The 43187-nt window shown below is 63.7% G+C and carries 36 protein-coding genes, 1 tRNA gene, 1 other RNA gene and 2 pseudogenes; 19 read left to right on the top strand and 21 right to left on the bottom strand.

What is annotated here, in order from left to right; genetic code table 11:
* The coding region (locus EOA24_RS01400) for a phosphotransferase (protein WP_145992525.1) at positions 1-659 on the top strand (659 nt) is incomplete at its 5' end.
* 108 nt (positions 660-767) lie between these two features.
* On the opposite strand, the gene fabG is transcribed toward EOA24_RS01400, so the two are convergent.
* From fabG to EOA24_RS01370, 6 genes are all read right to left on the bottom strand, one after another.
* The gene (gene fabG / locus EOA24_RS01395; protein ID WP_126079464.1) at positions 768-1532 is read right to left on the bottom strand and encodes a 3-oxoacyl-ACP reductase FabG; all 765 of its coding nucleotides are present in this window, start codon (positions 1530-1532) and stop codon (positions 768-770) included.
* 79 nt (positions 1533-1611) lie between these two features.
* On the bottom strand, positions 1612-3138 hold the full coding sequence (locus EOA24_RS01390) for an APC family permease (protein WP_126079463.1): 1527 nt from the start codon (positions 3136-3138) through the stop codon (positions 1612-1614).
* Positions 3139-3237: 99 nt separating this feature from the next.
* Complete coding sequence (locus EOA24_RS01385; protein WP_126079462.1) at positions 3238-3936, bottom strand: cysteine hydrolase family protein; 699 nt, start codon at positions 3934-3936, stop codon at positions 3238-3240.
* Positions 3937-3963: 27 nt separating this feature from the next.
* Entirely contained in the window at positions 3964-4383 is a 420-nt protein-coding gene (locus tag EOA24_RS01380; protein ID WP_095819267.1) for a diol dehydratase small subunit, read from the bottom strand.
* Positions 4383-6650, bottom strand: coding sequence for a propanediol/glycerol family dehydratase large subunit (locus EOA24_RS01375; RefSeq protein WP_126079461.1), 2268 nt, complete (start codon positions 6648-6650; stop codon positions 4383-4385). The genes EOA24_RS01380 and EOA24_RS01375 overlap by 1 nt, the downstream gene beginning before the upstream one ends.
* 378 nt (positions 6651-7028) lie before the next feature.
* Positions 7029-7104 (bottom strand) — tRNA-Thr (locus EOA24_RS01370).
* A 332-nt stretch (positions 7105-7436) separates the two neighbouring features.
* On the opposite strand from EOA24_RS01370, the gene EOA24_RS01365 reads away from it, so the two are divergent.
* Positions 7437-8633 (top strand): hypothetical protein, encoded by a 1197-nt coding sequence (locus tag EOA24_RS01365; RefSeq protein WP_126079460.1) that lies wholly within the window; start codon positions 7437-7439, stop codon positions 8631-8633.
* A 92-nt stretch (positions 8634-8725) separates the two neighbouring features.
* On the opposite strand, the gene EOA24_RS01360 is transcribed toward EOA24_RS01365, so the two are convergent.
* On the bottom strand, positions 8726-10327 hold the full coding sequence (locus EOA24_RS01360; RefSeq protein WP_126079459.1) for a cisplatin damage response ATP-dependent DNA ligase: 1602 nt from the start codon (positions 10325-10327) through the stop codon (positions 8726-8728).
* A 232-nt stretch (positions 10328-10559) separates the two neighbouring features.
* Positions 10560-11570 (bottom strand): ligase-associated DNA damage response exonuclease, encoded by a 1011-nt coding sequence (locus tag EOA24_RS01350; protein WP_126079457.1) that lies wholly within the window; start codon positions 11568-11570, stop codon positions 10560-10562.
* Positions 11571-11678: 108 nt separating this feature from the next.
* Between EOA24_RS01350 and EOA24_RS01345 the strand changes: the two genes are divergently transcribed.
* From EOA24_RS01345 to EOA24_RS01335, 3 genes are all read left to right on the top strand, one after another.
* Positions 11679-12602: a methyltransferase domain-containing protein gene (locus tag EOA24_RS01345; RefSeq protein WP_126079456.1), complete on the top strand. Its 924-nt coding sequence runs from the start codon at positions 11679-11681 to the stop codon at positions 12600-12602.
* A gap of 94 nt (positions 12603-12696) precedes the next feature.
* Positions 12697-13071 (top strand): hypothetical protein, encoded by a 375-nt coding sequence (locus EOA24_RS01340; RefSeq protein ID WP_126079455.1) that lies wholly within the window; start codon positions 12697-12699, stop codon positions 13069-13071.
* Between the two features lie 78 nt (positions 13072-13149).
* On the top strand, positions 13150-13680 hold the full coding sequence (locus EOA24_RS01335; RefSeq protein WP_126079454.1) for an AAA family ATPase: 531 nt from the start codon (positions 13150-13152) through the stop codon (positions 13678-13680).
* A gap of 347 nt (positions 13681-14027) precedes the next feature.
* On the opposite strand, the gene EOA24_RS01330 is transcribed toward EOA24_RS01335, so the two are convergent.
* From EOA24_RS01330 to EOA24_RS01300, 7 genes are all read right to left on the bottom strand, one after another.
* A complete protein-coding gene (locus tag EOA24_RS01330; RefSeq protein WP_126079453.1) occupies positions 14028-14969 on the bottom strand; it encodes a glyoxylate/hydroxypyruvate reductase A in 942 nt (313 codons plus the stop codon).
* A gap of 38 nt (positions 14970-15007) precedes the next feature.
* Positions 15008-16636, bottom strand: coding sequence for an ABC transporter ATP-binding protein (locus EOA24_RS01325; RefSeq protein WP_126079452.1), 1629 nt, complete (start codon positions 16634-16636; stop codon positions 15008-15010).
* Positions 16633-17772 carry an ABC transporter permease gene (locus EOA24_RS01320; protein WP_126079451.1) on the bottom strand — a complete coding sequence of 380 codons (1140 nt, stop codon included), beginning with the start codon at positions 17770-17772 and terminating at the stop codon, positions 16633-16635. Before EOA24_RS01320 ends, EOA24_RS01325 begins: the two co-directional genes overlap by 4 nt.
* Positions 17772-18866: a microcin C ABC transporter permease YejB gene (locus EOA24_RS01315; protein ID WP_126062887.1), complete on the bottom strand. Its 1095-nt coding sequence runs from the start codon at positions 18864-18866 to the stop codon at positions 17772-17774. The genes EOA24_RS01320 and EOA24_RS01315 overlap by 1 nt, the downstream gene beginning before the upstream one ends.
* 30 nt (positions 18867-18896) lie before the next feature.
* On the bottom strand, positions 18897-20774 hold the full coding sequence (locus EOA24_RS01310; protein ID WP_127409492.1) for an extracellular solute-binding protein: 1878 nt from the start codon (positions 20772-20774) through the stop codon (positions 18897-18899).
* Positions 20774-22654, bottom strand: a complete 1881-nt coding sequence (locus EOA24_RS01305; protein ID WP_126079449.1) for an extracellular solute-binding protein — start codon at positions 22652-22654, stop codon at positions 20774-20776. Before EOA24_RS01305 ends, EOA24_RS01310 begins: the two co-directional genes overlap by 1 nt.
* Positions 22655-22812: 158 nt before the next feature.
* Positions 22813-23475, bottom strand: coding sequence for a cytochrome c family protein (locus EOA24_RS01300; RefSeq protein WP_126079448.1), 663 nt, complete (start codon positions 23473-23475; stop codon positions 22813-22815).
* A 193-nt stretch (positions 23476-23668) separates the two neighbouring features.
* On the opposite strand from EOA24_RS01300, the gene EOA24_RS01295 reads away from it, so the two are divergent.
* Together EOA24_RS01295 and EOA24_RS01290 are read left to right on the top strand one after the other, a co-directional pair.
* A complete protein-coding gene (locus tag EOA24_RS01295) occupies positions 23669-24397 on the top strand; it encodes a 3-deoxy-manno-octulosonate cytidylyltransferase (protein WP_126079447.1) in 729 nt (242 codons plus the stop codon).
* A gap of 10 nt (positions 24398-24407) precedes the next feature.
* On the top strand, positions 24408-25271 hold the full coding sequence (locus EOA24_RS01290) for a prephenate dehydratase (RefSeq protein WP_126079446.1): 864 nt from the start codon (positions 24408-24410) through the stop codon (positions 25269-25271).
* A gap of 24 nt (positions 25272-25295) precedes the next feature.
* On the opposite strand, the pseudogene EOA24_RS01285 reads toward EOA24_RS01290, so the two are convergent.
* From EOA24_RS01285 to EOA24_RS01270, 4 genes and pseudogenes are all read right to left on the bottom strand, one after another.
* A pseudogene (locus tag EOA24_RS01285) lies at positions 25296-25547 on the bottom strand (type II toxin-antitoxin system Phd/YefM family antitoxin).
* Between the two features lie 158 nt (positions 25548-25705).
* Positions 25706-26011 (bottom strand): Dabb family protein, encoded by a 306-nt coding sequence (locus EOA24_RS01280; protein WP_126079445.1) that lies wholly within the window; start codon positions 26009-26011, stop codon positions 25706-25708.
* 10 nt (positions 26012-26021) lie between these two features.
* Positions 26022-26963 (bottom strand): NAD(+) diphosphatase, encoded by a 942-nt coding sequence (gene nudC / locus EOA24_RS01275; protein ID WP_126079444.1) that lies wholly within the window; start codon positions 26961-26963, stop codon positions 26022-26024.
* A gap of 34 nt (positions 26964-26997) precedes the next feature.
* Positions 26998-27417, bottom strand: a complete 420-nt coding sequence (locus EOA24_RS01270) for an HIT family protein (protein WP_112127995.1) — start codon at positions 27415-27417, stop codon at positions 26998-27000.
* A 181-nt stretch (positions 27418-27598) separates the two neighbouring features.
* Here EOA24_RS01270 and ffs point away from each other — a divergent pair.
* The 12 genes and pseudogenes from ffs (at position 27599) to EOA24_RS01210 (ending at position 39107) form a co-directional block, all read left to right on the top strand.
* An RNA gene (ffs, locus tag EOA24_RS01265) (signal recognition particle sRNA small type) lies at positions 27599-27695 on the top strand.
* 106 nt (positions 27696-27801) lie between these two features.
* The gene (locus EOA24_RS01260) at positions 27802-29619 is read left to right on the top strand and encodes a DNA polymerase III subunit gamma/tau (protein ID WP_126079443.1); all 1818 of its coding nucleotides are present in this window, start codon (positions 27802-27804) and stop codon (positions 29617-29619) included.
* Positions 29620-29642: 23 nt separating this feature from the next.
* The gene (locus EOA24_RS01255; RefSeq protein WP_112127993.1) at positions 29643-29966 is read left to right on the top strand and encodes a YbaB/EbfC family nucleoid-associated protein; all 324 of its coding nucleotides are present in this window, start codon (positions 29643-29645) and stop codon (positions 29964-29966) included.
* Positions 29967-30180: 214 nt separating this feature from the next.
* Positions 30181-31176 carry a cell wall hydrolase gene (locus EOA24_RS01250; RefSeq protein ID WP_126079442.1) on the top strand — a complete coding sequence of 332 codons (996 nt, stop codon included), beginning with the start codon at positions 30181-30183 and terminating at the stop codon, positions 31174-31176.
* Between the two features lie 99 nt (positions 31177-31275).
* Positions 31276-31881: a recombination mediator RecR gene (gene recR, locus EOA24_RS01245; protein ID WP_126079441.1), complete on the top strand. Its 606-nt coding sequence runs from the start codon at positions 31276-31278 to the stop codon at positions 31879-31881.
* A gap of 79 nt (positions 31882-31960) precedes the next feature.
* Positions 31961-33237, top strand: a pseudogene (locus tag EOA24_RS01240) (lytic murein transglycosylase).
* Between the two features lie 266 nt (positions 33238-33503).
* A complete protein-coding gene (locus EOA24_RS01235) occupies positions 33504-35135 on the top strand; it encodes an ABC transporter substrate-binding protein (protein ID WP_126079439.1) in 1632 nt (543 codons plus the stop codon).
* Between the two features lie 16 nt (positions 35136-35151).
* Positions 35152-36219: an ABC transporter permease gene (locus EOA24_RS01230; RefSeq protein WP_126079438.1), complete on the top strand. Its 1068-nt coding sequence runs from the start codon at positions 35152-35154 to the stop codon at positions 36217-36219.
* The gene (nikC, locus tag EOA24_RS01225) at positions 36216-37136 is read left to right on the top strand and encodes a nickel transporter permease (RefSeq protein WP_126079437.1); all 921 of its coding nucleotides are present in this window, start codon (positions 36216-36218) and stop codon (positions 37134-37136) included. The genes EOA24_RS01230 and nikC overlap by 4 nt, the downstream gene beginning before the upstream one ends.
* Positions 37137-37146: 10 nt before the next feature.
* Entirely contained in the window at positions 37147-37983 is an 837-nt protein-coding gene (locus EOA24_RS01220; RefSeq protein ID WP_126079436.1) for an ABC transporter ATP-binding protein, read from the top strand.
* A complete protein-coding gene (locus EOA24_RS01215) occupies positions 37980-38729 on the top strand; it encodes an ABC transporter ATP-binding protein (RefSeq protein ID WP_126079435.1) in 750 nt (249 codons plus the stop codon). The genes EOA24_RS01220 and EOA24_RS01215 overlap by 4 nt, the downstream gene beginning before the upstream one ends.
* A 39-nt stretch (positions 38730-38768) precedes the next feature.
* Positions 38769-39107, top strand: coding sequence for a hypothetical protein (locus EOA24_RS01210; RefSeq protein WP_126079434.1), 339 nt, complete (start codon positions 38769-38771; stop codon positions 39105-39107).
* A 5-nt stretch (positions 39108-39112) separates the two neighbouring features.
* On the opposite strand, the gene EOA24_RS01205 is transcribed toward EOA24_RS01210, so the two are convergent.
* Positions 39113-42214 carry an efflux RND transporter permease subunit gene (locus tag EOA24_RS01205; protein WP_126079433.1) on the bottom strand — a complete coding sequence of 1034 codons (3102 nt, stop codon included), beginning with the start codon at positions 42212-42214 and terminating at the stop codon, positions 39113-39115.
* Positions 42214-43187, bottom strand: a 974-nt coding sequence (locus EOA24_RS01200; protein WP_127409490.1) for an efflux RND transporter periplasmic adaptor subunit, incomplete at its 5' end; no start/stop codon positions are given. The genes EOA24_RS01200 and EOA24_RS01205, both read right to left, overlap by 1 nt.

The following is a 43187-nucleotide window of genomic DNA, read 5'->3' as shown; positions in this document are numbered from 1 at the left end:
CGCAATGGGAGACCGGTTCGGAGCCGGGCATAGGCGAAGCGCTCGGCGAACCTTTCGAGGTGCTTGGCGAGGTGACGGCTCGCATGCACATCCACGCCCGGCAATGGAAGCGCCCATCCTGGTTCACTCGCCACGTGTGGGATTTCGAGACAAGTCTCGGCGAGGAAAACCCCCATTGGGGGCGCTGGCGTGACGGCATGGGCGTCGACGCCGCGAAAGCCAAACTCTTTGGCCGCAGTGCGGAGCTGATCTGCCGCAGGCTCGCCGCCTTCGGCAAGGGCCATGACCGCTTTGGCCTCATCCATTGCGACCTGCGGCTCGCCAACCTTTTGATCGACGGCAAGACGGTCAAGGTCATCGACTTCGACGACTGCGGCTTCGGCTGGTTTATGTACGACGCCGCTACACCCATCTCTTTCTACGAGCATGAGCCGCAGGCAACCGATCTCATCCAGTCGTGGACGACCGGCTATCGCCGCGTGCTTGACCTGCCGAGGGCAGACGAGGACGAAATCCCGACCTTCGTGATGCTGCGCCGCCTGTTGCTGGTTGCCTGGATCGGCTCGCACGCTGAAACGGACCTCGCCAAGTCGATGGGCTTCCCATACACCGAGGGAACCGTCGGGCTGTGCGAGGCCTATCTGAGCAAGTTTTCCTGACAGCAATCGTAGGAAAGGCGTGAAACGGTTTTCCCGAGAAAAGCGCGTAGCGCTTTCCCTGGGGAATTGCGTCAGGCAAAGAGATAGAGCGGTTCGTCACGAACCGCTCTATGCCAGTGCCTCCAGGCTCTCCGGAAGGATCTGGCCGCCATCGACGATGATCGTCTGCCCGGTCACGTAGCCGGCTTCCTTCGACGCAAAGTAGAGTGCGGCGTAGCCGATTTCCTCCACGGTTCCAAGCCGCTTGAGCGGGACAGAGGCGGCCATCGTCTTCTGGTAATCCTCGCCCAGGCCGACTAGGCCCTCGGTGATGATGTTGCCCGGCATGACGGCGTTGACGGTGATGCCGTATTTGGCCAGTTCGATGCAGGCCGTGCGCATGAAACCGAGCTGCCCCGCCTTGGTGGCGCCGTAGTGCGACCAACCGGGGAAGCCGGTGACCGGGCCGGTGATCGACGACGTCAGCACGATGCGGCCCTGGTCGGATCTCTTGAGGTAGGGAACGACTGCCTTGACCGCGTGGAAGGTACCCTTGAGGTTGGTGTCGACAACTTCGTCCCATTGTTGGGATGTCATGTCCTCGAGCCGGGCCTGCGGGAAAATTCCGGCATTGGCGCACAACACGTCGATGCCCCCGTTTCTCCCGGCCACTGTCCCAAAAGCGCTCTCGATGCTGGCGAGCGAGGTGACATCGCCAACCACGCCAAAGGCGCCGTGGCCGATCTCGGCGGCAGCGGCTTCGGCCTGGTCGAGATGGCGCGCGATGATGGCGACCTTGGCGCCAGACAGCGCGAACACCCGCGATATGCCCTTGCCGATGCCTTTCGATCCGCCGGTAACAACGACGGACCGGCCCTTCAAAGACTGGGTCATGATCTGAAGCTCCAAAATGAGACGGGGACAGAGTGATACCCCGTCCCCGTTGTCGCAAGGATTTCTGGGCGGTAGCGCTTTAGCCTTCGTTCACCATGTGACCGATGTTGGCGTACGCCTTGGGGTTGGTGGACTTCAGCACGAAACCCCAGATCAGGCCGACGATAAGGATCGCAAGCCCGACATAGGGGATGCTCCTGGCGAAGCCATTGGTGCCGCCGAGCGTCGCGAGATTGGCCACCAGCGTGTAGACCAGGACCAGCTGGACCACGAGCGAGATCAACGGCGCGATGACCGTCGCCAGCAGGCTGCCGCCGCCGTTCTTCTTGAACCACATGTAGATCGCCAGCGAGACGACGGCCTGCAGCACCAGCAGCAGTCCGGTGCCGAGCACCGCAAACAGCGTGTAGACGCCCAGCCAGGCCTGTCCCGACGGATCGTCGAAGCCGTAGGCCAGACCGTAGAGCAGGACCCATATCGCCGCCAGAACCGACTGCAGGGCCGAGGCCTTGTGAGGGCTCTTGTGGTGATCATGCGTCTCCGCGATCGCCTGTGGCAGGACGCCCTCGCGTGCCAGCGAGTACAAATAACGGGAAGCGGTGTTGTGAAAGGCCATGCCGCAGGCGAAGGAACTGGTGAGGATGAGCAGCGACATCAGCTGATAGCCCCAGCCGCCGACAAAAGTCTGAATGGGTGTCAGGAAGAAGTTCACGCCGTCGGAGAAGGCCTTGGCCACCATGTCGGCCTCGGTGGGATAGGCCGCCACCGCGCACCAGCTGACGAAGGTGTAAAACAGGCCGAGGCCAATGACTGAGATCAGCAGCGACTGCGGAATGATGCGCTTTGGATCGCGCGATTCCTCGGCGTAGTTCGGCGCCATCTCGAATCCGACCCACGACCAGAACGCCATGAAGATACCGACGGCGGCCTCGCCGGCGGGTATGGCCACTTCGCCGACCTTCTGCTCGGCGACAGGCGTGAACACCTTGAACACATTGAGCGAATCGCCGGAAAAATTCGTCCCACCATGAGCGAAAAGCACGCCCAGCGAGAAGATCACCAGCATGATCACTTCAAGAATGAGGGCGATCCCGAGCAGCCGTGCCGACACCTTCACGTCGCGATAGGCGAGTGCCGCGATGACCACGATCATAGCGAGCGCGAGCACGATCCACGGCACGTTGATGCCGAAGTGCTGGGAAATCCAAAGATTGCCGAAAAATGCAAACAAACCAGTGAGCGAGGCCTCGAACAGCGAGTAGCAGGCGAGCGAGCCAATGCCGGCCGACATGCCGACCTCGCGGCCGAGCCCTTGGCTGATGAATGAGTAGAACCCACCGACGGACGATACCCGCGATGCCATCGCCGCATAGCCGACCGAGAAGATGGTCAGCACGATCGTCGCCATCAGGAAGGCGGCCGGCGTGTATTTGCCGATGCCGTAGCCTGCCGCGAACGGCACATTGCCCAGCATCGCCGACATTGGCGCCGCGCCGGTGACGGCCAGAAAGAGCACCCCCGCAAGCCCCACGGCTTTCGAGTGCAAAAGGTTGATGCTGTTACTCTTCGAGACGTCGATCGTCCCGCTTGCAGTTTCCGTGGCCATGAAGCCCTCTCCATTCGTGACAGCTGTATGCAGTTCCCCGCACGTGGCGGCCGATGTGTCCCGGCCTGCGAGTGCTGTATTGACACTACGGACGCGGCATCACTTTGCCAAGGCCATGATTTTGCAAAGCTCGGCGCTCGACATGACGTGGCAATAGATCATGTTGATGATTTCGAGCTCCTTGCGATGAAGCTCGTCGGTCGCCGCCGCGCAGCAATCCTCGAGCACGATGACGGCATAGCTTTCGTCGGCCAGGCTGCGCACCGTCGAAGACACGCACTGGTCCGTGAAGATGCCGCAACAGATGACGTTCCTGATGCCAAGATTGTGCAGGATGAGGCGCAGATTTGTCCCGGTCAGCGCGGAATCGGTGGTCTTGGTCACCACGATTTCGTCGCCTGCCGGCTGAAGCTCGGCTACGAGCTGCGATGCCGCGTCGTTCTTTGGCAGCAGCAAATTGTTCCAGCCCGGCATTTTTTGGGAGAGCGAGCGGTCGCGCCCGTCCTTGGTATGGCAGGCGATGCGGGCGAAAAGGCATTCGATGCCATTTGCCCGTGCCAACTCCAGCAATCTTGCCGTGTTCGGTATGACCGCGCCGTGCATGCGCTCGTGGAACGGCGTCCACAGATCGTAGCGCTGCTGTTCCTGCGGTGAAAGCGACGCGCGATCCGGCCGTTCCAGGTAGGTGTTTTGAACGTCGATGATCAGGATGGCGGTCTGTGCCGGCACCAGCACCGGATCATCCGGCTCGGGTGCGCCGAGGTAGTAGAGCGAACGGAATCCGGTTTTCCAGCTCATGCGGTCCTTTCAGAAGCGGGCGGTCCTTCAAAAGCGGAACGTGAAAAGGCCGCGCGCCGCGTAGGTCTCGGCGGCTTCCTCGATGAAACGGGCGATGCGTTCGGCCTGGTAGGTCTCGCGCATCGTGGCGGCGGCCTCGAGCAATTCTTCCTTGGACTTGGCGCGGCCTGGGCGCAGCAGTTCGTAGACCTGCATGATGAAATCCTGCGGCACCTCGACCAGCTCTGCCCCGCGCTCGAAGTTGAGGGCGAGGGTCGGCCGGCCGACATCGCGCGCCACGTCGGCCTGCGCCTGCAGCGCTTGCGGCGTGATGCGGAGGTCTTCCATCGTCACCTCGCCGGCAAGCACCGCATCCAGCGTTATCTCCGGAAGCGCCTTGCCGTGCTTGCCGGTGACGGCGCCAGGCTGGGTTTCGGCGAGCGGATAGTCGGCACGCGTAAGGGTCACTATTGCGCTCCCGTCAGGACGACGTCGACCTCTTCGGGAGCCGCGCCGGCCTCGGTCAGCCCGGTTTCGATGGCGTAGATGAGGGCGACGCGCGCATGATAGCGCGACCCCATGGCCTCGCCTCGCTGCGGCACCACGATGGGCTCCGGCATTTCGCCCAGCGCATAGGCCGCCGCATTGGCACCGAGAGCGCGATAGTGCTCGAGCCTGGTGATCGGGGCATTGGAAAACAGTTCCAGATTGTTGTGCGGCTGTCGGTCACGCTGATGGATGACGGCCGTGCCCTTGGCCTGGATGCCGATGCCGATGCCGCTGCCGGCAAGCCGGGCGGCGGACAGGCCAAGGAAGGAAGTATCAGCCGTATGGCGGAAGCGGACGACGCGCGCCTTAAGCCCGCGCGCGCGGATCGCATCCAGCATGGCGCCAAGCACTTCGGACAGCCGATGTCCGGCCGTCGTCCGGTAGAGCTTCAAGCCGAAGGCCGGGCTGATGCCGATGACCAAATCGTCGGTCGCCGACCCGTTGGCTGCCGGCCCAAGGTTGCGATAGCGGACGCGCCTTGCCTCGTCCTTCTCGTGCAGGGCCTCCGAGCGCAGCACTTCTTTCTGATCCAGCACATCGCGGATGTCGTTGAGCTGCAGGCGCCGTTCTTCGGACACGCGATAGCCGGAGCCGGGGCCGAGATAGTCGTTCGGGTCGTTGACCGCGCTGACGATCCGCCCATTGCGGATCATGGCCGAGGTCTGGAGATAGTCGCCGGAAAGGCGCAGCTTCACCACGTTCAGGAGGTTCTCGGCCTCTTCTCGGAAACCGCGGTTGGCCAGCGCCTTGACCGCGTCGATCACGGTGATGCCGCGCTCCTTGATGGCCTCGCTGATGAAGCTCACGTCGCGCGGCATCAGGCTGCGCGTGTCGTCGGAACCGGAGGCATAAACCACGCTGGTCTTCATGTCCTCGGTCGGTGTCGACAGGCCGAGCTCCTCGAACACCGCGGCGATCGCCGCCACCGCCCGCTCGCGCAACTCGATCGCGCGGGACTCGGGCAGCGGCGTCAACCCGCCATCGGCCTCGAAATCCCGCTGAAGCACCATATAGTCTTCCAGCTCCTCGCCGTTGATCAGCGAAGGGTTGAACGAATTGTCGTATTTCAGGATCGATCCCATCCCGGAGCAGATCAGGTCTGAGCCGGCAATCAGGTAGGGAAGGATCTTGGCGCCGACACGAATTTCCGATTCGGTGGAGCGCGCATCATTGCCTGATGCGCATTCGAGATCGAGCCAGACGGCGATGAGGTTCTCAGCCATCAACTCGCGGACCCCGCCAGGTATGGTGGCGGTCAAGGGCGCGCCGTCAATGCCGCCATTTTGTGTGCCCTGCACGCCCATGCCGCGCTGCAGGCAGAGGCAGCGCGCCTCCAAGTAAAGCAGCGATTTTGCTTCATGGAAGCCCATCAGCAATTCGGAGCCGGCACCCGACGTACAGCGCATCTTGACGCCGCGCGAGGCATAGGCAGCGGCGAGAAATGCCTTGGACCACGGCGTGTCGTCGCCATCGGTGAACGACTTTTCAGTGCCGTAGACGGAAACGGTTTCGGCATAGGACGTGAAGCCGGCCATGGCGATGCGCAGTTCCTCCGCCTCCTCGCTGGAGCATTGGAACAGCGTTCCCCAGCGGCCGACGGCGCCGCCCACCGCACACGCCACCGCGTTGGACCAGGCGTTGCGCGACACGCGCATCGTAGTCTCGATCTCGTCGAAGCCGAAGGCGACGGCGGTTGCGGCGTCCGCGGCGAGCTGGAGCGGGTCGTCCTTGCCGTTGGTGACATGCGCCTGGTTGCCTGGAGTCTTGCGTGCTCGCATCTTTGAGTAGGCGAAGGCGATCTCCAGCGCGTTGAGCTGCGACACGACCTCAGCGAGTTTCGCAGGCGTCATGCCGTGGGCGAGCCGCACGAGCTTTTCGCGCGGAACGTTCATGTCGACCAGCCAGCGCGCAATGGTCGCTGACTCCAGGGCCATTGCTTCCGGCGCCACCTCCGGGTCGATGTGATGGCGGGCGATGAAGCGGTCGATCATGTCGTAGTCGTGCTCGAGCACCCCATCGAGGGACACGACGCGCCCGCCGTTGATGCCGATGCCGGGTTTGGGATCGGCCGGGCTGGAGAAGGCGGAGAAGCCATTGGCAGGGTCTTCCGCCGCGAACTTGTCCAGCCGCAACGGCCGCTCGTCCCAGTCGGCGAAGCGCTTCCAGCGGTTCAGTTTCGGCGTCATGCGTGCATTCCTCGACCCAACGGAAAGACTATTGAATGCCCGATCGTCACACAATGGCCTGCATCGAATCTCGCCGAAGGGCCTGCCCTGGCTGCCATCACAACCGGAACCTTGGAGATAGGCGCGGCGCTTACGGAAATGAGTAACCGCCGGGATTTCGAGACCTGCCTACGACCTGGTCAAGACGTCAGTGCTCGCAGACAACATGCGCGGCTGTTGTTCAACTTGAGTGACTTGCCCGATTTTGAGTGACTTGCCCGCTCTTCAGTGCCCTTTTTGGTTCAGTTTGGGAGGCGCCGTCGCTGCAGATGCTGGAAGAGAACTTCCGCCGCCACTCGGACAAATCGAGCGAGGCGATCGGCTAAGTGCTTGAATTTTTGGTGCCGCTTGCGTGACTCGAACACGCGACCCCATCATTACGAATGATGTGCTCTACCAACTGAGCTAAAGCGGCCCGGGAAGCGTCAGGCTTCCAGAATGCGCTGCGTGATAGACTCAACCGCTCGCTAATTCAAGATGGGCAGCGGCGAATTCCGGCCTCTTTGCCGGCAATTCCCATCTACGGTTACCGCGCAACACGCGCGGCCGTGGCGCGCGGTGGCGTCCAAGCCGGCTGCCCCACGGCCGCATCGCCCGGCGTGTTCGTGACGAAAAATGTTGATTCTCCAGCAAAAAACCCCGAAATGGCGTTGGATACGCCGGCAAGCAGCCGCTCGCCCGTTGATCGATTGGCCGCCTGCGGCTAACGATCAGGGAACTGTGAGCGAACGCGCAGAGGGAGCTCGCTTGGACCCCATCGAGAAAGCTATCCGCAATGCCTTCGAGAAAGGCAATGCCGAGGACCGGGCGTTCCGAGAGAAGGTCTATCGATCGGCCTTTGCCGCGCTGGACCGCGTCCTGCAGGCCAACCCGAACATCACGGTCGAGGCCGCCATCGGCCGCCGCAAGGCGGTGCAGGCCAAGATCACCGAGATCGAATCAGAGTTCCTGCCGGCCGTCCCCGATGTGACGTTGCCGCCGGAAAATGTCGTGCCGGCCAGCAATGGCGCGCCGGCGCCCCGCGTCGAGGCGCCTGCCGGTTCGGCCGCGCCTTCGGTCGACGCGCCGCTGCCGCCGTCGCAATCAGCACGCTCACCCTCGATCACCGTCGACGGGCCGGTGCAGCCAGACGCTTCGGACCAGCCGCGTTCGCGCGTGCTGCCGCGCGTGCCCGACATCATGCCGGACGAGACGGCGCTTCCCGATGCGCCGTCGCTCGATGAATCGCCGGGCGCTCCCGTCGGCAACGGCGCCGAGGTCGCGCCCGATCGCGATGAGCGGCGGATCAGGGGCCGGCGCCTGCCGCTGACCGCGATCTTCGTCGTCGCGACATTGCTCGCCGCCGCCGGCATCGGTCTCTACTTCGCCAAGCAGACCGGCGTCTTCAAGACGGCGGCCGAGCTCGACACCGGCCCGCCGGAACCGACGCCGACCCTTGACAGCGAGGACTCCTCGCAGCCGGGCGACACCGGCTCGCCGCAGAAGCCGGGCGAGGCGGACCAGTCGAAGAACTGGATCAACGTCTTCTCGCCCGCCGACCCGACCCATGTCAGCACGCCGTCCGACGCCGGCGCCGACGTGATGAAGGACGACACCGGCCAGTTCCTGCGCATCCGCTCCGGCGCCTCCGGCTCTGCCATTGCCTTCGATGTCGGCCAGGGCGTTCTGGAGAAGCTTGTTGGCAAGCACGCCATGTTCGACGTCGTCGCCCGCTCGGAAGAAGGCAAGGAGACGCAGATATCGGTCGACTGCAATTTCGGCGATCTCGGCGATTGCGGCCGCAAGCGTTACGCCGTCGGCCACGAACGCAACGAATATTTGTTCGACGTGCAGTTCCCGGACAAGCATCCAGGCGCCGCCGGAACCATCGCCATCAACTCCGACATCGATCAGAAGGGCAAGTCGGTCGATATCTACGAGATACGCGTTTCGATCGCGCAGTGATCGCGTCTGTGTAGTTATCGACGCAGGCGCAGCACCCCACCCGCGCCGCAGGCGCGGGCGGGGTGACAGCGCCGACGTCGGATTTTTAGCCCTTAGCCATCCAACAACGCTTGCAGCGTCTCGATGCGGTCGGCTTCCGCCGCCGGCTTGTCCCAGCGCAGCCGTGAGATGCGGGGAAAGCGCATCGCGACACCCGATTTATGCCGGGTCGAGCGGTTGAGGCCTTCGAACGCCACCTCCAGCACGAGGCCGTTGCGACGGTCGGCGCGCACCGAGCGCACCGGGCCGAAACGCTCGATCGTGTTGTCGCGCACATATTTGTCGATCTCTCTCAGCTCCTCGTCGGTGAAGCCGAAATAGGCCTTGCCGACCGGCACCAGCTCTTCCGAGCCCTCGGGGCCGGACCACACACCGAACGTGTAGTCTGAATAGAAGCTGGAACGCTTGCCGTGGCCGCGCTGCGCATACATCAGCACCGCGTCGATGGTGTGCGGATCGCGCTTCCATTTGAACCACGGGCCCTTCGGCCGGCCGGCAAGGTATGGCGAATCCCAGCGCTTCAACATCACCCCTTCGATGATCGGATGCGGCGGCGCCTGGCGCAGCCGTTCCAGCGTCTCCCAATCGGGGAACTCGACCAACGGCGAGAGATCGAAGCGGCTGGGATCAAGCGTCTTCACGAAGGCCTCGAGACGCTTGCGGCGCTCCGCGAAAGGCAGCGAGCGCAAATCCTCGCCGTCGATCTGCAGCGCGTCGTAGCAGCGCATGAAGGCCGGATAGCGCTGCTGGATCTTTGGCGACACGCTCTTGCGGTTCAGCCGCTGCTGCAGGTCGGAGAAGGTTCCGGTCGCCTCGCGAGGGTCGCCGACCAAAAGCTCGCCGTCGAGCGCCGCTTCGAACGTCATCGCCGCGGCAAGGTCTGGGAAGGCCCCGGACACATCGTCGCCGGTACGCGAATAGAGCCGGCGCACGCCGCCCTCGCACACCGCCTGCACACGGATGCCGTCCCACTTCCACTCCGCCGCATAAGCGCCGTGGTCGAGCTTTTCGAGGTCGCCATCGTCGACGGCGTTGGAGAGCATCACCGGCCGGAACAGCGCAAGTGCCGCGCTCCTCGGCTTTTCCGCCCGGCCTTCCAGCCAGGCGAACAGCTCGGTGTAAGGCGGCGTCAGCCCGTGCCAGAGCTCCTCGATCTCGCTGACGTCGACCTTGCCAAGATCGGCCAGAGCCTGTTTGGCGAGCCGCGCCGACACACCGATGCGCAGGCCCCCGGTCACCAGCTTGATGATGGCGAAGCGCGCCGAGATGTTGGCGTCGTCGAGCAGCCGCGCCAGCACCTTGGGCCCATCGGAGCGGCTTGCCGCCTGCAGTCTGCCGACCACCTCGGCAAGCGTCGGCATGTGATTGGGGATGTGTCCTTGCGGCTGCGGCCAGACCAGCGACACGGTCTCGGCGAGGTCGCCGACATAATCGTAGGAATAGCCGAACAGCACAGGATCCATGCGCTCCACCACCAGCGCGCGCAGCATCGCCGGCTTCACCGCCGCGATGTTGAGATCGCCCGTGATCGCCGCCAGCGCCAGGCCGCGATCGGGGTCCTCGACGCTGTGGAAATAGTCTCTGAGCAGCGTCAGCTTGCCGTTGCGCGACGGCGTCAGCACGAGACGGTCGAGGAGCTCGGCGAAGCGGTTCATGCGCGCCACGCCAGGGGCAAAAGCCGGCGCGAGGCCCCCCTCTCTGGCCTGCCGGCCATCTCCCCCTCAAGGGGGGAGATCAGATGTCGCCACGGCTTTCGCCAATCTCCACTGTCGCGGGAGATGCGCCGGCGCCGAAACTGCCAATCTCCCCCCTTGAGGGGGAGATGTCCGGCAGGACAGAGAGGGGGGCCGTAGAGCGCGGCGGTGACGATTGGCGAACACTGTTCCATCAATCGCCCTCGTCCTCATAGCCCACCAGATGCAACGGCCTTGCCGCGATGCCCTCCAGCTCGCACCAGCGCACCAGCGCTTCCTCGCGGCCATGCGTGACCCAGATTTCCGCAGCACCCGTTTCCTTGATGGTGATGATCAACTCGTCCCAGTCGGCGTGGTCGGAAATGATCAGCGGCAGCTCGACGCCGCCCTGCTTTGCCCGCTGGCGTATGCGCATCCAGCCCGAGGCGAAGCAGGAGATCGGGTCCGGAAAACGCCGCGCCCAGCGATCGGCGAAGGCCGAGGGCGGGCCGACGACGATCGCGCCGGCGAAATCGGCCTTGGCGCCGCTTTCAACCGTCGCCGGCTCGAGCCGGCCGAGATCGATCCCCTGGCTCTGATAATATTCGCTGAGCTTGGCCAGCGCGCCGTGGATATAGATCGGCTTGTCGTAGCCGGCGTCGCGCAACAGCCGCATCACACGCTGCGCCTTGCCGAGCGCATAGGCGCCGATCAGGTGCGAGCGTTCGGGAAACTGCGCCGCCGATTTCAGCACGCGCGCGATCTCCTCATGGTCCGGCGGATGCCGGAACACCGGCAGGCCGAAGGTCGCCTCGGTGATGAAGACATCGCACCGGATCGGCTCGAACGGCAGGCAGGTGGCGTCCTTTTGCCGCTTGTAGTCGCCGGAAGCGACGATGCGCATGCCCCGGTGCTCGACGCAGATCTGCGCGGAGCCCAGGACATGCCCGGCCGGGTGGAAGGTGACGGCGACGCCGTTCATGTCGAGTGTTTCGCCATGCACTGCCGCCTGCGTCGTTCCGGCGAAATCCTCGCCATAGCGCAGTCCCATGATGTCGAGCGTCTCTTGCGTGGCGAGCACCGAGCGGTGGCCGGAGCGTGCATGGTCCGAATGGCCGTGCGTGATCAGCGCCCGCTCGACAGGCCGCACCGGATCGATGAAGAAATCGCCGGGCGGGCAGTAGAGGCCCTCCGGCCGGGGTTTGAGCAGGTCGCTGGCGCGCATGGTTCCAAGATAGTGGCTAAACTCAGCGCGGGAAGCCCGTTGCAAGAGACTGCTGACTCATCTTAAGGGCAGCCGCCGGCTGCGCATCCACGGTGGGATTCTTCACGAATGAAACCGCTCCAGGCCTCATCGGGCGATTTGACTGCCGACCGTCGCGCCGATTTCGCCGAGATGCTGCTCGCCTCGGGCGAGCCCGCGCAGGCGGCGGAGCTCCTGCTCGGCGCGCTGGAACTGGCGCCGCGATGGGCCGCCGGCTGGTTTCGCCTCGGCGAAATGGAGGAGGCGGCTGGCCGGCTCGATCAGGCCGCGCAGGCCTGGGCCATGACGCTGAAGCTCGACCCCGCGGACCGCCTCGGCGCCGCACTCAAGCTTCACCTGATCGGCAAGGTGCCCGCGGCCCCGGCGCCTCCCAGCGCCTTTGTCGAGACCTTGTTCGATCACTACGCCGACAGTTTCGAGCACTCGCTTGTCGGGAAGCTGGGCTATCGGCTGCCGGACTTCCTTAGCCAGGCCATCCGCGAGGCAAGGCCCGGCCGGTTCCGGCTGGCCATCGACCTCGGCTGCGGCACCGGCCTGATGGGCGAAAGGCTGCGCCCGTTCGTCGACCGGCTGGAGGGCTACGACATCTCGGCCGCCATGCTCAGCAAAGCGAAAGCCAAAGGCATCTACGACCTGCTGGCCAAGGCCGACCTTCAGCGATTTTCCCACTCTGGCGCGCGGGCCGACCTTGTGGTCGCGGCCGACGTGTTCATCTATCTGGGCGCGCTCGAACGCATCGTCGGCGCGGTCGCGAACATGCTTGCGCAGAACGGCATATTCGCCTTCTCGCTCGAGACGCATACCGGCAGCGATGATTTCGCCCTTTTGCCGTCACGGCGCTACGCTCATTCCGAGGCGTATGCGCGGCGCGTGCTCTCCGCCAGCGGGCTTGCGGTCCTGTCTCTGGAAAGCGTGGTTATCCGGCACGACCGGCATGATCCCGTCGAGGGCCTGGCCATTGTGGCCGGCTTTGCCGCCGCATCTGCCGGGTGAGCAATCCGGCACTCTCATGAGCCCGGCCTTGCTGCGAAAAAGCCTGAATGGCATGGTCGGGGTGGCGCGGGGCAGACATCACGAGGAGAAATCCATGCGCTGGACCATGGTTGTGTTGACGTCCTGCCTGACGGTCGCCGGCTGTGTCGGCGGCACGTCTATGGCCGAGCGCCAGGACGAGGACGTCCAGTCCTCACTGCAATATGACGATGTGCCTTGCGACCAATTGCTGGCGCAGCGCAACCAACTGGCGCAGCAGAACAATCTGCCGATCACGGCCAAGCCGGTCTTCTCCAATCCGGCGATGGGCTTCGGCCCGTTCACGCCGGACATGCGCTCCAAGGCGCAGCGCGCCAGCAACAAGGCGAGCGGTGAGATCGACGCCATGAACCGCTCGATCGAGCGCCGCGACTGCGGCAAGCCGAAGAAGAAGGAGACGTTCGGGCTGCCCGGCTCGCAGCCTTCCTGAGCGTCCGATATTCCGTATTCCGCTTGGGCGCTCTGCTGCATCGACGAGCGTTTGATCGCGCTCTTGAAAGACCAACCGATGAACCTCTCAGACCTCGGCGACCGCATTTGCATCCTGGGACCGTCCAACAGCGGCAAGTCCACCCTTGCCAACGCGATCGCGCGCAAGCGCGGCCTGGAACCTGTTCACCTCGATCAGCTCTTTCATCTGCCCAATACGGATTGGGAGCAGCGACCAAGGGACGAATTCATCGCCCTGCACGATGCAGCCATCGCCGGTGAGGGCTGGGTGATGGACGGCAACTACTCGGTTTGCATGCCGCAGCGTTTCCGGCACGCGACCGGCTTGATCCTGCTGGACGTCTCCACGCCAATGAGCTTGCTGCGTTATTTCCGGCGATCCCTGTTCGTGACCGGCAGGCACGGCGCCCTGGAAGGCGGGCGCGACAGCGTCAAATGGGACATGATCCACCATATCACCGTAGTCACGCCGCGAAATCGCAAGCGATACAGCGCGATGCTGGATGCGATCGACCTGCCAAAGCTGCGGCTGTCCTCGGTGAGTGCAATCAAGCAATGTTTCCGGGACTGGGGTTTGAGCCTGAACTAGTGGCACCGCACAGGGGTTTTGACCGGTCGGCTGTGTTTTGCGTTGGCAGGTGGCATGCGTTGGAGATTGGCCGGAACGCCCATCGCTGGCGATGAGCTGGAGGCTCTTGAACCTCGTCATTCTAGGGCGGAGCAAGGAGCGCAGCGACGCGCGCAGACCATAGAATCCATTCCGTTACCTGGACCGAAGTGTGCAACGGTGCAGAATTCCGGACCGCCGCGGCGCTCCCAAGTCACGGCATGGATCCTCGGGTCTGCGCGCGTCGCTACGCTCCTTGCTCCGCCCGTGGATGACGACCGCGACAGGCGTCTCGGCCAATCGCCAAGGCATGGGGTCTGCCAAGGCAACTAATACCCGGCCTCGCGGTCGACCAGGTTTTCGAGCTTCTCGCCGCGCTCGAACGCATCCATCTGCCGCAGCATGGCTGGCACCAGATGAGCCGGATCCGATGTCGCCGCCGCGTGTGGCGTGATAAAGACTTTCGGATGGCTCCACAGCGGGCTTGTCTTCGGCAGCGGCTCGACCTCGAACACGTCGAGGCTCGCTTCCTTCAGCGTGCCGTCATCCAGCGCGCGCACGATGTCTGCGTCCTTCTGCAAGCGTCCGCGACCGGCATTGATCAGCACGGCGCCGCCCAGCCCGTTGCGCCGGCGCAACTCCTTGAGCAGCCCGTAATTCACGATGCCCTGGGTTTGCGGCGTGAGCGGCAACAGCACGACGAGGATATCGGTGGCGTTGAGGAAGGGGATCAGCCCCGCCTCGCCGGCATAGGTCGAAACACCTTTCATCGGCCGGTCGGTGCGCGACCAGCCGTTCACGGCAAAGCCGAGCGACAAAAGCACCGATGCCGCCGCGCGGCCGAGATGGCCGAGGCCCATGATGCTGACGGAAATGTCGCCGGCCGGGCGCTGCGGCGGCTCGTGCCAGATCTTCTTCGGCTGCTGCGCCCGGTAGAGCATGCCGTGCCGATGGTGATCGAGCACCCGCCAGACGACATACTCGGTCATGTATTGGGTGAGATTGTCGGCGACCACCCTGACGATCGGCACGTCGGGCAGGCCGGGATCGGCGAAGATATGGTCGACGCCTGCGCCGACCGAGAAGATGGCTCGCAGGTTGGGCAGCCCGGAGAGCAGGTTCGGCTTATGTTTCCACACCACCGCGTAGGCGATCGAGGGATCGTTGGCGCCTGCCGGCTCCAGCACCACCTCGCGCTCGGCCGCCAGCAGCTGATGCCAGCGCTGCGGATGAAAGGCCGTGACGGCAAGCAGGATTTTGCCTTTTTCCATTTGCGGATTCAGTCCTTGTTACGTCAATCCAGCCGGGCCTATTCGCTGACCACGCCGGTCGGCGCCGTCTCGATCTTGAAGGCCGCCGCCATCAGCGCCCGCGTATAGTCGGTCTGCGGGCTGCCGAAGATCTGTTCGGAAGGTCCCGCTTCGACGACCTTGCCATTGCGCATGACGATGACGTCATTGGCAAGGGCGCGGACGACCTTGAGGTCGTGGCTGATGAAGAGATAGGCGAGATTGTGCTTGGCCTGCAGGTTACGCAAAAGATCGACCACCTGCGCCTGCACGCTCATGTCGAGCGCCGAGGTCGGCTCGTCGAGCATGACGAAGCGCGGATTGAGCACCATGGCGCGCGCGATGGCGACGCGCTGGCGCTGGCCGCCGGAGAACTCGTGCGGGTAGCGATGGCGCGTTTCCGGATCGAGACCGACCTCCTTCAGCACGGCGACCACCTTGTCGTCGCGCTGGTCGGGCGAGAGCTTCGGCTCGTGGATCTTCAGCCCTTCCTCGATGATCTCGGAAACCGACAGGCGTGGGCTGAGCGATCCGAACGGGTCCTGGAAAACGATCTGCAATTCGCGCCTGAGCGGCCGCATGGCGCTGAAGGAGAGCTGGTTGATGTCGCGTCCGTTAAAGTTGATCGTGCCGGTCGAGGAGATCATCCGCGCGAGCGCCAGCCCGAGCGTCGTCTTGCCCGAACCGGATTCGCCGACCACGCCCAGCGTCTGGCCGGCGCGCACGGTGACGTCGATGCCGTCCACGGCCTTCACATGGTCGACGGTCTTGCGGAAGAAGCCCCTCTTGATCGGGAACCAGACCTTCATGTCCTTGCCCGCCATGACGGATTTGGCGCCCGGGTCTGCCGCAGGCGGCTTGCCCTTCGGCTCTGCGGCCAAGAGATGCTTCGTGTAAGGATGTTGCGGGTTGGCGAAGATCTCCTTGGTCGGCCCGGTCTCGACGATCTTGCCCTTGGTCATCACGCAGACACGGTCGGCGATCTTCCTGACGATGCCGAGGTCGTGCGTGATGAACAGCATCGACATGCCCTTGCGGCTTTTCAACTCCGCGAGCAACTGGAGGATCTGCGCCTGCACGGTCACGTCGAGCGCCGTCGTCGGCTCGTCGGCGATCAAAAGCTCCGGCTCGTTAGCCAAAGCCATGGCGATCATGACGCGCTGGCGCTGGCCGCCGGAGAGCTGGTGCGGGTAGGCGTCGAGACGTTTCTCCGGCTCGCGGATGCCGACCTCGTTGAGCAGCTCCAGCGTGCGCGCCCTGGCCGGAGCATCGCGCAGGCCTTGATGCAGTTGCAGCACCTCGACGATCTGCTGCTCGACCGTGTGCAGCGGGTTGAGCGAGGTCATCGGCTCCTGGAAGATCATGGTGATCTTGTTGCCGCGCACGCCGCGCAACGCCTTCTCGTTCATGGCGAGCAGGTCGGCGCCGCTGAACAGGATTCTGCCCGAGGGATGGCTGGCGGCGGGATAGGGCAGGAGCTTCAGCACCGACAGCGCCGATACCGATTTGCCCGAGCCGGATTCGCCGACCAGGGCAACCGTCTCGCCCTTGCCGATGTCGAACGAGATATGGTCGACGGCGATGGACTGCTTGCCGCCCTGCGCGAAGGCGACGCTCAGATCTTGGACGGACAGCAGGGCTTCGCTCATTTGAACGTCTTGCGCGGATCGAAGGCGTCGCGTGTCGCCTCGCCGATGAAGACCAGCAGCGACAGCATCAGCGAGATGACGATGAAGCCCGAAATGCCGAGCCAGGGCGCGTTGAGGTTGCGTTGCGCCTGTTTCAGCAATTCGCCGAGCGAGGCCGAGCCGGGCGGCAGGCCGAAGCCGAGATAGTCGAGCGAGGTCAGCGTCGAGATCGAGCCGGAGAGCAGGAAGGGCAGGAAGGTCAGCGTCGCCACCATGGCGTTGGGCAACAGGTGCCGGAACATGATGGTGAGGTTTGGCACGCCGAGCGCGCGCGCCGCGTTGACATATTCGAAGTTGCGGGCGCGCAGGAATTCGGCCCGCACCACTCCGACCAGGGCCACCCATGAGAACAGCAGCATCAGGCCGAGCAGGATGAAGAAGCCGGGCGGCAGGATGGCCGAGACGATGAGCAGCAGGTAGAGCACCGGGATCGCCGACCAGATCTCGATGAAACGCTGGAAGAGAAGGTCGGTCCAGCCGCCGAAATAGCCTTGCACCGCGCCGGCCGCGACGCCGATCAGCGACGAGCCGAGCGTCAGGATCAGCCCGAACAGAACCGAGATGCGGAAGCCGTAGAGCACTCGGGCCAGCACGTCGCGGGCCTGGTCGTCGGTGCCCAGCCAGTTCCAGTTGCCCACAACGCAGTTCTCGTCGGCCTCTCCCTTCGGGTATTGGCCGCAGCGCTTGTTCTTGTCGTAAAGCCAGGATGGTTTTGCCGGCGCCGGCTCTGGAATGGCGTTGTTGACGGTCTGATAGGAGTAACGGACCGCCGGCCAGATCATCCAGCCATTGGCATTGATCTCGTCCTGGATGACCGGATCGCGATAGTCGGTGACGGCGTAGAAACCACCGAACTTCTCTTCCGGATAGGCGACCAGGACCGGAAACAGGATCTCGCCCTTGTAGGAGGCGATGATCGGCTTGTCATTGGCGATCAGCTCGGAAAACAGCGACAGCACGAACAGGAACAGGAAGATCCAGAGGGACCAGTAGCCGCGCCGGTTGGCCTTGAAATTCTGCAACCGCCTCTGGTTGAGCGGCGACAGGAATGGCCTGCGAGGCCTGGCCGGCGCGCTTTCGATCGCAGCCTCGGCCATCAGATGTCTCTCCGCTCGAAGTCGATGCGCGGATCGACCCAGGTGTAGATCAGGTCGGACAGAAGGCCGACGAACAGGCCAAGCAGCGAGAAGATGTAAAGCGTGGCGAACACCACCGGATAGTCGCGGTCGATCACCGACTTGAAGCCGAGCAGGCCGAGGCCGTCGAGCGAGAAGATGTTCTCGATCAGCAGCGAGCCGGTGAAGAAGGCCGAGATGAAGGCGCCGGGAAAGCCGGCGATCACGATCAGCATGGCGTTGCGGAAGACGTGTCCATAGAGCACCTTGTGCTCCGACAGGCCCTTGGCGCGCGCCGTCACGACATATTGCTTGCGGATCTCTTCGAGGAAAGAGTTTTTGGTCAGCAGGGTGGTCGTTGCGAAAGCCGACAGCACCAGCGCCGTCAGCGGCAGCGTCATATGCCAGAAATAGTCGGCGATCTTGGCGGGCCAGGACAGCTGGTCCCAATTGTCCGAAACGATGCCGCGCAGCGGGAACCAGTCCCAGAACGAACCGCCGGCAAACAGCACCATCAGAAGGATGCCGAACAGGAAGCCGGGAATGGCATAGCCGACGATGACGACGCCGCTGGTCCAGACGTCGAAGGTCGAGCCGTCCTTCACCGCCTTGCGGATGCCGAGCGGGATCGAGATCAGGTAGGACAAAAGCGTGATCCACAGACCGATGGAAATCGAGACCGGCATCTTCTCCAGGATCAGGTTCAGCACCGAGATATCGCGGAAATAGCTGTCGCCGAAATCGAAGCGGATATAATTCCACAGCATCATGCCGAAGCGCTCGAGCGGCGGCTTGTCGAAGCCGAACTGCTTTTCCAGCTTCTTGATGAATTCGGGGTCGAGCCCCTGCGCGCCGCGATATTTCGAGCCGACATCACCGGCCACGTCGAGATTGCCGCCACCGGCGTCGCCGCCACCGCTGCCGAGGCGGTCGTTGCCGCCCTGGTTGGTCAGCTTGGCGATCACCTGCTCGACCGGGCCGCCCGGCGCGAACTGGATGACCGCGAAGGAGATCGCCATGATGCCGAACAGCGTCGGGATCATGAGAAGAATGCGGCGCAGGATATAGGCGCCCATCAGGCGACAGGCCCCGCGCGGATGATCATGTCAGGCTTTGCCAATCTTTGCCGCCTTGCCCTTGTCGAACCACCACAGCGCCTCGACCGGAAAGCCGAAATCGGGTTTCTGCCCTGGAAAGCCGAACATGTCCCAATAGGCGCTTCGGTGATTCGCCAGATACCAACTTGGAATCCAATCGCGCCGCGCGCGCAAGGCCCGGTCCAACGCGCGCATGGCGGTGGTCAGGCTTTCACGGTCTTTGGCAGCGCCGACGGCATCGATCAGCGCATCGACGGCCGGGTTTGCAATGCCCGACAGGTTGCGCGAGCCCGACACCGCGGCGCTCCGCGAGTGGAAGAAGATCTCCAGATCGTCGCGGGTCGGCGTGGCGCTGAAGTTGAAGGCGGCCGACAGCAGGTCGAAATCGAATGTCGATTGCCTGAGCTGGTACTGCGCCGAATCCACCAGGCGGATCGAAGCATCGATGCCGATGGCCTTCATATTGGCGACCCAAGGCGAATAGACCTGCACGAAGGTCTCGTCGTCGACCAGAAATTCAGCCGCCAGCCGGCCGCCCTTGTCATTGAGCACGAAATCGCCGGAGCGTTTCCAGCCAGCCTCTGCGAGCAATTTCAGCGCAGCGCTCAGTTGCTTGCGATCTCGTCCGGACCCATCCGATGGCGGTTGCGTCACCGCTTCACCGAAGGGCTCCGGCGGCAGCTGGTCGCGCAGTGATTCCAGCAGCGCCAGCTCCTGCGGCGTTGGCATGCCCTCGGCCCGGAAGTCGGATTTCTCGAAGCAGGACTGCGAGCGCTCGTAGGAGCCATAGAAGAAGTTGCGCCGCGTCCATTCGAAATCGAAACAGAGCGCGATCGCCTGCCGAACACGTGGATCCTTGAATTGCTCACGCCGCTGGTTGACCGCGGTGGCCTGCATGGAAGGCGTGGTTTCGGCCGGGAACTCATGCTTGATCACCTTGCCGGCGGTAAAGGCCGGGAAGTCGTAGGCCGTCGCCCAGACGCGCGAGGTGAACTCCTCGCGGTAGAGGATCTCGCCCTTCTTGAAGGCCTCGAACCCGGCCGTACGATCCTGGTAGAATTCGATGCGGATACGTCTGAAATTGTTCTGGCCGCGATTGACCGGCAGGTCGTTACCCCAATAGTCGGCCACGCGCTCATATTCGATCCAGGCGCCCGCGGACCAGCGCCCGACCTTGTAGGCGCTTGAGCCGAGCGGCGGGTTGAGCTGGGAGGAATCGAACGGGTTGGCCGTGAAGAAGGCCTTCGAAAGGATCGGAAAACTGACCACGTTGAGGATGGTGCGGGCCGACTGCTTGCCTGAGAATTTGAGCTGCAGCGTGTGAACGTCGACGGCTGCCGCGTCGTCGAGGTGGGTCAGCGACAGCGCGTAGTCGGGATGGCCCTTGTCCTTCAGCAGCTTGAAGGTGAAGGCGGCGTCTTCCGCAGTCAGCTGGGAACCATCGTGGAACCGTGCCTGCGGGCGCAGCGAGAAGGTGAAACTGTTGCGGTCGTCAGAAATCGTCACGCTTTGGGCGATCAGCCCGTAAACAGCATCAGGCTCGTCGAGCGCCCTCGCCATCAGCGTATCGAAGCACATCTCCATGCGCTGCGGGGAATCGCCCTTGGGGACGAAGGAATTCAGCGTGTTGAAGGTCTGCGGACTCTGGTTGGCGCCCCAATTGGGCGGCGAGAAATTGAAGGTGCCGCCTTGCGGCGCATCGACGTTGACATAGTCGAAATGCGTGAAGTCGGGCTTGTATTTCAGGTCGCCGAAGGCCGACAGGCCGTGCAGCTTGACGCCGGTCGGCGTGTCGGCAAACGCCCGGCCTGGCAGCAGTGCGGCGGCAGTGGCTGCGGCGCCGAGCGCCAGGAAATCGCGGCGAGGAAGCAAAGTCCGCCGCTCCATCAATTGAGGCCCTTGTACTTGGCGGCCAGCGCCTTTTCCTTCGCGGGGTCGATCCACCAGGAATCGATATCAGCGCCCCGGTAGGTGGGCTGCTTCTCAGGCATGCCGAACTTGTTCCAGTAGGCAAGCCAAACCACCGCGCGGTAATATTGCGGCACGGTATAGTAGTTCCACAACAGGACGCGATCGAGCGCATGGGTCGTGGCGATGAGATCGTCGCGGTCGGTGGCGAAGATGATGCGGTCGACGAGCGCATCGACGACCGGGCTCTTGATGCCGGAATAGTTGCGCGATCCTGGCGTGTCCGCCGCCTTCGAACTCCAGAAGTCTCGCTGCTCGTTCCCAGGCGATTCCGACTGGCCAAGCTGGCCGATGATGACGTCGTAGTCGAAATTGTTGCGCCTGTTGATGTACTGCGTCGGATCGATGATGCGCAGCGTCGCATCGACACCGATCTTGCGCAGATTAGCGATCCAAGGGCTGGAAATCACCTGGTCCGTGTCCGCCGCGCCGAGGACTTCGAATTTGAACGGCTCGCCGGTCTTGGCGTTCACCATCTTGCCGCCTTTGATCGCCCAGCCTGCCTGGGCGAAGAGATCGACCGCCTGCTTCAGGTATTTCCGTTCCGCTTGCGGTGAATCATAGACCGGCAGCTTGAATTCCTGCGTGAAGAGTTCCGGCGGAAGCTTGTCGCGATACTTCTCCAGGATTTCGAGTTCCTTGCCTTGCGGCAGCCCGCTCGACGCAAGCTCCGTGCCCTGGAAATAGCTCTGGGTACGCGTGTTCGAGTTGTAGAACAGCGTGCGGTTCATCGTCTCGAAATCGAATGGATATGTCAGTGCTGCCCTCACAAGACGATCCTGGAATAGTCGGCGCCGCTGGTTGAGCATGAAAGCCTGCATCGGCTCGGGCGAGGTGGTCTTGAACTCCTTCTTGATCACGTCGCCAGCCTTGATCGCCGGGAAATTGTAGAATGTCGCCCAACGCCTCGAGCTGTTCTCCGGTTTGAGATCCTGAAATCCGCCCTTGGTGAAGGCCTGCCATGCGGCATTGTCGTCCAGGATGTAGGTGAAGCGCTGGATGTCGAAATTCTCGCGGCCGATCTTCACCGGCAGCTTGGCGCCCCAATAATCCGGAACGCGTTGCCAGACGATCTCCGAGCCCGGCTTGAAGCTTGCGATCTTGTAGGCGGCGGAGCCGAGCGGCGGTTCCAGCGTCGACTTCGTTATGTCGCGCTTCTTGCCGCTGGGGTCGGTGCCCTCCCACCAGTGCTTCGGCAAGACGACGAGGTCGCCGAGGATCTTGGGCAGTTCCCGATTGCCCTTCTGGTTGAAATGGAACTCGACCTCCCGGTCCGAAATGGCGACGGCCTCGGTCACGTTCTCGAAATAGCGGCTATACATCGGGCTGTTGGCCTTCAGCACCTGGAACGACCAGATCACGTCGTCGGCGGTGATCGGCTGTCCGTCATGCCATTTGGCTTGGGGGTTAAGCCGATAGGTCGCAGACGAATAATCCGCCGGATATTTGTAGGCCTCGGCAATCAGAGGATGGCTTACGCTGCCCTCATCCGTCGCCTGGTCCATCAGCGTGTCATAGAGCAGGCCGCCGCCGAACTCTGCGAAGCCGGCGGCCGACGATCCCTGCACAATGTAAGGGTTGAAGCTGTCGAAGGTGCCTACAACAACGGAGTTGTAGGTGCCGCCCTTCGGCGCATCCGGATTGACGTAGTCGTAGCGCTGGAAGTTCTCGCCGTATTTGGAAGGTCCGATCAGCGAGGACGTCGTGTGCCACTCATCGGCGAAGCTGGCCTGCAGGCTCGAGGCGAAGGCGAGCGCCAGCGCCGATGCGAAAAGCGTGCGGAATCGGCCAACCGTCATGCGTTCTCCTCGTCGCTAGTTCCAACCACCCGCAATCTAGATCATTTGACGCCGGTGGAAACCGCAAGGGATGGCCTTTGTAGCTGTCCATGCAGGTTTCCTAACAGAAAAGCCGGGACGAACCCGGCTTTTCTGAGGATATCTCGATTACAAATTGTTTATTGAGCAGGCGCCGCAGGCTTGGCTGGAGCGGTTTCCTCGGTCGGCTTGGCAGCGCCATCCGCCGGCTTGGCGGCTTCGGCCGGCTTTGCCGAGGCGTCGGCGGCGGCGCCCGGCTGCGGCAGCGGCTTCGGATTGTCCGACAGCGTGCGCAGATAGGCGATCACGTTGGCACGGTCTTCTTCCTTCGGCAGGCCGGCGAAGCCCATCGCCGTGCCCTTCACGAACTTCTTCGGCGAGGTGATGAAGTGGTTGAGGTTGTCGTAGGTCCAATGCTCCTGGCCGCCCTTGGAAAAATCCTTCATGCCGGACGAATAGGCAAAGCCCTCGTGCTCGGCGACGGGGCGGTCGACGATGTCCCAGAGATCCGGACCGACCTTGTTCGGACCGCCCTTTTCGCCGGAATGGCAGGCCTGGCACTTCTTGAAGATGGCGGCGCCCGCATCGGCGCTGGCGCTGGCGAGCAGATCGGCGATCGGCTTTTCAGCCGCGGCCGGCGCGGCCGCGCCGCCTTCGGTCGGCTCCTGCGCCTCGATGGCGAAGCCGGGCTTTTCGGGGGCGGGCGAGGCGAACAGCCCGTCCGAGACGAGGCCTATCGAAAAGACGATGAAGCAGGTTCCCAGAAATCCGCCGAGCAGCTTGTTGACTTCGTTGGAATCCATACGCCCCTTGCTCCCTTTTCCGGCGGACCGTCCCGTCCACTCCGTCCGTCGGTATCGCGAACTGCCCTGAAAGGCCAGTCAAACCGGGCGGAAACTAGGTCTTTTGCTCTGGCGTTGCAACACCTATAAGGGCGCTTCCAGTGAGACCTTTTGCCACTTTTCCACCCCTGTTTTTCGACCGCTCCAAAATCCGATGTCAACCTTGATCCTGATCCCCGCCCGCATGGCCTCGACGCGCCTGCCGGGCAAGCCGCTGGCCGACATTGCGGGCGCGCCGATGATCGTCCATGTCGCCCGCCGCGCCGCCGAGGCTGGGCTCGGCCGCGTCGTGGTGGCGACCGACACGCAAGCTGTCGCTGAGGCCGTGCGGGCGCATGGCTTCGAGGCGGTCATGACCCGCATTGGTCACGAATCGGGCTCGGACCGCATCTTCGAGGCGCTGACGGCTCTCGACCCTGAAAAGCAAGTGGAAACGATCGTCAATGTGCAGGGCGACCTGCCGACCATCGATCCCGAGATCATCGGCGCGTCGCTGCGGCCGTTTGAGGACAAATCGGTCGACATCGCCACGCTCGGCGTCGAGATCGTGCGCGACGAGGAAAAGACCAACCCGAATGTGGTCAAGATCGTCGGCTCACCACGTTCCGCGACGCGGTTGAAAGCGCTTTATTTCACCCGCGCCACCGCGCCCTGGGGCGAGGGGCCGCTCTACCATCACATCGGCCTCTACGCCTATCGCCGTGCAGCGCTCGAACGCTTCGTGGCGCTCAAGCCCTCGCCGCTGGAGCGCCGCGAGCGGCTGGAGCAATTGCGGGCGCTGGAAGCCGGCATGCGCATCGACGCCGAGATCGTTCAGTCGCTGCCGCTGGGCGTCGACACGCCGCACGACCTGGAACGCGCCAGGCAGATCCTTTCAAGCTGAGACCATCCGCATGACCGCAAAGACCAACAGAATATCCTTCCAGGGCGAACCCGGCGCCAATTCCGACACGGCGTGCCGCAACATGTTCCCCACCATGGACCCTTTGCCCTGCCCGACCTTCGAGGATGCTTTCAATGCGGTCGAGACCGGCAAGGCCGAGCTCGCCATGATCCCGATCGAGAACACGATCGCCGGCCGGGTCGCCGACATCCATCACCTGTTGCCGGAATCGAAGCTGCACATCGTCGGCGAATATTTCCTGCCGATCCACTTCCAGCTGATGGTGCTGCCGGGAGTGAAGCGCGAAGAGATCAAGACCGTGCACAGCCACATCCACGCGTTGGGACAGTGCCGCAAATATATCCGCAAGAACGGCTGGAAGCCGGTGATCGCCGGTGACACGGCGGGTTCGGCGAAGATGGTGTCGGAGGTCAAGGACCGCACCATGGCCTCGCTGGCGCCGGCTCTTGCCGCGGAGCTTTATGGGCTCGACATCATCGAGAAGAATGTCGAGGACACCGACTCCAACGTCACCCGCTTCGTCGTCTTGACCAAGAACAAGCAATGGGTGGAGCGGCCCACGCCGGACGCCAAGATGATGACGACCTTCATCTTCCGCGTCCGCAACGTGCCTGCCGCGCTCTACAAGGCCATGGGCGGCTTCGCCACCAACGGCATCAACATGACCAAGCTCGAGAGCTACCAACTCGGCGCCTTCACCGCGACGCTGTTCTACGCCGACATCGAAGGCCACCCGGACGATCCGCTGGTCAAGCTGGCGCTTCACGAGCTGAGCTTCTTCTCGCGCGAGATGCGCATCCTTGGCGTCTATCCGGCGAGCGCCTCGCGCGAGCAGTGGAAGGTGGCTGATTAGGGCCACGAATATCGAGCTACAGCATCAGGACAAGTCTACTGGTAGGGCGTGTTCCGTGTGGGGCGGCAGCGGCAAATCAAGGTCACCCACCTCCGGCATAGCCAGCATGTCACCGAGCGACCGCGTTTTGCCGGTGAGCCGTTAATATTCATCGAACGACATGAGGACATGCACTGGCCGCCCACTGTCGGTGATGATCACAGGGCCGTCCTTGGCAGCGCGTTTTGCGCGGCCAAGATCCTGTTTGAGTTCACGGCATGAAAGCGTAGTGATCATATCACTTTCGCAAAACGAGATTGCGTAACCACATCTGATCCGCTTGAGCAGGAATTGCAAGATTGAGCGAATGGATGACCAGCCATATCAAGTGATTGGTTGTGCCGCCGTGCTAGGAGTGTGCCTGGCGGCTCACCCTGTTTTACAACGACTTGCGCTTAGATCACCGCGCCCAACGGCACGTAATCGATCTCCAAGAACTTCTCGACCTCCGGCACCCAGCGATCGCGCACGAACGCAACGTGGTCGGGGTGCTCGTTGTAGCGCGTGTAGGCCGCCTGGTCGGCGAACTCCATCGAGAAGCCGAACTGGTAGTCGTTCTTCGGGCTCACCTGCCGCAGCTGCTCGAAATGCGTGACGCCCTTGATCCCGGTAAGGATTTTCTTCGCGTCGTGCAGGAAGCGCTTTGTCTCCAGCGAATGCGGCTCGTGCTTCAAGGTGAACACCACGGTATGACGGATCATTCTTGCGCTCCTATTCGCTGTCGACCCAGGCGCGGATGAGGTGATGGGCGATCGCCCCTTTCGGCGGCGTAATCAAGCCGTCGGCATGCGTCCTGTCCAGCATCGTGCGCACCTCGGCTCGGAAGAACCAGCGGCAATCCTCCAGCTCGTTGAGGTCAGCCTGGATATCCTCGTTGAGCGGCTCGCCGAAGCAGCCGATCATCAGCGAATAGGGGAACGGCCAGGGCTGGCTGGCGTGGTAGACGACGCGGCCGAGCCGGATGCCGGCCTCTTCCAGCGTCTCGCGCCGCACCGCCGCCTCGATCGTCTCGCCCGGCTCGATGAAGCCGGCAAGCGCCGAATACATGCCCGGCGCGAAATGCCGGCCGCGCCCCAGCAGGCATTTTTCGCGCGTTGCCGTCAGCATGATCGCCACCGGGTCGGTGCGCGGAAAGTGATCGGTGCCGCAGGCCGGACAGTGGCGCCTGTAGCCGCCGGCGCGCATTTCCGAGCGGTTCCCGCATTTCGAGCAGAAGGCGTGGCTGGCGTGCCAAGCGAGCAGCGCCGCTCCTTGCGCCAGCGCGCCGGCCGCCGCCTCGTCGATCAGCCCTTGCATATAGACGGAACGATAGTCGATCGCCTTGACCGTCTCGGGGAGATTTTCCGGCTCAATGCCCGCAGGCACGGCCAGCACCGGGCCTTCCTCTGAGAAGCCGAGCAGCACGCCACGGTCGAGCGAGACATCGAAGGTCTCGCTCTCGGCCACGTTGAACCAGGGGTCGAATTTGCCGCCGTCGAGTTTGAGGTAAAGCCGGCCGGCATGCATCAGCATAAGCCGCGTGGTCTGGTCGGCCAGCGCCTTTTCGACCGCGTCGTCGGCGCGGTTCTCGGACTGCCGGTCGATCCGGTTGCCGGCGAACCCGACAAACTGGCTCGGCTCGCGCAAAGGCGCGTCAAACAGGCGGAAGCTCATGGGGACTCAGGTATGCTGGTGGACACTGGTCAGCTTATAACGCCGCCTTGATCGTTTCGGCAAACCGCCTGATATCGGAGCGCTGATAGGGTTCGCGTATGCCGTGCCCCCAGACCGGACCCGGCCAGCCGGGGTCGCCCTCGGAGCGGGCGACGACATGGACATGCAGCTGGCGCACGATGTTGCCCAGAGCGCCGGTGTTTATCTTGGTGCAGCCGGTCACCCGCTTCAGCGCCTGCGCCACCATATTGGTCTCGAAGGTCAGCATCGCCTGGTCGAGCGGCGTCATTTCGTGCAACTCCTCGATGCCCGGACGCTGCGGCACCAGCACTAGCCACGGCCAGCGGCGATCATTCATCAATCGGAGTTCGCAAAGGCCAAGCCACATAAGCTGCTCGCTGTCCGCCTCCAGACGGGCGTCCAGCGTGAAACCGGCCTTGAGGCCAGGCAGCATGGGCGTTTCCTTTGTTTCTTGTAGCATTCTTCAAACCAACGAACGCTAGAGCGGCGGCAAGGTGGCTGCAAGCGATTCATTGACCGCTCTTGGCGATTTGAGGGACTTTCCGGTCTCCATATGGCCGCAGGCTCCGGCTCTGCCCTTGCATTTCGCCGCTGAATTGCCGATATGGAGCGCGGGAGGTTGGTGGTGGACGATCCACTCGCCAACCGGGTCAGGTCCGGAAGGAAGCAGCCCTAACGAGCCCGGAACGGGTCATTGTTCCAGCCTCCCACCTCTTCGCCTTTCTCCCGCGACATTGACGGCGCCAAGCCGTGCGGGCGAGACTATGCGCAGGAATCGGCCGCCTTCCGTCGCGGTCCTGGGAGCTTTTGACGGCGAATGAGCGAAGCCGGAAACTTGGGGACGGAAAGCCTGGAGACCGGTAAGGCCGGCGCCTATCGCGTCCTGGCGCGTAAATATCGTCCCTCGAATTTCTCCGAGCTGATCGGCCAGGAGCCGATGGTCCGCACGCTGACCAATGCCTTTGCCACCGGCCGCATCGCCCAGGCCTGGATGCTGACCGGCGTCCGCGGCGTCGGCAAGACGACGACAGCGCGCATCCTCGCGCGTGCCCTCAACTACAAGACGGCGACCGTCGACCAGCCCTCCGTCGACCTTTCGGTCCCCGGCGAGCACTGCCAGGCGATCATGGAAGGCCGCCATGTCGACGTCATCGAGATGGACGCCGCCTCGCACACCGGCATCGACGACATCAGGGACATCATCGACCGCGTGCGCTACGCGCCGGTCTCGGCCCGCTACAAGGTCTACATCATCGACGAAGTGCACATGCTCTCAACCCAGGCCTTCAACGGCCTGCTGAAGACGCTGGAAGAGCCGCCGCCGCACGTCAAATTCATCTTCGCCACGACCGAGATCCGCAAGGTGCCGATCACGGTCCTGTCGCGCTGCCAGCGCTTCGATTTGAGGCGCATCGATGCCGGCGCGCTGGTCGGGCATCTGTCCTCGATTGCCGCCAAGGAAGGCATTTCCGTCGACGACGACGCGCTCGCCATGATCGCGCGCGCCGCCGAAGGCTCGGCGCGCGATTCGCTGTCCATTCTCGATCAGGCGATCGCCCATGGCAGCGGCACCGTCAGCGCCGATGCGGTGCGCGCAATGCTCGGCCTCGCCGACCGCGCCCGCATCATCGACCTGTTCGAGCACGTCATGAAGGGCGACGTCGCGGCGGCGCTCGCCGAGTTCCGCGCGCAATACGACACCGGCGCCGATCCGGCCGCCGTGCTCACCGACCTTGCCGAGTTCAACCACCTCGTCACCCGCCTGCGCTTCGTGCCGGCCGCGGCCGACGATGCGTCGCTTTCCGAGGACGAGCGCCGGCGCGGCGCCGAATTCGCAGGCACGCTCTCGGTGCGCGTGCTGTCGCGGACCTGGCAGATGCTGCTCAAGGGCATTCCCGAGGTGCAGTCCTCCAACCGGCCGGTCAGCGCCGGCGAGATGGTGCTGATCAGGCTGGCGCATGCCGCCGATCTGCCGACGCTGGACGAGGCGCTGAAATCGCTGGAAGGCGCGGGTCCTCTGCCGAATGGCGCGCCGCGCGCCAATGGCGCACCGGCAAATCCAGGCAATGGCGGCGGCGCCGGTGCCGTGGCGCAGGCGCGGATCCCCAGTTCAAATGGCGGCGCCCAGACGATGCGGCTGGTCGAGGCGCAGCCTGTGCCGGAGGCCTACGTTCCGCAACCGGCGCCGGTCGCCGAAGCGCCCGTCGTTCCGGTGAAATCGCTGGCCGACATCGTCGCGCTCGCCGACGCCAATCGCGACATCGCCTTCAAGGTGCAACTGAAGCGTTACGTGCGGCCGGTGCGCATCGAGCCCGGTCGTCTCGACGTCACCCTGACCGACGACGCGCCGAAGATGCTGCTCAACGACCTGACCTCCAAGCTGCGCGCCTGGACCGGCCGCAACTGGCTGGTGTCGCTGTCGAAGGAAGAGGGCGGCCAGACACTGGCCGAGATGGAGACGACCAAGCGCGAGAACGCCTTCTCCGACGCCAAGGCGGATCCGACTGTCGCGGCCATCCTTGCTCGCTTCCCGGGCGCCAAGATCATCGACGTGCGCATTCCGGATGTGCCGGACGTGGAAGAGGCCGAAGCCGAAGTTCCGGTCGAGCCTGCGTCCGACGACGACGAAATCTGAAACAATCTTAGAGGACCACCCCGATGAAAGATCTTCTCGGCCTGATGGGCAAGGCGAAGGAAATGCAGGCCAAGTTCCAGGCCATGCAGGACGAGATCGCCACGCTTGAAGCCACCGGCCAGGCTGGCGGCGGCCTGGTCAGCATCACGCTCACCGGCAAGTTCGAGATGAAGGCGCTGAAGATCGATCCGTCGCTGATCAAGGCGGACGAAGCCGAGATCCTCGAGGACCTCATCCTGGCCGCCCACAATGACGCCAAAAGTAAGGTCGAGCAGGTCATGCAGGAGAAGACCAAGGCGTTGACGGCGGGCCTGCCGATTCCCCCTGGAATGAAATTGCCGTTCTGAGGCAGCCTCCAGTTAATTGATATGAACGGAAATCGAGTCCGGACGGCAATATTACCCATTTTGCCGGCAATGCTCACGGGCTCATTTCGCGGCTTTCATAAAGTTTTACCCAAGTCCAGAAATTGCTAACCCTCTAGCCATCTTTTTGCCTGAAAGAGTCTCATTCCTGCCACATCTCGGGGCGGGCTGGCATCTTGGACATGAGGCTTTTTTGGTGATCGCGAAGCGATGGAAGACGCCGCTGCTGCTTATCGGCATCGTCACTTCCCCCTTGCTCCTGGCCGGCTGCAGCCAGACCACTTCCTCCCATGGCATGTCGGTGTCGGGACTGACCGATGCGCTGACGCCGAGCTTCCTCACGCGTTCCTCCAGCCACTCGCTGAAGGACAAGGAATGCCTGCAAAGGGCGATGTTCTTCGAATCGAACCGGTCGAGCCGCGATGGCATGATCGCTGTCGGCACGGTCGTGATGAACCGTCTGCGTTCAGGCCAGCATGGCAGCACCATCTGCGACGTCGTCGGCGAGAAGGGCCAGTTCGCGCCGGGCGTTCTGACGCGGCCGATGAATTCCAGGGCGCTGCCCGATGTCGAGGCAGCCGCCGATGCGGTGCTGAGAGGCGAGCGCAAGGCCAAGCTCAAGAACACGATGTATTTCCACACCGCCGGCCTGCGCTTCCCCTACAAGAACATGCATTACACGATGGTGGCCGGGGGCAACGCCTTCTATGAGAAGCGCGGCCGCAATTGGCAGCCGCTGCCGGATGAGCCGATGGTCGCCATGGCCTCCGACAAACAGCAGAAGATTGATCCAACCGCTCCCGTGCTGATGGCCTCCGCCGAGCCGGTGGTCAAGACGATCGTACGGCAGGATCCGGCCAAGCAGGTCGCGACCGATGCGGCCGAACCGACGCTTCCGGCCAAGGCGGCAATCGTTCCGGCCGAAGAGACCTATGTGACGGCTTCCGCAGCACCATCCGTCCCTTCCGCGAAGTCCGGCCGCCTCGCGCAGAAGCCGACGGTCGTGGCGATGCAGGAACAGATGGCCGAACCGGACGCCTCGCGTTTCGGCGGCACGCTCAAGGGCCGTTACATCACCTCGGTGCCCAAAGCGACGCAGGAAGCGGCGATGGGCTTCCGGTCGACGCCTGAGAACACCGACGCCATCGGCGCGATGATCGTCAGCCAGGACCGGCCGCTCGAAACCAACTGAACCCGATTGCATCCGACGCAGGGCCCGTCATGGCAGCATGGCGGGGCCTGTGTCGTTGCGGCTGTTCCAAACCGCTCGGAAAAATCCTAGATCAAGGCGATGTCGAAGAGAATCGCCGGTCCGGAAATCGAACGCCTGATCCAGCTCCTGGCCAAGGTGCCGGGGCTTGGGCCGCGCTCGGCCAGGCGCGCCGCGCTCCATCTCATCAAGAAGAAGGAGCAGCTGCTCGAGCCTTTGGCCGCCGCCATGGGCGAGGCGGTCGACAAGGTGCGCATCTGCTCGACCTGCGGCAATGTCGACACCTCCGACCCTTGCATGATCTGCACCGATCCACGCCGCGACGCCGGCACGCTGATCGTCGTCGAGGATGTCTCCGACCTCTGGGCGCTGGAGCGCGCGGCCGCCATGAACGTGCGCTACCATGTGCTCGGCGGCACGCTGTCGCCGCTCGACGGCATCGGTCCCGACCAGCTCAACATCCGCTCTTTGGTCGACCGCGTCGCCGGTGGCGAGGTGAAGGAAGTCATCCTTGCGGTCAACGCCACCGTCGAGGGGCAGACGACCGCGCATTATTTGACGGATCAGTTGTCGGGCTTCGATGTGAAGGTGACGAGGCTGGCGCATGGCGTGCCGGTCGGCGGCGAGCTGGATTATCTCGACGAAGGAACGCTGGCCGCGGCGCTGCGATCGAGAACGGCATTTTGAGGGGACTGCGAAGGGGCGGGGAATGACTGGAATAAATCCTTCGAAGTTAGCGCCAGGGCCCCCTCTCTGTCCTGCCGGACTGTCCGGCAGGACAGAGAGGGGGGCGACAGAACGAGGCTTTTCCAAATACAGCCTCGCATTTCTTCTGCTCGCAATATTCAGCCTCATTCTCACCACTCCCACCCGTGCCGCCCCCATCGACGACCAGTTCCAAGCCTGGCTTCGAACCGATCTCTGGCCCGAAGCCAAATCCAAGGGCATCTCGAAAAAGACCTTCGACGAGGCCTTCCTTGGCGTGAAGCCGAACCTCAAGCTGCCAGATCTCGTCCTGCCCGGCGAAAAGCCCACGACACCTGAGAAGCAGCACCAGGCCGAGTTCGGTCCGCCAGCCAACTATTTCGCCGAGAAGATCATCCGCGCCGTCACCACGGGCGGGCGGGCGCGCGAGAGCGCCAATTCAAGAGTGCTCGGGCTGATCGAGAAGCGCTACGGCGTGCCCGGTGAGATCGTGCTGGCGATCTGGGGCCGCGAGACCGGCTTCGGCGCGGCCAAGATGCCTTACGATGCCTTCGAGGTGCTGGGCACCAAGGCGTTCATGTCGACCAAGAAAGACTTCTTCCGCACGGAGGTGCTGGCGGCGCTCGACATCGTCGAGCGCGGGCTGGCGCCGGTCAATGCGATGAAATCGTCCTGGGCCGGCGCGCTCGGCCAGCCGCAATTCATGCCAACCTCGTTCCTCAAGCACGCCGTTGACTTCGACGGCGATGGCCGGCCCGACATCTGGAATTCGACGCCCGACGTGCTCGCCTCGATCGCCAACTACCTCGTCCACTATGGCTGGCTGAGGGGGCGCGGCTGGGGCGTCGAGGTGACCGTGCCGGCAAACGTTTCCTGTGCGCTCGAAGGACCCGACCAGGGCAAGAAGGTATCCGACTGGGTGGCGATGGGCATCAGGCGTGCCGACAACAAGGCGTTTCAGGCAAGCGAATTGAAGGCTGAGGGCCTTCTGCTGATGCCGGCCGGGCGCAGCGGACCTGCCTTCATCGTCACGCCGAACTTCTATGTCATCAAGCAATACAACAACAGCGATCTCTACGGCCTGTTCATCGGCCATGCCGCCGACCGCATCGCCAAGGGCGACGCCACCTTTGCCGGCAGTTGGGGGCCGGTCGGCGATCTGCACCGCTCCGACATCGCCGCCTTGCAGCGGGCGCTGGAAGCCAAGGGCTACGACGTCGGCAGCGCCGACGGCCTGCCCGGCTTCAAGACGCGCCGCTCGATCGGCGTCTGGCAGGCCAAGAACGGCAAGCCCGCCACCTGCTTTCAGATGCAGGCTTGGTCGCGCAGTTGAAATAGCGGCGACTTCCAGGGCTCGAACACAGGCAGATTTTTCTCGACCGGCGGCTGCAATTAGCCGGCGCATGGGTCGACGGATCGCTGCCCATTTGGTCCGATATGCCGCCTGGTAAAAATCCATGCGGCCGAGCGGACGGGATCGAATAGGGAGTTGACCAACTGGACAAAAAACACGACGGTAAGCGGTCAAAGCCGTTGCCGGCCTTGCCAAGAACAATACGCCCTGAGCCGGGAACTCAGGTCAACAAGAACAGGGAACGATCATCATGATGCTGGAAAAGTTTGCCGTCCGTAGCTTGCTTGCAGGTGTGGCGATGACCGCGCTGCTCGCGACGCCTGCCTTCGCCGTCACGCCCGCCGACACGCTGGTCGAAGGCTTCGCCATCGACGACATCATCTCGATGGATCCGGGCGAGGCGTTCGAGCTGTCGACCGCCGAGGTCACCGGCAACACCTATGATCTGCTGGTCCGCCTCGATCTCAGCGACACCTCGAAGGTCAAGCCCGACCTCGCCGAGAGCTGGACGGTGTCCGACGACGGCCTGACCTACACCTTCAAGCTCAAGCCAGGCATGAAGTTCGCGTCCGGCAATCCGATCACCGCCGCCGATGTCGCCTATTCCTTCGAGCGCGCCATCAAGCTCGACAAGAGCCCGGCCTTCATCATCAACCAGTTCGGCATCAGCGGCGACAATGTCGCCGAGAAGGCCAAGGCGGTCGATGACACCACCTTCCAGTTCGTCGTCGACAAGGCTTACGCGCCGAGCTTCGTGCTCAACTGCCTGTCCGCCACTGTCGCCTCCGTCGTGGACTCGAAGCTGGTCAAGGAGCATGTCGCCGCCGTCACGCCGAGCGCGGACTATAAATGGGATAACGACTTCGGCAACGCCTGGCTGAAGACCGGCTATGCCGGTTCAGGCCAATACAAGTTGCGCGAATGGCGCGCCAACGAAGCCGTCGTTCTGGAGCGCAATGACAATTACAATGGCGAGAAGGCCAAGCTCGCGCGCGTCATCTACCGCAACATGAAGGAAAGCTCGGCGCAGCGCCTGGCGTTGGAGGCGGGCGATATCGACGTCGCCCGCAACCTCGAGCCGAACGATCTCGACGCCATCGCCAAGAATGCCGACCTCACCACCACCAGCGCGCCGAAGGGCACGGTCTATTACATCAGCCTTAACCAGAAGAATCCGAACCTCGCCAAGCCGGAAGTTCGCCAGGCGTTCAAATATCTGGTCGACTATGACGCACTGAGCACCACCATCCTCAAGGGCATCGGCGAGATCCACCAGTCCTTCCTGCCCAAGGGCGACCTTGGCGCGATCGACGACAACCCGTTCAAGCTCGACGTCGCCAAGGCCAAGGAATTGCTCGCCAAGGCCGGCCTGGCGGATGGTTTCAAGGTGACGATGGACGTTCGCACCGGCCAGCCGACCACCGGGATGGCGGAATCGATCCAGCAGACGCTCGGCCAGGCCGGCATCCAGTTGGAGATCATCCCAGGCGATGGTAAGCAGACGCTTACCAAATATCGCGCCCGCAACCACGACATCTATATCGGCAACTGGGGCCAGGACTATTTCGATCCCAATTCGAACGCGCAGACCTTCGCCTCCAATCCGGACAATTCCGACGCCGCCAAGATCAAGACATTGGCCTGGCGCAATGCCTGGGACATCCCGGACCTGACCAAGCAGACCGAGGCGGCGCTTCTGGAAAAGGATTCGGCCAAGCGCGCCGACATGTACAAGGATCTGCAGCAGAAGATCCTCGACACCAGCCCCTTCGTCATCATCCACCAGCAGCTGGAAGTGGCGGGGCTGCGCAAGAACCTCAAGGGCTTCGCGCTCGGCCCGAGCTTCGACACCAACTTCGTCGGTCCGGTCTCGAAGGAATAGCGTCCTCGGACGCCCCGTGAGCGTAGCTGAAAACCAGGCGGCGGCAGGGCGCGGCAGCGCCCGCGCCGTCGCCATTCTATCCTCGCTCGGCCGCTTCCTGGTCGTCGCGGTGACGACCTATCTCGGCCTGCTCGCGGTGACCTTCTTCATCGGCCGCGTCATACCGATCGATCCGGTGCTGGCTGTCCTCGGCGATCGCGCGCCGACCGCCGTCGTCGAGCGCACGCGCCGCGAGATGGGGCTCGACCTGCCCTGGATCGAGCAGTTCTACATCTATGTCAAAGCAGCGCTGAGGGGCGACTTCGGCACCTCGGTGCTGACCACCAATCCGGTGATGTCCGATATCCGCCGCGTCTTTCCGGCGACCATCGAGTTGGCGACGCTGGGCACGATCATCGGTGCCGTCATCGGCGTGCCGCTCGGGGTGCTGGCCGCTGTCAAGCGCGGCAGCCTGATCGACCAGATCGCCCGCGTCGTCGGCCTCATCGGCTATTCCGTGCCGATCTTCTGGCTGGGACTGCTCGGCCTGGTGCTGTTCTACGCCAAGCTGCAATGGATCGCTTTCCCGGCGCGGCTCGACGTCGTCTATGAATACACCTTCACGCCGATCACCGGCTTCTACCTGCTCGATGCCGCGATCCAGGGGCAGTGGGACGTCTTCCACGACGCCTGGCGTCATATCGTCCTGCCGGCCGCGCTGCTCGGCTATCTGTCGCTCGCCTATATCAGCCGCATGACCCGCTCCTTCATGCTGAACGAGCTGGCGCAGGAATATGTCGTCGCGGCGCGTGCCAAGGGCCTGTCGGAGACGCGCGTCATCTGGGGCCATGCGCTGCGCAATGCCGCCGTGCCCATGGTCACCGTGATCGCGCTTTCCTATGCAAACCTGCTCGAAGGCTCGGTGCTGACCGAGACCGTCTTCTCCTGGCCGGGCATCGGCCTCTACATCACCAATTCGCTGCAGAATGCCGACATGAATGCCGTGCTCGGCGGCACCATCGCCATCGGCTCGGTGTTCATCGCCATCAACCTCCTGTCCGATCTGCTCTACCGGCTGCTCGATCCGAGGACGAAGATCGGATGAGCGCTGAAACCATCCAATCCAGGCGCGAATGGCTGCTCAGCGACCGGCCGGCATCGCGCCTGCAGGCAAGGCTCGGCCGCGCCTATGTGTCCTGGCGGCGTTTTTCCGCCAACCGGCTGGCGCTGGTCGGCATGCTCATCATCATCGCGCTGCTGGTGGTCGCGGCTTTTGCCGATGTGCTGGCGCCCTATTCGCCGACTGTCGGCGATCTGAAGAACGCCCGCCTGCTGGCGCCGAGCGCCGCGCATTGGTTCGGCACCGACGACCTTGGCCGCGACATCTATTCGCGCATCGTCTACGGCGCGCGCTGGACCCTTTATGTGGTCATCCTCGTCGCCATCATCGCCGCGCCCATCGGCCTTTTGGTCGGTACCGTCGCCGGTTACGCCGGCGGCTGGACCGACACGATCCTGATGCGCGTCACCGACATCTTCCTTGCCTTTCCGAAGCTGGTGCTGGCGCTCGCCTTCGTGGCCGCGCTCGGCCCAGGCATCGAGAATGCGGTGCTGGCGATCGCAATCACCTCCTGGCCGCCCTATGCGCGCATCGCCCGCGCCGAAACGCTGACGGTGCGCAACTCCGATTACATCAAGGCGGTGCAACTGATGGGCGCCTCGCCTGTCCGCATCGTGCTGCGCCACATCATGCCGCTCTGCATCTCCTCGCTGATCATCCGGGTGACGCTGGACATGGCGGGCATCATCCTGACCGCCGCCGGCCTCGGCTTCCTCGGCCTCGGCGCGCAGCCGCCGCTGCCCGAATGGGGCGCGATGATTGCGTCCGGCCGCCGCTTCATCCTCGACCAGTGGTGGGTGGCCGCGGCCCCCGGTGCCGCGATCCTTATCGTCAGCCTCGGCTTCAACCTGCTTGGCGACGGCCTGCGCGACGCGCTTGATCCCCGGAGTGGCGACCAATGAGCGGTGACCAATGAGCGACACGCTCCTCGAAGTCGACGATCTGCGCGTCACCTTCCCGACCCGCACCGGTCTCGTGCAAGCGGTGCGCGGCGTTTCCTTCTCGCTCGGCCGCGAGCGTCTCGGCATCGTCGGCGAAAGCGGATCCGGCAAGTCGCAGACCGGCCGCGCCATCATGGGGTTGACCCCGCCGCAGGCCGAGGTTTCGGCCAAGAAGCTCGCCTTTGACGGCATCGACCTGCTCTCGATCTCGCCTCGTCAGCGCCGGTCGCTGCGGGGAAACCGCATCGCCATGATCCTGCAGGATCCGAAATATTCGCTGGATCCGGTGATGACCATCGGCCGTCAGATCGTCGAGACGCTGCGCACGCATGAGAAGGTCTCCAAGGCCGAGGCGCGCGAATGGGCTCTGGCCATGCTGCAGGCGGTGCAGATCCGCGATCCGGCTCGCGTCTTCGATCTTTATCCGCACGAGGTCTCGGGCGGCATGGGCCAGCGCGCCATGATCGCGATGATGCTGGTCACCGGACCCGAACTGATGATCGCCGACGAGCCGACCTCGGCGCTCGACGTCACCGTGCAGCTCGACGTGCTCAAGATCCTCGACAAGCTCGTGGCCGAGCGCGGCATGGGGCTGATCTTCATCTCGCACGATCTGCGCCTGGTCTCGTCCTTCTGCGATCGGGTCGTCGTCATGTATGCCGGCAAGGTGGTCGAGCAGATCAAGGCGTCCGAACTGCGCGACGCCCGGCATCCCTACACGCGCGGCCTGCTCAACTGCATGCCGAGGATCGGTTTCGAGCGCCATCCGCTGCCGGTGCTCGACCGCAAGCCGGAGTGGGCGGCATGACGGCCGCCATCGCCATCCAAGGGCTGGAAGTGGTCTTCGACCGTTTTCGCGCGCTGAAGGGCGTCAACCTCGAGGTGAGGGAAGGCGAATCCTATGGCTTGGTCGGCGAAAGCGGCTCCGGTAAGTCGACGCTGCTAAAGGCGATCACCGGCCTTGCGCCTGTCGCTTCGGGCACCATCACCGTCAACGGCAAGAGGCTCGGCAAAACCCGCGACAAGGCTTTCTACCGCGATGTGCAGATGGTGTTCCAGGATCCCTACGGGTCGCTGCATCCGCGCCAGACGGTCGACCGACTGCTGCAGGAGCCGCTCGCGATCCATGGCATTGCCGATGGCGAGAAGCGCATCGAGCGCGCGCTGGACGAGGTCGGCCTCGGCAAGGGCTTCCGCTTCCGCTATGCGCACCAGCTTTCCGGCGGCCAACGCCAGCGTGTCGCCATCGCGCGTGCGCTGATCCTCGAACCCTCGATCCTTCTGCTCGACGAGCCGACCTCGGCGCTCGACGCCTCTGTTCAGGCCGAAGTGCTGAACCTTCTCGAAGAGGTCCGTCGCCGCCGCAAGCTCACCTTCCTGATGGTCAGCCACGACCTCGCCATCATCACCCATATGTGCGAGCGGCTGATGGTGATGCAGAATGGAGAGGCGGTGGAAACACTAACCGCGAGCCAGCTGATAGGGCATCGGGTCAGCGAGGATTATACGCGCAATCTGCTCAGGGCGAGTGAGGGGTTCGTGCGGACGGCTTGAGATGGTCCTGTTGGTGCATAGCCAATTTAGGAGATTTCCGTGGAGCGATGGAACTTCGAAGACCCACCGAACGTCGCGGTCTTGTCGGACAAGGGCATATTTAGACACGGCGACTGGATCGCATACGTCGTGCATGAAAATGACGATGACGACGACGATAATGATGAAGGGGGCAGTTGGCAGTTCTACAGCAGCGACACGCGGGATCGGAATGAAAGCGACATGATGCTCGTAGGCTTGCAAGAGGTGGTTGACCGGGACAAAAGCATCCTGGAATTGGCCGATTTGCCAAAGGGTTGGCACGCTTGGCGCAGCTCAAGGTCATCACCGTGGCAGCGCGCCAAGTCGCGTCCTCTCGGCCTTCGCGATGACGAATGACGGCCTTAGGTTGGGGTGGTCTGCGCCAGATCTCCGGTCTCTGACACAGCCACGCTTTCCCTATCTTTCGGCTCCTTGACCCTGAACCACGTCACGTAGAGTGCCGGCAGGAACAGCAGCGTGATCGCCGTGCCGGCGATGATGCCGCCCATCATGGCGTAGGCCATCGGTCCCCAGAACACTTCGCGCGCGATCGGGATCAGCGCGAGACTTGCAGCCGCGGCGGTCAGCGCGATCGGCCGCATGCGATGCTCGGTCGCTTCGACCACCGCCGCCCAGCGGTCCTTGCCTTCTTTGACGAGGTCCTCGATCTGCACGATCAGGATGACCGAGTTGCGGATCAGGATGCCGATCAGTGCCAGCACGCCGAGTATGGCGACGAAGCCGAGCGGCGCGCCGCTGGGAACCAGCGCCGCCACCACGCCGATCAGCCCGAGCGGCGCCACCGCCACCACCAGGAACAGGCGCTGGAAGCTCTGCAACTGCACCATCAGGATGGTCGCCATGACGAACAGCATCAACGGCACCACGGCCGCGATCGGGCCCTGGCTCTTGGCGCTTTCCTCGACCGAACCCGCGGTCTCGACCGAATAGCCGGGCGGCAGCTTGGCGATGAAGGCGTCCACCGACGGCTTCAACTCGTTGACGACGGTCGCCGGCAGCACGTCGCCGACCAGGCCGGCGCGCACCGTGATCGTCGGCGTGCGGTTGCGCCGCCAGACCGTCGGCTGTTCGAGGTCGTAGCGGAAGTTGGCGACGGCGGCGAGCGGGATCGACTCGCCGTTGCCGGTCGGCAGCTGCATGTTCTGCAGCGTCTCGATCGAGCCGCGCTCGGCCTCGCGCGACCGCGCCACGACGTCGATGAGATAGGTCGCGTCGCGCACCTGCGTGATCGTCGAGCCGCCCACCGTGCTGTTCAGCGCGCTGGCGATGTCCGAAGAGGTGATGCCGAGCTGGCGCGCCTTGTCCTGCAGCACGTCGACCCTCAGCACGCGCTGCGGTTCGTTCCAGTCGAAGGTGGGGGCTGCGAGCTTCGGATTGGCCGAGATCACGCCGGCGAATTGCTGCGCAAGTTCCCGCACCGTCTGGATATCGGGACCGCCGACGCGGTACTGCACCGGCCTGCCGACCGGCGGGCCGAGCTCCAGCAATTTGACGAACGCGTCGGTGCCGACGAACTCCTCGCGCAGCAGCTTCTCCAGCGCCGGCTTCACCCGGTTGCGCGCCTCGATGTTCTTGGTGACGATGACGGTCTGGCCGAAATAGGGATTGGCAGGCTGCACGTCATGGGCCAGCACGAAGCGCACGGCACCCTCGCCGATATAGGAGGAGAAGTGGTCGATGTCCGGATTGCCGGCCAGCGCCCGCTGCTCGAAGCGCTCCATCTGGTCGCGCGTCTCGGTGATCGAGGAGTTCTGCGGCAGGTTCCAGTCGACGATCAGCTCCGGCCGGTCGGAGGGTGGGAAGAACTGCTGCTGCACGAGGCCGAAGCCGGCGACCGAGGCGGCGAACACAAGCACCGTCACGATGATCGTCAGCCAGTGCCGGCGCACGGAGAAGACAAGCACGCGCCGGAACAGCGAGGTGAAGCGTCCTGGCTGGTCGTGGTGCTTCTCTTTCATCGTCGCAGGCAGGATGGTGACGCCCAGCAGCGGCGCGAACAGCACCGCCACGATCCATGACACCAGCAGCGACACCGCGATGACGACGAACAGCGTGAAGGTGTACTCGCCCGCGGCGCTGGAGTTGAGGCCGATCGGGATGAAGCCGGCGACCGTCACCAGCGTGCCGGTCAGCATCGGAAAGGCGGTCGAGGTGTAGACGAAGGTCGCCGCCTTGCGGAGATTGTCGCCGACTTCCAGCCGCGCCACCATCATCTCGACCGCGATCATTGCGTCGTCGACCAAAAGGCCGAGCGCGATGATCAGCGCGCCAAGCGAAATGCGCTGCAGCGAGATGCCGAGATAGGACATCACCGTGAAGGTGATGGCCAGCACCAGCGGGATCGACAGCGCGACGACGAAGCCGGCGCGCAGCCCCAGGCTGATGAAGGAGACGGCGAGCACGATCGCGACGGCCTCGAACAGCGCCCGCGTGAAGCCCGAGACCGCCTCTTCGACGATCACAGGCTGGTCGGCCACCAGATGCACGCCGACGCCGACCGGCAGGTCGGCCAGCACCTTCTGCATCTCCTCATGCAGTGCCTCGCCGAATTTCAGCAAATTGGCGTTGGGCTTCATGCCGATGGCAAGCCCGATCGCATCCTGGCCGTTGAAGCGGAACAGGGCCGTCGGCGGGTCGACATAGCCGCGCCGGATCGTCGCAACGTCGCTCAGCCGGAAGAAGCGATCGTTGACGCGCAAATTGATGGCCCGCAGGCTTTCCTCGGAGGTGAACTGGCCGCCGACGCGCACGCTGATCCGCTCCGGCCCGGACTGGATGACGCCGGACGGCGTGATCGCGTTCTGCGCCTGCAGGCTGGCCACGATTTGCTGCTGGTTGAGGCCGAGCGCCGCGATCTGGCGCGTCGAGAACTCGAGATAGATGGCCTCGTCCTGCGCGCCGACCAGATCGACCTTGCCGGCATTCGGCACAGTCAGGATCTTGGTGCGGACATCTTCGACATAGTCGCGCAGCTGGCGTGGCGTCAGCCCGTCGGCGGTGAAGGCATAGATGTTGCCGTAGACGTCGCCGAAGCGGTCGTTGAAGAACGGTCCCTGCACGCCCTGCGGAAGCTGCGCCTTGATGTCGTTGACCATGTTGCGCACCTGAAGCCAGTTCGGCACGACGTCGCGCGCCTTGGTGGTGTCCTTCAGGTTGAGGAAGACGACCGTTTGGCCGGCAGTGGTGACCGATTTGGTGTAGTCGAGGCTGTCGAGCTCCTCGAGCTTTTTCTCGATGCGGTCGGTCACCTGCTGCACCGTCTCCTTGACCGAAGCGCCCGGCCAGTTGGCCTGGATGATCATGGTCTTGATGGTGAAGGCGGGATCTTCCTCGCGACCAAGATTGAGATAGGAGAAGATGCCGGCCACCACGAAGACCAGCATGAAATACCAGACCATGGAGCGGTGACTGAGCGCCCAGTCGGAGAGGTTGAAGCCCTTCATCAGACACCGCCCTCCGGCACTTTGACCTTCTGGCCTTCGGCGAGGCTGTGGACGCCGGCTGTGACGACGCGCATGCCGGCCTCGAGCCCTCCGGCCACCGTGAAGCTGCCGCCGCTCTTGGACGCGACCTTGATCTCGCGCGCGCTCACGCTGGAGGATTGCGGATCGACGATCCAGACTTTCTCAGAGCCGTCTTTTTCGAGCAGCGCCGATATCGGCAGTTCGATCGTCGGGTCCACCTTGGTCATACGCGTCGCGGTGATCGTCGAGCCCAGGCGGAACGCTGTCGGCGGATCGACCAGCGTCAGCTTCACGCGCCTTGTGCGCGTGGCGCCTTCCGACTGCGGCGCGATCTCGCGCAGCCTCGCCTGTGTCTTGATCGTCGGCAGCGATTGCAGGACCACCTCGAAGGGCATGCCGACGGTGAGGTCGCCGGTCAGCTGATCGGGGATGTCGACCACCGCCTCGCGCGGGTCGGTACGCGCCACGGTGACGACGGTCTGTCCGGCCGAAACCGTCTGGCCGACCTCGGCGCCGGTAGCGGTGACGACGCCGTCGAAATCGGAGAACAGCCGCGCATAGCCAAGCTGCTCCTGCGACTTGGCCAAAGCGGCATTGGCGCGCTCGACGCCGGCTTCCGCCGCCTGCCGCGCCTGTTTCGCGGCGTCGAATGTCGCCTGCGATGTGTTGGCCGAGGCCAGCAGCTGGCGCTGGCGATCCTCGCTGGCGGCGGCGTTGATGAACTGCGCCTGCGCGTTCGACAGATCGGCTTTCGACGCCTGGACGGCAAGCTCCAGCGCCGTCGGATCGAGCGCCGCGATCGTCGTACCCTTGGTGACGAGGTCGCCGACCTTGACGTCGCGCGAGACGACGCGGCCGAGCAGCCGGAAGGCGAGGTCGGCACTGTATTGCGGCTCGACCGAACCGGCGAAGCCGAAGGTCTCGACGGTCTTCGGCTCGATCACCACAGACA

This window comes from Mesorhizobium sp. M2A.F.Ca.ET.039.01.1.1 (assembly GCF_003998035.1).
Lineage (GTDB): Bacteria > Pseudomonadota > Alphaproteobacteria > Rhizobiales > Rhizobiaceae > Mesorhizobium.
The sequence above is the reverse complement of the archived record's forward strand: the minus strand, read 5'-3'. Positions and strand labels throughout refer to the sequence as shown.

What these genes read in the sequence shown, in the direction of transcription:
- fabG (WP_126079464.1), bottom strand. Translation starts at nt 1,532, where the DNA reads ATGACCCAGTCTTTGAAGGGCCGGTCCGTCGTTGTTACCGGCGGATCG.
- EOA24_RS01390 (WP_126079463.1), bottom strand. Translation starts at nt 3,138, where the DNA reads ATGGCCACGGAAACTGCAAGCGGGACGATCGACGTCTCGAAGAGTAAC.
- EOA24_RS01385 (WP_126079462.1), bottom strand. Translation starts at nt 3,936, where the DNA reads ATGAGCTGGAAAACCGGATTCCGTTCGCTCTACTACCTCGGCGCACCC.
- EOA24_RS01375 (WP_126079461.1), bottom strand. Translation starts at nt 6,650, where the DNA reads ATGACGCCGAAACTGAACCGCTGGAAGCGCTTCGCCGACTGGGACGAG.
- EOA24_RS01360 (WP_126079459.1), bottom strand. Translation starts at nt 10,327, where the DNA reads ATGAACCGCTTCGCCGAGCTCCTCGACCGTCTCGTGCTGACGCCGTCG.
- EOA24_RS01350 (WP_126079457.1), bottom strand. Translation starts at nt 11,570, where the DNA reads ATGCGCGCCAGCGACCTGCTCAAACCCCGGCCGGAGGGCCTCTACTGC.
- EOA24_RS01345 (WP_126079456.1), top strand. Translation starts at nt 11,679, where the DNA reads ATGAAACCGCTCCAGGCCTCATCGGGCGATTTGACTGCCGACCGTCGC.
- EOA24_RS01340 (WP_126079455.1), top strand. Translation starts at nt 12,697, where the DNA reads ATGCGCTGGACCATGGTTGTGTTGACGTCCTGCCTGACGGTCGCCGGC.
- EOA24_RS01335 (WP_126079454.1), top strand. Translation starts at nt 13,150, where the DNA reads ATGAACCTCTCAGACCTCGGCGACCGCATTTGCATCCTGGGACCGTCC.
- EOA24_RS01330 (WP_126079453.1), bottom strand. Translation starts at nt 14,969, where the DNA reads ATGGAAAAAGGCAAAATCCTGCTTGCCGTCACGGCCTTTCATCCGCAG.
- EOA24_RS01325 (WP_126079452.1), bottom strand. Translation starts at nt 16,636, where the DNA reads ATGAGCGAAGCCCTGCTGTCCGTCCAAGATCTGAGCGTCGCCTTCGCG.
- EOA24_RS01320 (WP_126079451.1), bottom strand. Translation starts at nt 17,772, where the DNA reads ATGGCCGAGGCTGCGATCGAAAGCGCGCCGGCCAGGCCTCGCAGGCCA.
- EOA24_RS01315 (WP_126062887.1), bottom strand. Translation starts at nt 18,866, where the DNA reads ATGGGCGCCTATATCCTGCGCCGCATTCTTCTCATGATCCCGACGCTG.
- EOA24_RS01310 (WP_127409492.1), bottom strand. Translation starts at nt 20,774, where the DNA reads ATGGAGCGGCGGACTTTGCTTCCTCGCCGCGATTTCCTGGCGCTCGGC.
- EOA24_RS01305 (WP_126079449.1), bottom strand. Translation starts at nt 22,654, where the DNA reads ATGACGGTTGGCCGATTCCGCACGCTTTTCGCATCGGCGCTGGCGCTC.
- EOA24_RS01300 (WP_126079448.1), bottom strand. Translation starts at nt 23,475, where the DNA reads ATGGATTCCAACGAAGTCAACAAGCTGCTCGGCGGATTTCTGGGAACC.
- EOA24_RS01295 (WP_126079447.1), top strand. Translation starts at nt 23,669, where the DNA reads ATGTCAACCTTGATCCTGATCCCCGCCCGCATGGCCTCGACGCGCCTG.
- EOA24_RS01290 (WP_126079446.1), top strand. Translation starts at nt 24,408, where the DNA reads ATGACCGCAAAGACCAACAGAATATCCTTCCAGGGCGAACCCGGCGCC.
- EOA24_RS01280 (WP_126079445.1), bottom strand. Translation starts at nt 26,011, where the DNA reads ATGATCCGTCATACCGTGGTGTTCACCTTGAAGCACGAGCCGCATTCG.
- nudC (WP_126079444.1), bottom strand. Translation starts at nt 26,963, where the DNA reads ATGAGCTTCCGCCTGTTTGACGCGCCTTTGCGCGAGCCGAGCCAGTTT.
- EOA24_RS01270 (WP_112127995.1), bottom strand. Translation starts at nt 27,417, where the DNA reads ATGCTGCCTGGCCTCAAGGCCGGTTTCACGCTGGACGCCCGTCTGGAG.
- EOA24_RS01260 (WP_126079443.1), top strand. Translation starts at nt 27,802, where the DNA reads ATGAGCGAAGCCGGAAACTTGGGGACGGAAAGCCTGGAGACCGGTAAG.
- EOA24_RS01255 (WP_112127993.1), top strand. Translation starts at nt 29,643, where the DNA reads ATGAAAGATCTTCTCGGCCTGATGGGCAAGGCGAAGGAAATGCAGGCC.
- recR (WP_126079441.1), top strand. Translation starts at nt 31,276, where the DNA reads ATGTCGAAGAGAATCGCCGGTCCGGAAATCGAACGCCTGATCCAGCTC.
- EOA24_RS01235 (WP_126079439.1), top strand. Translation starts at nt 33,504, where the DNA reads ATGATGCTGGAAAAGTTTGCCGTCCGTAGCTTGCTTGCAGGTGTGGCG.
- nikC (WP_126079437.1), top strand. Translation starts at nt 36,216, where the DNA reads ATGAGCGCTGAAACCATCCAATCCAGGCGCGAATGGCTGCTCAGCGAC.
- EOA24_RS01220 (WP_126079436.1), top strand. Translation starts at nt 37,147, where the DNA reads ATGAGCGACACGCTCCTCGAAGTCGACGATCTGCGCGTCACCTTCCCG.
- EOA24_RS01215 (WP_126079435.1), top strand. Translation starts at nt 37,980, where the DNA reads ATGACGGCCGCCATCGCCATCCAAGGGCTGGAAGTGGTCTTCGACCGT.
- EOA24_RS01205 (WP_126079433.1), bottom strand. Translation starts at nt 42,214, where the DNA reads ATGAAGGGCTTCAACCTCTCCGACTGGGCGCTCAGTCACCGCTCCATG.